This window comes from Streptomyces niveiscabiei (assembly GCF_033794345.1).
Taxonomy (GTDB): Bacteria; Actinomycetota; Actinomycetes; order Streptomycetales; family Streptomycetaceae; genus Streptomyces; species Streptomyces niveiscabiei.
The window spans coordinates 1-48991 of sequence record NZ_JARAYJ010000053.1; the positions used below are offsets into that span (position 1 = coordinate 1).

Annotated in this window: 47 protein-coding genes, 1 tRNA gene and 1 pseudogene; 21 read left to right on the forward strand and 28 right to left on the reverse strand. The window is 70.1% G+C overall.

Annotated elements, in window-relative coordinates; translation table 11 throughout:
- Positions 1-298 precede the first annotated feature (298 nt).
- The 3 genes from PV682_RS40030 to PV682_RS40040 form a co-directional block, all read right to left on the reverse strand.
- Positions 299-1696: a DUF2252 domain-containing protein gene (locus tag PV682_RS40030; RefSeq protein ID WP_319737312.1), complete on the reverse strand. Its 1398-nt coding sequence runs from the start codon at positions 1694-1696 to the stop codon at positions 299-301.
- A 154-nt stretch (positions 1697-1850) separates the two neighbouring features.
- Entirely contained in the window at positions 1851-3503 is a 1653-nt protein-coding gene (murJ, locus tag PV682_RS40035; protein ID WP_319737314.1) for a murein biosynthesis integral membrane protein MurJ, read from the reverse strand.
- 31 nt (positions 3504-3534) lie between these two features.
- On the reverse strand, positions 3535-4335 hold the full coding sequence (locus PV682_RS40040; RefSeq protein WP_319737315.1) for a DUF4232 domain-containing protein: 801 nt from the start codon (positions 4333-4335) through the stop codon (positions 3535-3537).
- Positions 4336-4534: 199 nt separating this feature from the next.
- Here PV682_RS40040 and PV682_RS40045 point away from each other — a divergent pair, with 199 nt between their 5' ends.
- Positions 4535-5905: a helix-turn-helix domain-containing protein gene (locus tag PV682_RS40045; RefSeq protein WP_319737317.1), complete on the forward strand. Its 1371-nt coding sequence runs from the start codon at positions 4535-4537 to the stop codon at positions 5903-5905.
- 119 nt (positions 5906-6024) lie between these two features.
- On the opposite strand, the gene PV682_RS40050 is transcribed toward PV682_RS40045, so the two are convergent.
- Positions 6025-6108, reverse strand: a tRNA-Leu gene (locus PV682_RS40050).
- A 378-nt stretch (positions 6109-6486) separates the two neighbouring features.
- On the opposite strand from PV682_RS40050, the gene PV682_RS40055 reads away from it, so the two are divergent.
- From PV682_RS40055 to PV682_RS40085, 7 genes are all read left to right on the forward strand, one after another.
- Positions 6487-7308: a DUF3662 and FHA domain-containing protein gene (locus PV682_RS40055; protein WP_319737320.1), complete on the forward strand. Its 822-nt coding sequence runs from the start codon at positions 6487-6489 to the stop codon at positions 7306-7308.
- A gap of 10 nt (positions 7309-7318) precedes the next feature.
- Positions 7319-7858 carry an FHA domain-containing protein FhaB/FipA gene (locus PV682_RS40060; protein WP_319737322.1) on the forward strand — a complete coding sequence of 180 codons (540 nt, stop codon included), beginning with the start codon at positions 7319-7321 and terminating at the stop codon, positions 7856-7858.
- 56 nt (positions 7859-7914) lie between these two features.
- Positions 7915-9468 carry a Stp1/IreP family PP2C-type Ser/Thr phosphatase gene (locus PV682_RS40065; RefSeq protein WP_319737325.1) on the forward strand — a complete coding sequence of 518 codons (1554 nt, stop codon included), beginning with the start codon at positions 7915-7917 and terminating at the stop codon, positions 9466-9468.
- 49 nt (positions 9469-9517) lie between these two features.
- Positions 9518-10957, forward strand: a complete 1440-nt coding sequence (locus PV682_RS40070) for an FtsW/RodA/SpoVE family cell cycle protein (protein ID WP_319737327.1) — start codon at positions 9518-9520, stop codon at positions 10955-10957.
- Positions 10954-12417, forward strand: coding sequence for a peptidoglycan D,D-transpeptidase FtsI family protein (locus PV682_RS40075; RefSeq protein WP_319737328.1), 1464 nt, complete (start codon positions 10954-10956; stop codon positions 12415-12417). The genes PV682_RS40070 and PV682_RS40075 overlap by 4 nt, the downstream gene beginning before the upstream one ends.
- A gap of 169 nt (positions 12418-12586) precedes the next feature.
- Positions 12587-14590: a Stk1 family PASTA domain-containing Ser/Thr kinase gene (gene pknB / locus PV682_RS40080; RefSeq protein ID WP_319737330.1), complete on the forward strand. Its 2004-nt coding sequence runs from the start codon at positions 12587-12589 to the stop codon at positions 14588-14590.
- 113 nt (positions 14591-14703) lie between these two features.
- On the forward strand, positions 14704-15342 hold the full coding sequence (locus PV682_RS40085) for a restriction endonuclease (protein ID WP_319737332.1): 639 nt from the start codon (positions 14704-14706) through the stop codon (positions 15340-15342).
- 76 nt (positions 15343-15418) lie between these two features.
- On the opposite strand, the gene PV682_RS40090 is transcribed toward PV682_RS40085, so the two are convergent.
- From PV682_RS40090 to PV682_RS40115, 6 genes are read right to left on the reverse strand one after another with little or no spacing between them, the layout of a single operon-like run.
- The gene (locus PV682_RS40090) at positions 15419-16150 is read right to left on the reverse strand and encodes a class E sortase (RefSeq protein ID WP_319737334.1); all 732 of its coding nucleotides are present in this window, start codon (positions 16148-16150) and stop codon (positions 15419-15421) included.
- 12 nt (positions 16151-16162) lie between these two features.
- Positions 16163-17290 (reverse strand): class E sortase, encoded by a 1128-nt coding sequence (locus PV682_RS40095; protein WP_319737336.1) that lies wholly within the window; start codon positions 17288-17290, stop codon positions 16163-16165.
- The gene (locus PV682_RS40100; RefSeq protein ID WP_319737337.1) at positions 17287-17925 is read right to left on the reverse strand and encodes an aminodeoxychorismate/anthranilate synthase component II; all 639 of its coding nucleotides are present in this window, start codon (positions 17923-17925) and stop codon (positions 17287-17289) included. The genes PV682_RS40095 and PV682_RS40100 overlap by 4 nt, the downstream gene beginning before the upstream one ends.
- Positions 17922-18119 carry a hypothetical protein gene (locus PV682_RS40105; RefSeq protein WP_193555068.1) on the reverse strand — a complete coding sequence of 66 codons (198 nt, stop codon included), beginning with the start codon at positions 18117-18119 and terminating at the stop codon, positions 17922-17924. The genes PV682_RS40100 and PV682_RS40105 overlap by 4 nt, the downstream gene beginning before the upstream one ends.
- Before the next feature lie 16 nt (positions 18120-18135).
- Positions 18136-18792, reverse strand: a complete 657-nt coding sequence (locus PV682_RS40110; protein ID WP_319737339.1) for a class E sortase — start codon at positions 18790-18792, stop codon at positions 18136-18138.
- A 12-nt stretch (positions 18793-18804) separates the two neighbouring features.
- Positions 18805-19593: a DUF881 domain-containing protein gene (locus PV682_RS40115; protein ID WP_319737341.1), complete on the reverse strand. Its 789-nt coding sequence runs from the start codon at positions 19591-19593 to the stop codon at positions 18805-18807.
- A gap of 94 nt (positions 19594-19687) precedes the next feature.
- On the opposite strand from PV682_RS40115, the gene crgA reads away from it, so the two are divergent.
- Positions 19688-19942 (forward strand): cell division protein CrgA, encoded by a 255-nt coding sequence (crgA, locus tag PV682_RS40120; RefSeq protein ID WP_055721647.1) that lies wholly within the window; start codon positions 19688-19690, stop codon positions 19940-19942.
- A 269-nt stretch (positions 19943-20211) separates the two neighbouring features.
- Here crgA and PV682_RS40125 read toward each other — a convergent pair whose 3' ends face one another.
- Together PV682_RS40125 and PV682_RS40130 are read right to left on the reverse strand one after the other, a co-directional pair.
- Positions 20212-21108: a rhomboid family intramembrane serine protease gene (locus tag PV682_RS40125; protein ID WP_319737345.1), complete on the reverse strand. Its 897-nt coding sequence runs from the start codon at positions 21106-21108 to the stop codon at positions 20212-20214.
- 134 nt (positions 21109-21242) lie between these two features.
- On the reverse strand, positions 21243-21758 hold the full coding sequence (locus PV682_RS40130; RefSeq protein ID WP_319737348.1) for a peptidylprolyl isomerase: 516 nt from the start codon (positions 21756-21758) through the stop codon (positions 21243-21245).
- Between the two features lie 229 nt (positions 21759-21987).
- Between PV682_RS40130 and PV682_RS40135 the strand changes: the two genes are divergently transcribed.
- The gene (locus PV682_RS40135; protein WP_319737351.1) at positions 21988-22743 is read left to right on the forward strand and encodes a DUF5324 family protein; all 756 of its coding nucleotides are present in this window, start codon (positions 21988-21990) and stop codon (positions 22741-22743) included.
- An 82-nt stretch (positions 22744-22825) separates the two neighbouring features.
- Here the strand turns inward: PV682_RS40135 and PV682_RS40140 are convergent, their stop codons facing one another.
- The 4 genes from PV682_RS40140 to PV682_RS40155 form a co-directional block, all read right to left on the reverse strand.
- Positions 22826-23281: an NUDIX domain-containing protein gene (locus tag PV682_RS40140; protein WP_319737398.1), complete on the reverse strand. Its 456-nt coding sequence runs from the start codon at positions 23279-23281 to the stop codon at positions 22826-22828.
- Between the two features lie 35 nt (positions 23282-23316).
- On the reverse strand, positions 23317-23724 hold the full coding sequence (locus PV682_RS40145; RefSeq protein ID WP_319737353.1) for a hypothetical protein: 408 nt from the start codon (positions 23722-23724) through the stop codon (positions 23317-23319).
- Between the two features lie 65 nt (positions 23725-23789).
- Entirely contained in the window at positions 23790-24974 is a 1185-nt protein-coding gene (locus tag PV682_RS40150; protein ID WP_319737356.1) for a PucR family transcriptional regulator, read from the reverse strand.
- Positions 24961-26148, reverse strand: coding sequence for a cation:proton antiporter (locus tag PV682_RS40155; protein WP_319737358.1), 1188 nt, complete (start codon positions 26146-26148; stop codon positions 24961-24963). The genes PV682_RS40150 and PV682_RS40155 overlap by 14 nt, the downstream gene beginning before the upstream one ends.
- Before the next feature lie 429 nt (positions 26149-26577).
- On the opposite strand from PV682_RS40155, the pseudogene PV682_RS40160 reads away from it, so the two are divergent.
- Positions 26578-27252 (forward strand): annotated as a pseudogene (locus tag PV682_RS40160) (L,D-transpeptidase); the annotation flags it as partial.
- A 98-nt stretch (positions 27253-27350) separates the two neighbouring features.
- The gene (locus tag PV682_RS40165; RefSeq protein WP_319737359.1) at positions 27351-28169 is read left to right on the forward strand and encodes a serine hydrolase; all 819 of its coding nucleotides are present in this window, start codon (positions 27351-27353) and stop codon (positions 28167-28169) included.
- Between the two features lie 9 nt (positions 28170-28178).
- On the opposite strand, the gene PV682_RS40170 is transcribed toward PV682_RS40165, so the two are convergent.
- The 4 genes from PV682_RS40170 to PV682_RS40185 all read right to left on the reverse strand — a co-directional run bounded on the left by PV682_RS40170 (position 28179) and on the right by PV682_RS40185 (position 40355).
- Positions 28179-28838 (reverse strand): RICIN domain-containing protein, encoded by a 660-nt coding sequence (locus tag PV682_RS40170; RefSeq protein ID WP_319737361.1) that lies wholly within the window; start codon positions 28836-28838, stop codon positions 28179-28181.
- Positions 28835-29230: a hypothetical protein gene (locus PV682_RS40175; RefSeq protein WP_319737363.1), complete on the reverse strand. Its 396-nt coding sequence runs from the start codon at positions 29228-29230 to the stop codon at positions 28835-28837. The genes PV682_RS40170 and PV682_RS40175 overlap by 4 nt, the downstream gene beginning before the upstream one ends.
- Before the next feature lie 113 nt (positions 29231-29343).
- A complete protein-coding gene (locus PV682_RS40180; RefSeq protein ID WP_319737365.1) occupies positions 29344-30453 on the reverse strand; it encodes an LCP family protein in 1110 nt (369 codons plus the stop codon).
- The gene (locus PV682_RS40185) at positions 30450-40355 is read right to left on the reverse strand and encodes a DUF7927 domain-containing protein (protein WP_319737367.1); all 9906 of its coding nucleotides are present in this window, start codon (positions 40353-40355) and stop codon (positions 30450-30452) included. Before PV682_RS40185 ends, PV682_RS40180 begins: the two co-directional genes overlap by 4 nt.
- A gap of 158 nt (positions 40356-40513) precedes the next feature.
- Between PV682_RS40185 and PV682_RS40190 the strand changes: the two genes are divergently transcribed.
- Positions 40514-41014 carry a hypothetical protein gene (locus PV682_RS40190; protein WP_319737369.1) on the forward strand — a complete coding sequence of 167 codons (501 nt, stop codon included), beginning with the start codon at positions 40514-40516 and terminating at the stop codon, positions 41012-41014.
- Positions 41015-41063: 49 nt separating this feature from the next.
- The gene (locus PV682_RS40195) at positions 41064-41339 is read left to right on the forward strand and encodes a hypothetical protein (RefSeq protein WP_319737371.1); all 276 of its coding nucleotides are present in this window, start codon (positions 41064-41066) and stop codon (positions 41337-41339) included.
- Positions 41340-41562: 223 nt separating this feature from the next.
- Here PV682_RS40195 and PV682_RS40200 read toward each other — a convergent pair whose 3' ends face one another.
- The 4 genes from PV682_RS40200 to PV682_RS40215 form a co-directional block, all read right to left on the reverse strand.
- A complete protein-coding gene (locus PV682_RS40200; protein ID WP_319737373.1) occupies positions 41563-41910 on the reverse strand; it encodes a hypothetical protein in 348 nt (115 codons plus the stop codon).
- 175 nt (positions 41911-42085) lie between these two features.
- Complete coding sequence (locus PV682_RS40205; protein ID WP_319737375.1) at positions 42086-42457, reverse strand: hypothetical protein; 372 nt, start codon at positions 42455-42457, stop codon at positions 42086-42088.
- Between the two features lie 59 nt (positions 42458-42516).
- Complete coding sequence (locus tag PV682_RS40210; protein ID WP_319737377.1) at positions 42517-42930, reverse strand: hypothetical protein; 414 nt, start codon at positions 42928-42930, stop codon at positions 42517-42519.
- Entirely contained in the window at positions 42927-43184 is a 258-nt protein-coding gene (locus PV682_RS40215) for a hypothetical protein (RefSeq protein ID WP_319737379.1), read from the reverse strand. Before PV682_RS40215 ends, PV682_RS40210 begins: the two co-directional genes overlap by 4 nt.
- Before the next feature lie 92 nt (positions 43185-43276).
- On the opposite strand from PV682_RS40215, the gene PV682_RS40220 reads away from it, so the two are divergent.
- From PV682_RS40220 to PV682_RS40230, 3 genes are read left to right on the forward strand one after another with little or no spacing between them, the layout of a single operon-like run.
- Complete coding sequence (locus PV682_RS40220; RefSeq protein ID WP_319737381.1) at positions 43277-44119, forward strand: helix-turn-helix domain-containing protein; 843 nt, start codon at positions 43277-43279, stop codon at positions 44117-44119.
- Entirely contained in the window at positions 44116-44325 is a 210-nt protein-coding gene (locus PV682_RS40225) for a DUF397 domain-containing protein (RefSeq protein ID WP_079057271.1), read from the forward strand. The genes PV682_RS40220 and PV682_RS40225 overlap by 4 nt, the downstream gene beginning before the upstream one ends.
- 39 nt (positions 44326-44364) lie before the next feature.
- A complete protein-coding gene (locus PV682_RS40230; protein ID WP_319737384.1) occupies positions 44365-44601 on the forward strand; it encodes a DUF397 domain-containing protein in 237 nt (78 codons plus the stop codon).
- On the opposite strand, the gene PV682_RS40235 is transcribed toward PV682_RS40230, so the two are convergent.
- Positions 44598-45017: an NUDIX domain-containing protein gene (locus PV682_RS40235; protein ID WP_319737385.1), complete on the reverse strand. Its 420-nt coding sequence runs from the start codon at positions 45015-45017 to the stop codon at positions 44598-44600. The genes PV682_RS40230 and PV682_RS40235 overlap by 4 nt on opposite strands.
- Positions 44995-45675: an NUDIX domain-containing protein gene (locus tag PV682_RS40240; RefSeq protein ID WP_319737388.1), complete on the reverse strand. Its 681-nt coding sequence runs from the start codon at positions 45673-45675 to the stop codon at positions 44995-44997. Before PV682_RS40240 ends, PV682_RS40235 begins: the two co-directional genes overlap by 23 nt.
- Positions 45676-45829: 154 nt before the next feature.
- Here PV682_RS40240 and PV682_RS40245 point away from each other — a divergent pair, with 154 nt between their 5' ends.
- Both PV682_RS40245 and PV682_RS40250 read left to right on the forward strand, forming a co-directional pair.
- A complete protein-coding gene (locus PV682_RS40245) occupies positions 45830-46678 on the forward strand; it encodes a radical SAM protein (RefSeq protein ID WP_319737390.1) in 849 nt (282 codons plus the stop codon).
- 105 nt (positions 46679-46783) lie between these two features.
- Positions 46784-47137 (forward strand): hypothetical protein, encoded by a 354-nt coding sequence (locus PV682_RS40250; protein ID WP_319737391.1) that lies wholly within the window; start codon positions 46784-46786, stop codon positions 47135-47137.
- Here PV682_RS40250 and PV682_RS40255 read toward each other — a convergent pair.
- Together PV682_RS40255 and PV682_RS40260 are read right to left on the reverse strand one after the other, a co-directional pair.
- Positions 47134-47655 carry a DUF6879 family protein gene (locus tag PV682_RS40255; protein ID WP_319737394.1) on the reverse strand — a complete coding sequence of 174 codons (522 nt, stop codon included), beginning with the start codon at positions 47653-47655 and terminating at the stop codon, positions 47134-47136. The two genes, PV682_RS40250 and PV682_RS40255, sit on opposite strands and share 4 nt — an antisense overlap.
- Positions 47639-47848: a hypothetical protein gene (locus PV682_RS40260; protein ID WP_319737395.1), complete on the reverse strand. Its 210-nt coding sequence runs from the start codon at positions 47846-47848 to the stop codon at positions 47639-47641. Before PV682_RS40260 ends, PV682_RS40255 begins: the two co-directional genes overlap by 17 nt.
- 182 nt (positions 47849-48030) lie before the next feature.
- Here PV682_RS40260 and PV682_RS40265 point away from each other — a divergent pair, with 182 nt between their 5' ends.
- Both PV682_RS40265 and PV682_RS44485 read left to right on the forward strand, forming a co-directional pair.
- Positions 48031-48573 (forward strand): NUDIX hydrolase, encoded by a 543-nt coding sequence (locus PV682_RS40265; protein ID WP_319737397.1) that lies wholly within the window; start codon positions 48031-48033, stop codon positions 48571-48573.
- A gap of 104 nt (positions 48574-48677) precedes the next feature.
- Positions 48678-48935: a hypothetical protein gene (locus tag PV682_RS44485; protein ID WP_407705821.1), complete on the forward strand. Its 258-nt coding sequence runs from the start codon at positions 48678-48680 to the stop codon at positions 48933-48935.
- Positions 48936-48991 lie beyond the last annotated feature (56 nt).

Here is a 48991-nt window from a genome sequence, read left to right on the forward strand (position 1 = left end):
CTCTTCGAGCAGGGGGGACCCCCAGCCCACCCGTGCCGCCCCATGGGGGTACCTCCCAGGCCTTTCGGGCACTGGGGGAGGCACGACTGCCCGCAGCTACGCGGGCTGGGTGGGGCGGGTGCGGGCGAGCGGGGGGGCGGGGCGGCTGCCCGCAGCTGGGTGAGGCGGAGTGGAGCGGGTGCGGGTGGGTGGGGGTGCGGGGCGACTGCCCGGAGCCACGGCAGAGGGGAGAGCGGGTGCGAGTGGGTGGGGGTGCGGCACTACTGCCCTCAGCTACGGCAGGGGGTGGGGTCGTCGCTCACACCCCCATCTCCGCCTCCACCCTTCCCTCCCGTACCGCCGTCGCCAGTGCCTCGTGGTCCGCCTCTGTGCGGTTCGCGTACGACACCGCGAAGTCCGCGATGGCCTCGTCCAGTTCCTCGCTCTTGCCGCAGTAGCCGGCGATCAGGCGGGGGTCGGTGCTGTGGGCGTGGGCTCGGGCGAGGAGGGCGCCGGTCATGCGGGCGTAGTCGTCGAGCTGGTCGGGGGCGAGGGCGGCGGGGTCGACGCTGCCCTTGCGGTTGCGGAACTGGCGTACCTGGAAGGGGAGTCCGGAGACGGTGGTCCAGCCGAGGAGGATGTCGCTGACCACCTGCATGCGCTTCTGGCCGAGGACGACCCGGCGCCCCTCGTGGTCGACGGGGTCGACGGGGAAGCCCGCGGCCACCAGGTGGGGGACCAGCGCGGAGGGGCGGGCCTCCTTCACCTGGAGGATCAGGGGCTCGCCGCGGTGGTCGAGAAGGAGGACCACGTACGAGCGCGTGCCCACGCTGCCCGTGCCGACGATACGGAACGCGACGTCGTGGATCGAGTGGCGGGCCAGCAGGGGGAGGCGGTCCTCGGAGAGGGTCGTGACGTAGGACTCCAGGGCGGCGACGACCGCCGACGCCTCCTCGTCCGGGACGCGGCGCAGGACGGGCGGCGCGTCCACGAAGCGGCGTCCGCCGTGCTCGGTGGGCTCCGTCGACTTCGCCGCGAAGCGTCCGCTCGTGTTGGCGCGGGCCTTCTGCGAGACCCGCTCCAGCGTGCCCACCAGATCGCGGGCGTCGCTGTGGGAGACCAGCTCCTCGTCGGCGATGGCGTTCCACGCGTCCAGGACGGGCAGCTTGGCCAGCAGCCGCATCGTGCGCCGGTAGGCGCCGACCGTGCCGTGCGCGGCCTCACGGCAGGTGTCCTCGGTGGCACCGGCCTCCCGGCCCGCGAGGACCAGGGACGCGGCGAGGCGCTTGAGGTCCCACTCCCACGGCCCGGTCACCGTCTCGTCGAAGTCGTTGAGGTCGATGACCAGGCGCCCCCGGGCGTCGCCGTACAGACCGAAGTTCGCGGCGTGCGCGTCGCCACAGATCTGGGCCGGGATCCTCGTCGCCGGCGTGCGCGCCAGGTCGTACGCCATGAGTCCCGCCGAGCCCCGCAGGAACGCGAACGGCGAGGCCGCCATCCGCCCCACCCTTATCGGCGTCAGCTCGGCGATGCGGCCCCGGTTCGACTCCTCCACGACGGCGACGACCTCGGGCCGGGCCCCGTCCACCTCGAACCCGGCGTGCGCACTGCGCGGCACCGCCCGCCGCAGCCCCTTCCCGACCTCCTTGGGCGCCTCGCCCGACGCCCCGTTCCACTCCGCGAACCCCGCCACCCGAGGAATCCGAACCCCGCTCACGACCGACCGCCTCCCCCGTGCACCACCGCACGAACATCAACTCGCCCCGACCGTACAGCCATGCGACGAAACCCGTCACACCCTGTGGATAACTCCCGACTCGCGGACAACTCCGCCACCCACCCGCGCCCCACCCCTCACCTGAACCCACCCCTCACCTGAACCCCGGCACCCTCCCCAACTCCCCCACCCCCACCACCCGAGCCACCCCGAGAAACACCACCCCCACCACCACAACCCCCGCGGCCAACGCACCCCCAGCCCCCAACACCCCACCACCCAAAGCCGATTCACACACCCGAGCCACCCACCACCCAGCCCCCGCACCAACCCCCGCCGCGAACACCACCTTCGTGTACGACCGCCGCACCTCCCCGGAATCCAACCGCCCCCCGACCCGCTTCCGCAACGCCCGCACGGTGATCAGCAACCCGGCGAAATACGACAAGGTGTACCCCCCGGCCATCCCCACCACAGCCCACCGAGCCGGCAGCAGAACATGGCACAGACTCGCCAGCGCGATATTCACGACCACGACCCAGCACGTCATGAAGAACGGCGTCCGGGTGTCCTCGAAGGCATAGAACCCCCGCAGCAGCAGATACTGCGCGGAAAACGGAATCAACCCCAGCCCGAACGCCTGCAACATCTCCCCCAGCGGCCGAACAGAATTCGCGCCGGCGGCACCATGCTGAAAAACCACCGTGGCGATCTGCGGCCCGAGCGCCAGAAAGACGAAAGCGGCCGGCACGATCACCACCCCGCTCACCCGCAACGCCCGTGAGATATCGGCCCGCAGATCCCCGAGCCGCCCCTCGGCGACGGCCCTGCTCATCCGGGGCAGCAGAGCGGTCACCAGCGAGACGGTGACGATGGACTGGGGAAGCATCCAGATGGTCTGGGCGTAGGTGTAGGAGGAATACCCCACGCCACCCTTAGGGAGAGCATTGTCAGCGGCGTTCGCGTAATTCGTGACGACGGTCAGGGAGACCTGATTGGCGAGGACGAACAGCAAAGTCCACTTGGCCGCGTGAACACTCCCCCCGAGCCCCGTCCCCTTCCAGTCGAACCGGGGCCGGAACCGGAACCCGGCGGCCCGGGCGAAAGGAATCAGCGCGAGCGCCTGGACGACGATCCCGGCGGTGGTGCCGATCCCCAGCAGCCGCACCTGCGTATCCGTGATGTCCTGCACCCGGTCGGGCACGGTCATGAACCCGAGATAACACCCGAACATCCCGATGAGCACGAAATTGTTGAGCACCGGAGTCCACATCATCGCGCCGAACTTCTCCCGCGCGTTGAGGACCTGCCCGTACATCCCGAACACCCCGTAGAAAAAGATCTGCGGCAACAGGAACCGGGCGAAAGTGACGGTCAGTTCGAAGGCGGCGTGCTGAGAGGGGGTGTCCCGCATATAGAGGGACACGATCTCCGGCGCCGCCCAGACCGCCGCCACCGTACCGACCGCGAGGACGGTCACAACGAGCGTGACGAGCCGCTGCTCGTAGGCGCGCCCCCCATCCGCGTCGGTGGCCCGCGCCCGCACCAGCTGGGGAACGAGGACGGCGTTCAGCGCACCCCCGATCAGCAGCGTGTAGAGGCTGGTCGGCACGGTGTTGGCCGTGTTGTACGTACTGGCCAGCAGCCCCGTGCCGAGCGCCGCCGCCTGGAGCACCTGCCGGATCAGCCCCGTCGCCCGCGACACGACCGTCCCCAGCGCCATCAGGACGGACGAACGCCCGACCCCCGCCTGCTTCTTCGCCGCCGCGTGCCGACGCCGCGCCACGCTCCCCGCCCCCTGCACCATGCGGGCCAACTTAGCGGCCCGCAAGATCCGTTCACCACATCAGGGCGTCGTCCATGTCCTGCTGCCAGTACGTCACCTTGAGGGAGTCGTCGATGTAGACGCCCCCGGCGGGCAGCTTCGGCCTGGCGCCGGTGCCGACGCTGCCGCCGTCCAGGTCACGGCCGTAGAAGTACACGTCCAGCGACTTCACCGTACGGCCGCCCGAGGCGCTGCCGTCGGTCGCCGAGAGCGTGACGCCCGCGTACCCGGACTGCCCCGGTTCGAGCGTGACGACGGCCTGCGGCTGCGAGTCCTCGATGACCGGCGGCGCGGACTGCGCGCCGGCGAAGGCGACGGCCGGGTAGTAGTACAGGAAGCACGGCTTGCTGCCGGTGTTGGTGACGGTCAGCAGCATGTGGTTGACGGGCCGGTTGACGGGCGAGGCGACGGTCTTGGTGTTGGACCCCTCGCAGGTGACGGGCGAGGCCGCCTTGCCCGTGGACTTCCCGGCCGACGACCCGCCGGCGGAGCCGGACGCGGCCGTACCCCCGGAGGTGCCCGCGGAAACCGAGGAGCCCTTGCCGGCCGAAGAACCGGCCGAAGAACCACCCGAAGAACCCCCCGTCGACGTGGATGCCCCGGACGCACCGGCCCCGCCCGAAGCGGAACCCGCCCCCGAGGCCGGAGCGGAAGCGGACGGCGTGTCCGAGGAGGACGCCGGCACCGGCGCCCCGGTGACAGCGACCCCCGTCCCGTCCTTGCAGGCGGTCATCGACAACGCGGCGATCACGACGCCCGCCGCGGCGCTCACGAGACGGACACGACGGGTACGGGAGGTACGGAAACCGGACATGGCTGAGCTGCCCCTTAGTCGTTCGGGTCGGTGTGGTGCTTGGATGACCCGAGCTTGTGGGGTGATCCGTCCCAACCGCCACGCCCAGCGCCCAGTTCGGCACGCCGGAACGGAAAAACACACCCTCACCAGGGGAAACGCGGTCCGCCTGGAACGCGCGAACGGGACACGGGAAGAGCACGGGAAGAGGGAGCGACAGGTGTCAGCGACGGTGGGGGCCGACGACATCGAGGAATTCGCGGCGATGCTCCGCGCCCTCAAGGACCGTTCAGGACTCAGCTACGGCACCCTCGCCAAGCGCCTCCACATGAGTACGTCGACCCTCCACCGCTACTGCAACGGCACCGCCGTACCCCCGGAGTACGCCCCCGTCGAACGCCTCGCCCGAGCCTGCCGCGCGACCCCCGAGGAACTCGTCGACCTCCACCGCCACTGGATCCTCGCGGACACGGCCCGCAGACGCCGTACGAAGGAGACCCCGGCCCCGTACGCCCCCGGCGAGGCAGCACCGGCGACGGACGACACGGAGGCCGCGAGCCCGGAGAAGCCCGAGCCCGGGAGCACCGAGCAGCCCGAGAAGTCCCCGCACCCCGAGCCCACCACCCCGAGCTGGGCCAAGCCCCCACAGCCCACCGCTCCCGCCCCCGCCCCCGCCGAAGCCCCCGACACCCTCGAGAACCCGCCCCCCTCCCGCAAGCTCCCCCGCAAAGCCGTCCTCCTCGCCGCGGCGGCCCTGGCCACCGCCCTCACCGCCGCCGCCCTCGTCGCGAACCGCCCGGGCGAAGCCTCCCCGGGCGGGAGGACGGCCGGCCGCACCACCCCCACCACCGCCGCCACCTCGCCGAACCCCTCCCCCACCCCGTCCCCCAGCACCTCGGGCACCCCCTCCGCGTCCCCCTCGACGCCCTCCCCCTTGGCGTCGGCGAAGACCTCGTCCCCCGCCCCCGAGCCCACCGGCGCCCCCCTGACGGTCCGCGTCCGCCCGTACGTCTACGAGTCCCCGTGCAGCCAGGAGTTCCTCGTGGACAGCGAACCCGCGCAGATGGGCCCGCCCGCGACGGAACCCGACGCCCCCCGCTTCGTGTCGGCGAACGGCGCCGTCTCCGCGAACCAGCAGGTGATCGGCCTGACCCTCCAGGGCACGGGCAGCGAGACGGTCGTCCTGGAGGCCCTGCACGTCCGCATCCTGACCAAGCACGCCCCCCTCGCGTGGAACGTGTACGGCATGGGCTCGGGCTGCGGCGGCAACGTGGAGACGAAGTCGTTCGCGGTCGACCTGGACCAGGGCAGCCCGGCGGTGACGGTGCGGGGCGGCCAGCGCGACTTCCCGTACAAGATCAGCGAATCGGACCCGGAGGTCTTCTACGTCAAAGCGACGACGACCGCCCACGACGTCCGCTGGGACCTCACCCTGGACTGGTCGAGCGGCTCACGCACCGGCACCGTGCGCATCAGCGACGCGGGCACCCCGTTCCGCACGAGCGCCGACGACGGCCGGGACATCTGGGACTACCCCCTGGGCGGCAACGAGTGGATCCGCACCCCGCGCAACGAGGGCCAGACCCCCTGACACCCGCCTCCGCGCCCTGGTGAGAGACACCTCACACCAGGGCGAACATCACACCGCACCCAGCCGAGACCCGGGCATGAAGAAACCCCCCAGGTCGATGACCTGGGGGGTTCTCGCTGTGCGCGAGGGGGGAGTTGAACCCCCACGCCCTTGCGGGCACTGGAACCTGAATCCAGCGCGTCTGCCTATTCCGCCACCCGCGCATTGGGTGTGTCTTCCGGCTTCAGGCCCTTTCGGGCTGGCCCCTTCCGACGTGGAAAACATTACCACGGGGGATCCGGCCTCTTCACCTCACTTGTCACACAGGGGTACCCACCGTCCCGCCCCGGTGAGTGACACGTATCAACCTCGTACCGGTGTCCCCTCGTCTCCCGGGAAGCCGGAGCAGGTGCGCGGTCGGGTGCGGGACACTGGTCCGTGAGCGCCTCTACGATCCTCGGCAGCACGGCGCGAAAGGGGAACCGGCTGTTTCACCGCCGCGTGGATACGATCAGTAAGCAGTACGAGCAACAGCACGAGACGTTCGAACAGCACGGCCCACAGCGACAACGACCGAGCCGTCACGACGGAGGAGGTGCCCCATGGGAGTTCTGAAGAAGTTCGAACAACGCCTGGAAGGGCTGGTCAACGGCACCTTCGCCAAGGTCTTCAAGTCCGAGGTCCAGCCCGTGGAGATCGCCGGCGCGCTCCAGCGCGAATGCGACAACAACGCCCAGATCTGGAACCGGGACCGGACCGTCGTCCCCAACGACTTCATCGTCGAGCTGAGCACGCCCGACTACGAGCGCCTCAGCCCCTACTCCGGACAGCTCGGTGACGAACTGGCCGGGATGGTGCGGGACTACGCGAAGCAGCAGCGCTACACCTTCATGGGACCGATCAAGGTCAACCTGGAGAAGGCGGACGACCTGGACACCGGCCTGTACCGGGTCCGCAGCCGCACCCTCTCCGGCTCGACCGACCAGCAGTCCCCCGGCGGCAGGCCGGCCGCCCCGGCCCCGTACGGCGCACCGCCGATGCCGGCCGCACCGCCCCCCGGCGCTCCCGCGGGCCGCCCCGGCTACGGCTATCCGCCCGCGGCACAGGGCGGCGGCCTGGCCGGTGCCCCCGCCCCCGGCTCCCGCACCCGGCACTGGGTCGAGATCAACGGCGCCCGCCACCAGATCAACGGCCCCACCCTGGTGCTGGGCCGCTCCACCGACGCCGACGTGCGCATCGACGACCCGGGCGTCTCGCGCAGGCACTGCGAGATCCGTACCGGTTCGCCCTCGACCGTCCAGGACCTCGGGTCCACGAACGGCATCGTGGTGGACGGACAGCACACCACCCGCGCTACGCTCCGCGACGGCTCGCGGATCGTCGTGGGCAGCACCACCGTTATCTATAGGCAAGCCGAAGGGTGAAGCGGGGGCAATGTCAGAGCTGACCCTCACGGTCATGCGGCTGGGTTTCCTGGCCGTACTGTGGCTGTTCGTGATCGTGGCCGTGCAGGTCATCCGCAGCGACCTGTTCGGTACGCGCGTCACCCAGCGCGGCTCGCAGCGCTCCCGGCGCGGCGCCGACCAGAACGCGCAGCAGGGCCGGCGGCAGCAGCAGGCCGCCGCCACGCCCCCGCAGCAGCGCCAGCAGCCCGCCTCCGGGGGCCGCCGGGGCCGCAACGCCCCCACCAAGCTGGTCGTCTCCGAGGGCACCCTCACCGGCACGACCGTCGCGCTCCAGGGCCAGACCATCACGCTGGGCCGGGCGCACGACTCGACGATCGTGCTGGACGACGACTACGCCTCCAGCCGCCATGCCAGGATCTACCCGGACCGCGACGGCAACTGGATCGTCGAGGACCTCAACTCCACCAACGGCACGTACCTCGACCGAACGCGGCTGACGACCCCCACACCGATCCCGCTGGGCGCCCCGATCCGCATCGGCAAGACCGTCATCGAGCTGCGGAAGTAGTGCTGCATCATGAATGAGCGCGAGCGGAGCGAGCTCCCGACCGGAGGGTGGGCAGTGTGGCTCGACACGACCGGCTGTACCCGGAGCCGACGGGTGAGGTGCGCATGAGTCTCTCCCTGCGTTTCGCCGCCGGATCGCACAAGGGCATGATCCGCGAGGGCAACGAGGACTCCGGATACGCCGGGCCCCGCCTGCTCGCCATCGCGGACGGCATGGGCGGCGCCGCCGCCGGCGAGGTCGCCTCCTCCGAGGCCATCTCCACGATCGTCGCGCTCGACGAGGACATCCCCGGCTCCGACGTCCTCACCAGCCTCGGTACGGCCGTGCAGCGGGCCAACGACCAGCTGCGCTCGCTGGTCGACGAGGACCCCCAGCTCGAAGGCATGGGGACGACCCTGACCGCCCTGCTGTGGACGGGCCAGCGCCTCGGCCTCGTCCACGTCGGCGACTCGCGCGCCTACCTGCTGCGCGACGGCGTCCTCACGCAGATCACGCAGGACCACACCTGGGTGCAGCGCCTCGTCGACGAGGGCCGGATCACCGAGGAGGAGGCGACGACCCACCCGCAGCGCTCCCTGCTGATGCGCGCCCTCGGCTCCGCCGAGCACGTCGAGCCCGACCTCTCGATCCGCGAGGTCAGGGCGGGCGACCGGTATCTGATCTGCTCCGACGGCCTCTCCGGCGTCGTCTCCCACCAGACCCTCGAAGAGACCCTGGCCAGCTACCAGGGCCCCCAGGAGACGGTCCAGGACCTCATCCAGCTCGCCCTGCGCGGCGGCGGCCCCGACAACATCACCGTGATCGTCGCGGACGTCCTCGACCTCGACACCGGCGACACCCTCGCGAGCCAGCTGTACGACACCCCCGTGGTGGTCGGCGCGGTCGCCGAGAACCAGCTCCAGCTGCCGCACGACAACGGCATCATGCAGACCCCCGCCGGCCGCGCCGCGAGCCTCGGACGGCACCGCGCGAACCCCGGCGGCGGCGAGTTCGGGCCCCCCGGTTCGGGGGACGTGACCGGTTTCATCTCCACGGACGGCTTCGGCGACTACTCCGAGGACGACTTCGTCAAACCCCGCAAGAGCCGCAAGTGGCTCAAGGTCTCCCTGTACAGCGCGCTCACCCTCGCGGTCGTCGGCGCCGGTCTGTACGGCGGCTGGCGGTGGACGCAGACGCAGTACTACGTCGGCGCCAAGGGCGAGCACCTCGCGCTGTACCGGGGGATCAGCCAGGACCTCGCCTGGGTCTCGCTCTCGAAGATCGAGAAGGACCACCCCGAGATCGAACTCAAGTACCTCCCGCAGTACCAGCAGAAGCAGGTCGAGGAGACGATCCCGGCGTCCAGCCTGAAGGGCGCCCAGAAGAAGCTCGACGAGCTGTCGATCCAGGCGTCCGCGTGCAAGAAGCAGGCGCAGGACGGGAGTTCGGGAACCGGATCCTCGTCGTCCGCGTCCAAGCCCTCGCCGAGCCCGTCGGCCACGACGGGTACGCAGAGCCCGGGCCCGAACGCGTCCCCGTCCCCGGCGGCCAGCCCGTCGGCCACCCCGAGCCCCGGGCCGTCTCTCTCTCAGGAGGAGGAGCAGGTCGTCTCGCTGTGCGGCAAGCAGTAGCGAGCCGTGAGGCAAGCAAGAGGCAAGCCGTGAGAGGCCCCGTCACACGATGAGCAGTACTACCAACACACCGACGCACCACACGTCCACGATCGGTGCCATCGGCGCGCCGAGCAGACGCAACACCGAGCTGGGACTGCTGGTGTTCGCCGTCCTCATCCCGGTGTTCGCCTACGCCAACGTAGGCCTCGCCATCAACGAGCAGGTCCCCGCCGGGCTGCTCGCCTACGGCCTGGGGCTCGGTCTGCTGGCCGGTATCGCCCATCTCGTCGTACGGAAGTTCGCGCCCTACGCCGACCCGCTCCTGCTGCCGCTGGCGACGCTGCTCAACGGGCTCGGGCTGGTCGCCATCTGGCGGCTCGACCAGTCGAAGTACCTCCAGGCGGCCGAGCAGGCGGGCAACGCCTCGCCCCGGCAGCTCATGTACACGGCGATGGGCATCGCGCTCTTCATCGTCGTCCTGATCTTCCTGAAGGACCACCGCGTCCTCCAGCGCTACACCTACATCTCCATGGCCGGCGCGATCTTCCTGCTGCTGCTGCCGCTGGTCCCCGGGCTCGGGCAGAACATCTACGGCGCGAAGATCTGGATCTCGGTCGCCGGGTTCTCCATCCAGCCCGGTGAGTTCGCGAAGATCGTGCTCGCGGTCTTCTTCGCCGGGTACCTGATGGTGAAGCGGGACGCGCTGGCCCTCGCCAGCCGCCGCTTCCTCGGCCTCTACCTGCCGCGCGGGCGCGACCTCGGACCGATCCTCGTCGTCTGGTTCCTGTCGATCCTGATCCTGGTCTTCGAGACCGACCTCGGTACCTCGCTGCTGTTCTTCGGCATGTTCGTGATCATGCTGTACGTCGCGACCGAGCGGACCAGCTGGATCGTCTTCGGCCTGCTGATGTCGGCGGTCGGCGCGGTCGCCGTCGCGAGCTTCGAGTCGCACGTCCAGCAGCGCGTCGAGGCGTGGCAGAACCCGATGGGCGAGTACAAGCTCTCCCAGCAGGGCGTCATCGGCCACTCCGAGCAGGCCATGCAGGCGCTGTGGGCCTTCGGCTCCGGCGGCACCCTCGGCACCGGCTGGGGCCAGGGCCACTCCGAGCTGATCAAGTTCGCCGCGAACTCCGACTTCATCCTCGCCACCTTCGGCGAGGAACTCGGCCTCGCCGGCCTCATGGCCCTGCTCCTGCTGTACGGCCTGATCGTCGAACGCGGCATCCGCACCGCCCTCGCCGCGCGCGACCCCTTCGGCAAGCTCCTCGCCATCGGCCTGTCCGGCGCGTTCGCCCTCCAGGTGTTCGTCGTCGCCGGCGGTGTCATGGGCCTCATCCCGCTGACCGGTATGACCATGCCGTTCCTCGCGTACGGCGGTTCCTCCGTCATCGCCAACTGGGCGCTCATCGGCATCCTCATCCGCATCAGCGACACCGCCCGCCGCCCGGCCCCGGCCCCCGCCTCGAACCCCGACGCCGAGATGACCCAGGTGGTCCGACCCTCATGAACAAGCCCCTGCGCCGCGTCGCGATCTTCTGCGGTCTGCTGATCCTCGCCCTGCTGGTGCGGGGCAACTGGCTCCAGTACGTCAAGGCGAACGAGCTGGCCACCGACGACAAGAACCGCCGGGTGCCGATCACCCGGTACTCGATCCCGCGCGGCGACATCATCGTGGGCGGCAAGGCGATCACCGGCTCCGTCGAGACCACCGGGGACTACAAGTACAAGCGGACCTGGAAGGACGGCCCCATGTGGGCGCCGGTCACCGGGTTCTCCTCGCAGGCCTTCGGCTCCAACTTCCTGGAGAACCTGGAGGACGGCATCCTCTCGGGCACCGACGACCGCCTCTTCTTCCGCAACACCCTCGACATGCTCACCGGCAAGCAGCGCGCCGGCGGCAGCGTCGTCACCACCCTCAACGCCGCCGCGCAGAAGGCCGCGTACGACGGGCTCGGGAACAAGAAGGGCGCGGTCGCCGCGATCGACCCGACCACCGGCAAGATCCTCGCGCTGGTCTCGACCCCCTCGTACGACCCCTCCAAGTTCGCCGGGCAGTCCAAGGCCGACGGCGAGGCGTGGAACGCCGTACAGAAGAAGAACGACCCCGACGACCCGATGCTGAACCGGGCACTGCGCGAGACGTACCCGCCGGGGTCGACGTTCAAGGTCGTGACGGCCGCCGCGGCGCTGGAGAACGGGATCGTCTCCGGGATCGACGACAAGACCGACACCCCGGACCCGTACCGGCTGCCGCAGTCCGCGACCGACCTCGGCAACGAGCACAGCGGCTGCGAGAACGCCAACCTGCGGTTCGCGCTGGAGGTCTCCTGCAACACCGTCTTCGCGAAGATGTCCGACAACGTCGGCAACAAGAAGATGATCGAGCAGGCCACGAAGTTCGGCTTCAACGAGAGCAAGCTGGACGTCCCCGTCCGCGCCGCCGAGTCCGTCTACCCCGAGGACAACCGGCCGCAGAACGCCCTCGACGGCATCGGGCAGGGCTCCAACCGGGCCACCCCCCTCCAGATGGCCATGGTCGCCGCGGCCATCGCCAACGACGGCAAGCTGATGAAGCCGTACATGGTGGACTCCCTCAAGTCCCCCAACCTCGACACCCTGGAGACCACCGAGCCCAAGGAGCTCTCCCAGGCCGTCTCGTCCGCCACCGCGCAGAAGGTGCAGCAGATGATGGAGACGGTGGTCAAGACGGGTACCGGGAAGAACGCGCAGATCGACGGCGTCACCGTCGGCGGCAAGACCGGTACCGCCCAGCACGGCCTCAACAACAGCGAGAAGCCGTACGCCTGGTTCATCTCCTACGCCAAGCTGTCCGACGGCTCCGCGCCGGTGGCCGTGGCCGTCGTCGTCGAGGACGGGTCCGCCATCCGCGACGACATCACCGGCGGCGGCCTCGCCGCGCCGGTGGCCAAGGCCGTGATGCAGGCGGTCATCGGCAACAAGAAGTGACCCCGCTCACGTAATCCGCGCATCGGTGCACGTTGCGATACCGGTCCTGTATCGAGTAACAGGCTTGGCCAGGTGAGACAGAGCGGGCCGGGTAGCGTATCCCCGGACGGCAGCCGCCGACCGGACCTGTATCCCGGTCGGGACCGACGGAGAGGGCTGGTAACAAGCTATGGAAGAGCCGCGTCGCCTCGGCGGCCGGTACGAGCTGGGCCAGGTGCTCGGCCGTGGTGGCATGGCGGAGGTCTACCTCGCGCATGACACCCGCCTTGGCCGCACCGTGGCGGTGAAGACGCTGCGCGTGGACCTCGCGCGCGACCCTTCCTTCCAGGCCAGGTTCCGCCGGGAGGCCCAGTCGGCCGCCTCGCTCAACCATCCCGCGATCGTGGCGGTCTACGACACGGGTGAGGACTACCTCGACGGGGTCTCGATCCCGTACATCGTCATGGAGTACGTCGACGGCTCCACCCTCCGCGAACTCCTGCACTCCGGGCGCAAGCTGCTGCCCGAGCGCTCGATGGAGATGACCGTCGGCATCCTCCAGGGCCTGGAGTACGCGCACCGCAGCGGCATCGTCCACCGCGACATCAAGCCGGCCAACGTCATGCTGACGCGCACCGGCCAGGTCAAGGTCATGGACTTCGGCATCGCCCGCGCGATGGGCGACTCCGGCATGACGATGACGCAGACCTCCGCGGTCATCGGCACGGCCCAGTACCTCTCGCCGGAACAGGCGAAGGGGGAGCAGGTCGACGCGCGGTCGGATCTTTATTCGACCGGATGTCTGTTGTACGAGCTGCTCACCGTACGGCCTCCCTTCGTCGGTGACTCCCCCGTCGCCGTCGCCTACCAGCACGTCCGCGAGGAGCCGCAGCCGCCGTCCGTCTTCGATCCGGAGATCACCCCGGAGATGGACGCGATCGTCCTCAAGGCGCTCGTCAAGGACCCCAACTACCGCTACCAGTCCGCCGACCAGATGCGCGCCGACATCGAGGCGTGCCTCGACGGCCAGCCGGTCCAGGCCACCGCCGCGTTCGGCGCGGTGGGTTACGGCGGTTACGGCGACGACCAGGCGACCACCGCGCTGCGGTCCGACGCGGGGGCGACGACCATGTTGCCGCCGATGAACCCCGATGACGGGGGGTTCGCCGGGTACGACGACCGGCCGGCTCGGCGGCGGCAGCAGAAGAAGTCGAACACGTCGACGATCGTGCTGGCGCTGGCGGCTGTGCTGGTGCTGGTGGGGGCGGTGCTCATCGGGTGGTACGTCACCAATGGGGACGGCGTCAGCAACGACACCACCTCGGTGCCGACGCTCGTCGATCTGACGGAGCAGCAGGCCCGACAACAGGCGGACAACGCCGACCTGAAGATCTCGGTCGAGAAGAAGACCTGCGACAACACCGAGACGGGCAAGGTCTGTTCGCAGAACCCTGCGGCGGGCGGGAACATCAAGAAGGGCGAGACGATCGCGGTCGTCGTCTCTACGGGGGCGCCGAAGGTGGCGGTTCCCAGTGTTCTCGGCGAGGACGTGGACAAGGCCACGGAGAAGCTTGAGGGCAACGAGTACGGGTTCACCGTCAAGACCGTGACCCAGGAGTCCACCGAGGACGCGGGCACGGTTCTGGCGCAGGACCCCAAGCTCGGCGCCGAGGTCGAGAAGGGGTCGACGATCACGCTGACCGTCGCGAAGGCGGTGGCCAAGGAGACCGTTCCGGACGTCACGGGGCTCAGCTGCGACGACGCCAAGAAGCGGATCGAGCAGAACAACCTGACCGCCGGTACCTGCTCCAACGTCCAGGTCCAGGACCAGAACCAGAACGGCAAGGTCGTCTCGACCAACCCGGGGATCGGGCAGCAGGTCGACAAGGACACGACGATCAACATCAACGTCGGCCAGGGGCAGACCCAGGTGCCGTCCAACCTCGTCGGGCTCACCCTGAAGGAGGCCAAGGAGGCGCTCCAGAACGCCGGGCTCCAGGTCGGCAACATCCAGGGGCCCCAGGACGACGACTCCCGGGTGTTCGGGTCCAACCCCAGCCCCGGGCAGACCGTTCAACCCGGCCAGACCGTCAACCTCGGCACCGTCGACAGCGGCAACAACAACGGTGGGAACAACGGCGGCGGAGGTTTCTTCGGCGGGTTCGACGGGGCGGCGTTCCGCACGGAGGACTGACGTCTGGTCACTCGAAACCCCGGTTCCCTCGTCGTGAGGGGGCCGGGGTTCTTCGTTGCTCATCTGTTCGTATGTCGATCGTGTCTTCGGATCGGTTCACTCGTTTGCAGGACATGATCAACGAAACCGTGCTGTTGGAGTCCAGGTCGCTGCGGGAGAGCGTGGCGGAGCGGACGGAGGTGCTGGACCGGGTGAAGGTGCTGGCGTTGCTGCCGGACGGGGTGCATGTGACTACGGCGATGGTGGCGGAGTACTTCGGGGTGGGCCTGACCGCCATCACCTCTCTGGTCCACGACCACCGACAGGAACTCGGAGCCAACGGCTACCGGGTTCTGACAGGTACAGAACTGACTTCCTTCAAGGAAGTCAGTGGGCTCCGGTCCCGCACAGCCTCCCTCGCCCTCTTCCCCCGCCGAGCCGTCCTCAACGTCGCCATGCTGCTCCGAGACAGCGAAACCGCACGTCAGGTGCGTGTGTATCTCCTCGACATGGAGTACATGGTCCGCTCCCAGCCTGTGGATAACTCTGTCCACAGGCTCTCCGAGTCCCTCGACCAGCTTGTGGACAACCGCATCGACGAGCGCATCGTCCACATCCTCAGCAAGACAATCGTCCCCATGTTCAACGCCCTGATCGAGACGTCAGGGGAACACCGCAAGGAGTTGGTGTCACTGCGAGCAGACGTACAGGCCGTCGAGAGGCGGCTCCGGCAGCACAAGGCGAGGCTGCGGCGAGTGATGAGCACGGTGTGAACGACTGAGGTCCTTAAAGGACCTCAGTCGGCCGAGTTATCCACAGGGCCACAGGAACTGAGCGCCTTAAAGGCGCTCAGTTCAACTCCTTCGGCGGCGTCCTCTTCGCATCCACCTTCTCCGTCCGAACCAGCTCCCCCCACACCACGTACCGGTACCGGCTCGTGTACACCGGCGTACAGGTCGTGAGGGTGATGTAGTGGCCCGCCTTCTCCGTGCCCGATTCCTTGGGGATCTGGGAGAGGACCTTGACGTTGTACTTCGAGGTCTCGGGGAGGGTGGAGTAGACCTTGTAGATGAACCACGTGTCCCGGGTCTCGAAGACGATCGGGTCGCCGTTCTTCAGTTTGTCGATGTTGTGGAATTTGGCGCCGTGGCCGTCGCGGTGGGCGGCGAGGGTGAAGTTGCCTTGTCTGCCGCCCGGGAGGGTCGCCTGGACGGGGTCGGTGTAGTAGCCGGCGACGCCTTCGTTCAGGACGTCGGAGGAGGTGCCCTTCTCGACCAGGACCTCGCCGTTCTTCATCGCGGGGACGTGGAGGAAGCCGATGCCGTCCTTCGTGTCGAGGGCGCCGGGACCGGCCGGCTTGGACCAGTTGTCGCGGACCTTGTCGCCCTGTTTCGCGGCTTCGCGGTCGGCGATGACGTTGGTCCACCAGAGGGAGTACGCGACGAAGAGCCCGAGGACGAGACCGGCGGTGATGAGGAGTTCGCCGAGGACGCTCACGGCGGTGGCGAGGCGCCCACCCTTGCGGCGGGGCGCGGGGGACCCGGTGTCCAGGGTGGTCGTCCCGTCGGTCGTCGCTGTCACGTCTGTCTGCCCCTACTCGACGAGCGCATCCGGCTTTCCCTTGCTGCGCGGCCGTTCCTCGACCATCTTGCCCCAGACGATCAACCTGTACTTACTGGTGAACTCCGGGGTACAGGTCGTGAGGGTGATGTAGCGGCCGGGCTCGGTGAACCCGGATCCGGGCGGAACGGCCTTGAGAACGCTGGTATTGCTGGGCGAGGTGACCGGCAGCATGGAGGCCATCTTGTAGACGTAGTACTCGTCCTGGGTCTCTACGACGATCGCGTCACCGGGCTGCAAACGGTTGATGTAGCGGAACGGTTCGCCGTGGGTGTTGCGGTGCCCGGCGAGCCCGAAGTTGCCGGTCTTCGCGTCCGGCATCGGAGTGGCGAGGGCGCCTTCGGCGTAGTGCCCGACCATGCCCTTGTCGAGGACCTTCTTGTTGCTGACGCCCTCGGCGATGGGGACGACGACGTCGAGCTTGGGGATGTGGAGGAGGGCGAACCCCTGCCCGGCGGAGAACGTGCCGGGCGCGCCCTTGCCGCTGGCCCAGTCCTTCTGGAGCTGGTCGGCCTCGCTGCCGGCCTGCGCGTGCGCGCGGACGTTGGTCCACCAGAGCTGGTAGCCGACGAACAGGAGCATGAGGACGCCGGTGGTGATGAACATCTCGCCGAGCGCGCGGCTGGCGAGGACGGCGGGGCTGGGCTTGCGGGCCTTGGCCTGGCGGCGGGCCTCGACGCGGGACAGCGGGCGCGAGCCCTCCGCGCGCGAACCCTGCGACAGGGGCAGGGACTCCTCGGCCGGTGCGGCGACGACACGCCCGCGGCGGCCCTTGGCGGCCTTTCTGCGGGCCGCGCGCCCTCCGAGCGGAGCGAGAGAGCCGGGTGCCGCCGCCGTCCCCGCAGACGCGGATATGGGCTCACCGCCGTGGGGCGGCTCGGGTATCCGCAGGGCGACGGTCTCCTCGTCGACCGGCCGCACAGCACCGGCCGGACCGACGGCACCCCCGGCCTCGTACGGACCCCCCGCCGCGCCGCCGGCCTCGTAGAAACCCCCCGTCGCGGTGGGAGCGTCGAAGCTCTCTCCGCCGTACGGGGTCCCGGAGTCGTACGGAGGGACCGCCCCGTACGTCTCCTCGCGCTCCGGGCGCAGGGCGGTCACGCGGTGGCCCTGCCCACGACCGGCGCGAGGCCCGCCGATCTGGTGACGGCGTCGGTGTAGCCGCACTCCACCAGCCAGTTGGCGAGCATCCGGTGGCCGTGCTCGGTGAGGACGGACTCGGGGTGGAACTGGACGCCCTCGACGGGGAGTTCGCGGTGGCGCAGGCCCATGATGATGCCGTCCTGGGTGCGCGCGGTGACCTCCAGTTCGGCGGGGACCGTGGAAGGCATGGCGGCGAGGGAGTGGTAGCGGGTCGCCGTGAAGGGGGAGGGGAGGCCGGCGAAGACGCCCTTGCCCTCGTGTTCGACCAGGGACGTCTTGCCGTGCAGCAGCTCGGGCGCGCGGTCGACGACGCCGCCGTAGGCGACCTGCATGGACTGCATGCCGAGGCACACCCCGAAGACGGGGACGCCGGTCGCGGCGCAGTGCCGGACCATGTCGACGCAGACGCCGGCCTCCTCGGGCGTACCCGGTCCGGGCGAGAGGAGGACGCCGTCGAAGCCGTCCTGCGCGTGGGCCGTGGAGACCTCGTCGTTGCGCAGGACCTCGCACTCGGCGCCCAGCTGGTACAGGTACTGGACCAGGTTGAAGACGAAGCTGTCGTAGTTGTCGACGACGAGAATGCGCGCGCTCACTGGTTGTCCACCGTCACATCGTTGAAGGGAAGCAGCGGTTCGGCCCACGGGAAGACGTACTGGAAGAGGACGTAGACGACAGCGAGGACCAGCACGATCGAGATCAGTGCCTTGATCCACGCATTGCCTGGCAGATGCCGCCAGATCCAGCCGTACATGCCGTCCCTTCCGTCGTACCACGGCACCAGACTCACGCCGTACCGCACCAGACTAACGGCGCAGCGCCGGGGGCTTGCCTTCGTCCACAGGCGTCGTGGATTCCAGGTGCGCCCAGACGACGAGCCGGTGGCTGTGGCCCCACTCCGGATCGCAGGTGGTCAGCGTGAGGTACCGGCCCGGTGCCGTGTACCCGGACTTACGTGGCACAGGGTCGATCACCTCAACGTCGGTGGGGACGGTTTTGTAGGGCCCTTTGTCGATCCGATACGTGAACCAGGTCGTCCCGTCGCCGACCACGACGGCGTCACCCCGGCGCAGCTCGGGGAAGTCCTTGAACGGATCTCCGTACGTCCGCCGGTGCCCGGCGACGGCGAAGTTGCCGATGCCGCCGAGGGCGGCGGTGTCCGCGTAGTGCCCGAGCCCTTTTCTGAGGGTGGCGGTGGCGGTGCCCTGGAGGACGGGTTTGTGCCACGTGGCACCGAGCCTCGGGATGTACATGACGGCGAAGGACCGGCCCGCCGGGTAGCTCTTCGGTGCCGCCGCGCGTGGTTGCTTCCAGCGGGTTTCGAGGTCGCGGACCTGGACGGCCATGTCGTGGTCGGCGCGGACTCCGGTCCAGTACAGGGCGTAGACGACGAAGAGGACGATCACCGCGCCGACGGTGACGCACAGCTCGCTGACGGTCCTGACGATCCCCCGTAAGGACACGGGCCCCTCCGGCTACTCCACGGGTTCTGCGTAGTGCAGATCCACTGTGCCCGAGTAGCCGGGCAGCGTCACCGTGCCGTCGTCGGTGACTTTCCAGCCGAGGCCGTAGACGTCGACGTACACCATGTAGTTCTGGATCGCCTTGGACGCGGCGAGGGCGTCCTTGAGCTTCTTGGGGTCGCCGACCGCCTGGATCTTGTACGGGGGCGAGTAGACGCGGCCCTGGAGGATCAGGGTGTTGCCGACGCAGCGGACGGCGCTGGTGGAGATGAGGCGCTGGTCCATGACCTTGATGCCCTGGGCGCCGCCCTGCCAGAGCGCGTTGACGACGGCCTGGAGGTCCTGTTGGTGGATGACCAGGTAGTCGGGCTGGGGGGCGGGGTAGCCGGGGAGCTTGGCGGTGGCGTTGGGAGGCGCGTCGTTGAGGGTGACCGTGAGGGCCTTGCCCTTGATCTCCTGGGTGCCGGCGCTGTGCTCCAGCGCGGCGAGTTTCTCGTCCTCGGTGGTGGAGCGTCCGGCGTCGGAGGCGGCGAGTTCCTCGACCTGTTCGCGCAGGCGCGCGTTGGACTCGTCGACCTCGCCGTTCTTGCGGCTGCGCTCCTGGATGAGGTCGGAGAGCTTGAGGAGCGAGGCGTCCGTGCGGATGTCGGTGCCCTTGGCCGTGTCGAAGCTGGTGAAGAAGATCAGGCCCGCGAGAGCGAAGACGCCGGCGGTCAGGAGACGGGCCGGACGGACACGAACGGTACGACCGGGGGCGGAACCCGTTGAACCCGTCCCGGGGGAGTCGGCAGAATTGCTCAACGTACCGTTATCTCCTTCGGCGCCGTGGAAGCACTACGCTAACCGACGCCCGGGGGAGCGCTCCGTGTCCCCCTTGCCAGCAGGAGAGACCCTCGTGCCGAAGTCACGCATCCGTAAGAAGGCCGACTACACGCCGCCGGCGGCGAAGCAGGCGACCGCGATCAAGCTGACCAGCCGGGGGTGGGTGGCGCCGGTCATGCTCGCGCTGTTCCTCATCGGGCTGGCCTGGATCGTCCTCTTCTACGTGACCGACGGGGACCTCCCCCTCGACGCGTTGGGCAACTGGAACATCGTGGTCGGGTTCGGGTTCATCGCCGCCGGGTTCGGTGTCTCGACGCAGTGGAAGTGACGGGGTCCGGGGCCTAGTACCGGAGTTTTCCCCAGGGCTGTTCGGGGAGTTATCCACAGGCCAGGGCTCGTTGTCCACATGGTGGGGAAAAAGAACGACGATCTGTGGATAACTCCCAGGACGTTGACGCCGGTACGACGAACCCACAACCCCTCGAAAACGCGTACGCCCCCTGCCTGACCTGCTGAAACGCCGGTCGGAGACAGGGGGCGAACCCGTTCTTCCACAGGGTGCGCAGGATGTGCTACACGCTGTGGACAACTCTGTGCTCAGGTGAGCTCGGAGGTCCTCAGGAGGGTCACGATCACGACTGCGGCGAGGACCAGTGCACAGGTGCCGTACTGGACCAGCGTGCGCTTGTCGCGGGGCGCGTAGACCATCCCCGCGCCGATGATCACACCGGCGACCAGACCGCCGACGTGGGCCTGCCAGGCGATGCCGTTCCAGCCGAACGTGATGATGAGGTTGATCACCAGGATGGCGATCATCGGGCGCATGTCGTAGCGCTGGCGGCGCATGAGGACGGCCATGGCGCCGAAGACGCCGAAGATCGCGCCGGAGGCGCCGAGGGAGGCGTCGCCGGGGCCGTCCAGGAGATATGTGAGCGCTGAGCCGGCCAACCCGGAGATGAAGTACAGCGCTAGGAAGCGGGCCCGGCCGAGGGCCGCCTCCAGCGGGCCACCGATCCACCACAGGCTCAGCCCGTTGGAGAGGATGTGGATGATGCTGCCGTGCAGGAACATCGAGGTCAGCAGGCGGTACCACTGGCCCTCGGCGACACCCTGGAGCTCGGTCCAGCTGATCACAGGGTCGATCACGCGGCCGATCAGGAAGAACCTGTCGGTGAAGCCGTCCCCGAACTGCTGCTGGGCGAGGAAGACGACGGCGATGATCCCGAGCAGGATCTTCGTCACCAGCCGGGGATCATCCGCGACGCTGCCGCCGGCGATCGTGCGCGGCCTGTTCGCGTCCGGCGCGTGCCCCGTACCCGAGCCGTTGCGCACGCACTCCGGGCACTGGAAGCCCACCGACGCGCTGACCATGCACTCCGGGCAGATCGGCCGCTCGCAGCGGGTGCAGCGCACGCCGGTCTCCCGGTCGGGGTGGCGGTAACACCCGGGGAGGCCGGGCGCCTCCTGCCGTCCGCCGCCTTGCGCCTGGTCCACTGGGCCCCCTGGCTCGTCGTAGCTCGTCGTGAGCGGGTCGGTCGCGGGTAGGTCGTACACAATGCTTTGCCCCGCTCATCCTGTTTCACGGACGAGCGGGGCGAAAGGTTCCCCGGAAGGGCCGGGGGGCGGGCTCAGCCCTGGGTGACGGCGACGCGCTCGATGACGACGTCGCTGACCGGGCGGTCGTTGCGGCCGGTGTCGACCTTGGCGATCTTGTCGACGACCTCGGCACCCTGGATGACCTCACCGAAGATGGTGTGGCGGTTGTTCAGGTGCGGGGTGGGGCCGACGGTGATGAAGAACTGCGAGCCGTTGGTGCCCGGGCCGGCGTTGGCCATGGCGAGCAGGTACGGCTTGTTGAACTTCAGCTCCGGGTGGAACTCGTCCTCGAAGCGGTAGCCGGGGCCGCCGGTGCCGTTGCCCAGCGGGTCGCCGCCCTGGATCATGAAGCCGTCGATCACGCGGTGGAAGACCGTGCCGTCGTACAGCTTGTCCGTGGTCTTCTGGCCGGTGGTCGGGTTGACCCACTCGCGCGCGCCGGTGGCGAGTTCGACGAAGTTCGCGACCGTCTTGGGGGCGTGATTCGGGAAGAGCTTGATCACGATGTCGCCGTGGTTGGTCTTGATGGTGGCGATGGTGTCGGCCACGGGTGTGCCTTTCGTCGACTGCCTTCTTAACCCCCCGATCCTCGCACGACCGCCCTTTCCCCGTCTCGTGCCGCCCTCCTGCGCGACGCCCGGTTCCGTGGCATCGTCGACGGCATGCCCGATCGGCACCCGTATGCCCGCCTCCGCAGGCCCGGTCGCACCGGAACAGGCATGATCCCCAATTGGGTGGAAAGCCGATAGAACGTACGCCACCGAGGAGGAGGAACCCGTGACCCGCATCGACAGCGTGCGCGCCGCGACCGGCTCGGCGAAGGACAGCGTCCTGCACGCCGCGGAAGTGGTGGCGCCCTACGCCGACACGGCGAAGGAGAGGGCCGCACACTACGCGCAGGAGGCGCGGGTACGGCTCGCGCCCAAGGTGTCCCAGGCCGCCGAGGAGGCGCGGGTACGGCTCGCGCCGAAGATGTCCCAGGCCGCCGAGCAGGCCCGCGTCCAGTACGACGCCCATCTCGCGCCGCGCCTCGAACAGGCGCGGGCGCATGTCCCGCCGAAGGTCGACCACGCGGCGCACGAGGCGGCGGTCCGTACGCGGATCGCCGCGCGGCAGGCCGCCGAGTACTCGCGTCCCCGCATCGAACACGCCGTGGCCGCGGCGGGGCCCGTCCGCGACGAGGCCGCCGCTCGCGGCGCCGCCGCGCTGGCCGCCCTGCGCGGCCAGGTGACGCCGGCCCAGATCGACCGCCTGGTCCGCGCCAACCGGCGCCGCGCCCGCGCCGGGCGCGCCGTCAAGGGGCTCGCGGTCCTCGGCGTCCTCGCCGGGGGCGCGTACGCCGCCTGGCGCTGGTGGGACCGCCAGGCCAACCCGGACTGGCTGGTCGAACCCCCGGCCGCGACCGAGGTCCCTGCGCCGGGCGCGCTGAAGTCGGTCGACAACACCGGCCTCGATCCCGAGGTCCAGGCGAAGGAGGCCGAGGCGGAGGCCGCGCAGGGCGAGGGGCAGGGGCAGCGGAAGAAGCACGGCTGAGCGAACCGGGCTGTGGGGCGGGTGACGTGATCGCGTCGCCCGCCCCATGGCTGTGTTTCACGTGAAACGGCGCTCCCCGGGGTCACGCCTTCTCCGTGCTCCTGATCAGCTCCCGGTGGGAGTCCTGCATCGCCGCAGGCAGCTCGTCCGGGTCGAACCAGCGGGCCTCCAGGATCTCGAACGGGTCGATCTTCAGCGTGCCGCCGGTGTGCCGGGCCTCGTACGCCACCTCGACGCGGAGCCTGTAGCCGCTGGTCAGCTTGAGGAGGCGGCCCGGTACGACGTCCAGGCCGGTCTCCTCCTTGACCTCCCGGACGACGGTCAGCGGGAACTCCTCGCCCTTGTTCGCGCAGCCGGTCGGCAGGCCCCAGGGGTGTTTCGGGTGCCACAGCCGGTGCTTGAGCAGCAGCACCTGCCCCTCGTCGTTGCGGACGACCCCCGTGACGCCGACCATGAACTTGGCGTGGGCGAGCCAGAGGATCCGCCACTGCCAGGAGCCTCGCACGAGCCGCCACAGGCGGGCGACGAGCCGCTGCACGGGGTGCCGGGCGTCCCGGTTCCCGGTGGCCCCCCTCACTCCTCCCACCCCGAGACCCGCCGGTAGGCCGCGCGCGCGTCCACCACCCGGGCCAGCGCGGTCCCCGCCAGCGCCGCGCCCAGCAGGCAGGCCAGCCAGAGGGCGTCCCGGGAGACCGTCCAGGTCAGCGTCCCGGCGGGCGGGATCGCGAAGCCGTTGAGGAAGAGCCAGCACAGGGCGGCCGTCCCCGGCGCGGCGGTGAAGCGGGCGCACAGGCCGAGGACGGCGGCGAGGACGGAGAGCGCGAGGAGGGCGAGGTGCGGGCGGTCCATGCCGACGGTCGTGTTGAGGACGCCGACCAGGAGGAGCGCGCCGGCGAAGGCGCCCGCCCAGACCAGGGGCGTGGCCACCGGTTGGGGTACGGGCCGTACGCCGCCCGTGCCGAAGTCGCTCCACTCGATCATGCCGACGCTCCTCCTCCGCCCCGCCCGACTCCGCGCGGGGCCCCCGGAATTCTCCCATCCGGCGGTCAGCTCAGCGGCCTGGACGGCCAGTTGAGCAACCTCGCCCCGATGACGGCGGTCTGGAGGGTGTAGCGGTGGGCGGGTTCGGCGGGGTCGACGCCGGTGAGGGTGTGGACGCGTTCGAGGCGGTACGTCAACGCCCGTACGCTCAGCGAGAGTTCGCGCGCGGCAGCGGCGGCGACGCAGCCCGTGTCGAAGTACGCCGTGAGCGTGTCGAGGAGCGGCTGCGCCCCGCCGCGCGCCTGCTCCAGCGGGGCCAGCGTGTGCTGGACGAGATCCAGCAGCGCCTGCCGGTCGCGGGCGAGGACGGGGAAGACGAGGAGATCGGCGGCGCGCAGCAACGGGTCGTCGAATCCCATGCGCTGGGCGACGTCGAGCGCGTTGAGGGACTCCTCGTACGAATGCCCGATGCCCACCGCCCCCGTACGGGTCCGCCCCACGGCGACCTGGCCGGCGCCGCCGGTCGCCGCGTGCACGAGCTTCGCGAAGTGGACGAGGACGTCCTCCTGGTCGCCGGGCGCGACGCACACCATCCGGCCGTCCTTGGTGGTGAACAGGATGCGCCGGTTCTCGAAGCGGGTGAACAACTCGGCGGCCACCTGCCGGGGTACGGGGTCGCTCTCGTCGTACGCCTCGGGCCCGGCCGCGACCGCGACGGCGTGCGCGCGGGAGAGGCGCAGGCCGAACCGTTCGGAGCGGGCGGCGAGTTGGCCCGGGTCGCCGTGGCCGGCGAGGAGGTCGTCGATGAACTCCCGGCGGGCGGCCTCCTCTTTGCGCACGACGAGCCGCTGGGCCCGCTCGTACCCGTCGGAGAACGCGTCGACGGCCTGCTCCAGGACGCCGAGGACGTCGTCGAGGTCGGCGCCGGCCGGCCGGTGCTCCCGGCCCGCGCTCAGGTAGGCCCGCACGAGCGGTCGCCACGCCACCCCGGCCTCCGCCGCGCGCGCCCCCAGCGCCCGCCGCGACTCCAGCTCCTCGCGCGTCAGCCGCCGTCCGGTGGCCCCGGCGTCGGCGAGAATCTCCGCGAACCCCTCGACGAACCCGGCCGTCCCGTCCACCCCGTACGCCTCCCTGCTGGTCGCCTGCCGGGTACGACGCGTGGGGGCGGGTTTCGGATGCGGGATGCCGCGCGTGTGTCGGACGACTCGCTGCCGGGCCGGTGTCGGTCTCGTGCCCTCACCCGCCCGCATGTGCCGCCTCCCTCTGCCGTGTGCCGCCCACGGCCGCCGTACGTGCGAGGGGTTCCGTCCAGCGGGCCGTCAGGGGGCCGAGGAGGACGAGGATCAGGACGTACGCCGTCGCGAGGGGGCCGATCCTCGGTTCCACCCCGACCGCGAGGCCCGCGATGACGATGGAGAACTCGCCGCGTGCGACGAGGACTCCACCGGCCCGCCAGCGCCCGGGGACGGAGATGCCCGCGCGGCGGGCGGCCCAGTAGCCGGTGGCGATCTTCGTACCCGTCGTGACCAGCGCGAGCGCGAGCGCGGGCACCAGGACCGGCGGGATCGCCGAGGGGTCCGTGTGCAGGCCGAAGAAGACGAAGAAGACGGCGGCGAAGAGGTCCCGCAGCGGGGTGATGAGGTTGCCCGCGCCCTCCGCGACCTCCCCCGACAGCGCGATCCCCACGAGGAACGCGCCCACGGCGGCGGACACTTGCAGCTGCTGCGCGACCCCGGCGACCAGCAGCGTCAGGCCGAGGACGACGAGCAGCAGCAGTTCGGCGCTGTCGGAGGCGACCGCGCGGCTGACGAGGCGCCCGTGGCGCAGCGCGACGTACAGCACCGCGCCGACCGTACTCAGCGAGATCAGCAGTGTGAGCGCGCCGCCCGCGAGGCCGACTCCGGCGAGTACGGCCGTGAGGATCGGCAGGTAGACCGCCATCGCGAGGTCCTCAAGGACCAGGATGCCGAGCACGACCGGGGTCTCGCGGTTGCCCAGGCGGCGCAGTTCGCCGAGGACCTTCGCTATGACGCCGGACGACGAGATCCAGGTGACACCGGCGAGGGCGACCGCCGCGACGGGGCCCCAGCCGAGCAGCAGCGCCAGCACGGCGCCCGGCGTCGCGTTGAGCACGAAGTCGACGGCCCCTGACGGGTACTGGGTCTTCAGCGTCGTGACCAGCTCACTCGCGCTGTACTCCAACCCCAGCATGAGCAGCAGCAGGATCACGCCGATCTCGGCGCCGGTCGCGATGAACCCCTCGCTCGCCTCCAGCGGCAGCAGCCCGCCCTGCCCGAAGGCGAGTCCGGCGAGCAGGTAGAGGGGGATCGGCGAGAACCCGATCCGCCCGGCCAGCCGGCCGAGCAGGCCCAGGGCGAGAATGATCGCCCCGAGTTCGATGAGCATGGCGGTCGTGTCGTGCACGGGCGTCTGACCTCCGTCGATTCGGTTCAGGTCGCGGGCGTCTGTGCCGACGCGGGCCGTCCCGGAGCGGGTGCGCGCGTCGTACGTACGTGAAGGCTGTGGGTGTTGTCGGCGGGCCGGGCCGATCTGTACGTCGGCTCGGGCGCGGGCAGCGCTAGAGGCTGCGGCCGGTATCAGGGACGCCGTCGCGGGCGGCGTTGTCCACACGTACGGCACGGATGCCCTGGTACATGGGTACGCCCCCTCTCCCCGACGGTCGTAAGTATTCGGTAAAGAACTTTACCGTATCTCTCCTTGCCGCGCGGCAAGTTCAGCGGGACTCGGCGTCCGCCGATCGGGGGTAATGCGGCGGTCCGCGGCGTGGGGGTTTGGGTGAGGTGGGACTTGTGGGGTAGGGCCGGGTGGCTCTGAGGTCTGAGGAGGTGCTGGATGCGGCAGGGCGGACGACGGATGTTCGGGGCGGCGGTCGCGCTGTGTGCGGCTCTGCTGCCGACGGCTCCCGCGGGGGCTGTCCCGGCTGTGTGCAATACCTCCACCGGGCCCTATCAGCGGCAGCTTGAGCGGCATTTGGGGTTGGTGGTGGATGGGAGGCAGTCGGTGGGGGACTGTCGGGTCATTCGGGGGTTTCAGGCGAGGAATGGGGTGGTGCCGGCGGATGGGTATGCGGGGTTGGGGACGTATCGGATGATGCTGGTGGTCGAGGCGGCGCGGAATCCCAATGCCGGGGGGAAGTGTCCGGTGCGGAAGTATCGGGTGGCTTGTGTTGATCTGACGCGGCAGTTGATGTGGGTGCAGAAGGGGAAGCGGGTGGTTTACCAGCCGGTTCCTGTGCGGTCGGGGCGGGACGGGTATGAGACGCGGGTCGGGTGGCATCGGGTTTATTGGCGGGATCGGGATCATTATTCGAGTCTTTATGATGGGGCTCCTATGCCGTACTCGCAGTTTTTTGACGGGGGGCAGGCGTTTCACGGGACGTATGGGAATCTGTTCGCCGGGGGGTCCCATGGGTGTGTGAATCTGCGGCTTGCGGATGCCCGGCGGTTGTGGGGGGTGCTGAAGTTGAAGGACGCCGTTTTCGTTTATGGCGTCAAGCCGGGGACCGCGCGGAGTGTGCCGTATGTGGCGCCGGTGCCGGCCGGGGATCCCGCGCCGGTGACGGAGGTCGGGCCGCCGCCGAATCCCGATCCGGAATGAGGGGGCGGGTGTGGTGGGCGCAGGTGGTGTGCGTGTGTCTGGTGGTGCTGGCCGGGGCCGGTGAGGCGGGGGCCGCGGCCGGGGTGAGCTGTACGTCGGGGAGGAAGGGGCTCGCGGCGAAGGTGCGGCGGGGGATCGCGGAGGCGTTGGAGGGGCGGCGGGGGACGGTCGCGGTGGCGTTGCACGACCGGGGGAGCCGGACGCGGTGCGCGCTGCGCAGTGCGTACGCGTTCGACGCGGCGAGCGTGGTGAAGGTGACGGTGCTGGGGACGCTGCTGTGGGACGCGCAGAGAAAGGGGCGGGGGCTCACGGAGCGGGAGAAGAAGCTGGCCGCCTCGATGATCACGCGGTCGGGGAATGCGGCGACGAACACGCTGTGGAATCAGCTCGGGGTGGGGAAAGTACGGGGGTTTCTGGCAGCGGCGAGAATGACGCAGACCGAGCCGAATCCATACGGTTACTGGGGGCTCACGCAGATCACGGCGCGGGATCAGCAGAGGCTCACCGGGCTGCTGGTCGAGCAGAACACGGCACTGAACGCGACCTCACGGTCGTACGCGTTGGAATTGATGGGGAAGGTCGTGAAATCGCAGCGGTGGGGGACTGCGAAAGGGGCGCCTGCATCCGTGAAGGTCCATGTGAAGAACGGGTGGCTTCAGCGGGCGAGTCACGGGTGGCGGGTGCACAGCAGCGGGGTGTTCGTCGGGGGCGGGCGGACGTACACCATCACGGTGCTCACGCAGGGGAACGCGAGCATGAAATACGGGGTGACGACGGTCGAGCGGGTCGCTCGGGCCGTGCATTCCGCGCTGGACGGGCCGGGGTAGCGGGGCGGCTCACCGGGCGATGTGCCACCACTGGTCGGCGTACCGCTCGCCGCAGGAGATCTGGGCCGTGGGGCGGTTCGGTTCGGTGCCCTGGGCCATCAGGCATTTCGCGTTGGCCGTGTTGCGGAGCATGAAGTGGCCCGCCCGGTCGCCGGTTCCCCACAGCACCTGCCAGTGGGCGTCCGGGCGGGTGGTGCAGGGGAGTTGGGGGACCGGGGCGGAGTTCTCCGTGCCGGTGGTGGTGAGGCAGCGGTCGCTGTGCGCGTTGCGCAGGGCGCGGGCCTCGCTGTCGTCGTGGCCGGCGGGGAGGGTCCAGGTGCGGTCGGGGGCGGCGGCGCAGGCCGCGAGGACGGGGACGAGGCCGGGCGCGGTGCCGGGGGCGCGGAGGCAGAGGCCGCTGCCGTCGTTCACCAGGCGGCCGGCGAGGGCGCTGTCCGTACGGGGCTGTACGGCTGAACTCGTCGGTGTTGTCGGGGTGTCGGCGGCGCCGCGCGGCTCGCCGGAGCCGCCGCTCAGCAGGACGACCGCGAGGGTCGTACCGAAGACGATGCCGACGACGCAGACCGCGAGGATGGTCATGCGGTTGTCGTGCACGTTGATCTGGAGGTTGCCCGAGCCCTCCTGGACGGCTCCTGGGCCGTGGAAGACGCTGTTCCCGCGCCGCTTCACGGGCGTGGACCGAACCTGTTCACCTGGATGTTGCCGTTGCCGTGCTGGATCGCGGCGTCGCCGAGGAAGAGGTATCCGTTGGCGCCGGTGAACTCTCCGACAAGGGCCTTCAGTTCAGCTTTCAGAGCGGCTCGCTCCGGCGGGGCCAGGTCTTCCAGCAGATCTTCTGTCCGCGTGCGCCAGACCGCGTCCGCGCCTTCGCCCCTCCCTGCCGTCACGTCGTCCGCCGTGCGGTCGAGGCGTTCGCCTTGCGCCGCTTCGCGTTCCGCGTCGCCTCGTCCCAACGTCCTCGCGAGCCGCGCCCTGAACGCCGCCCACGCGTCCGTCCCCGCGGCCTGCGCCACCGCCGTCCCCACGGACGCGGCCAGCGCCAGCGTCGCTTCGTCCAGCATGACGTTGCCCCCTTCGCCGTGGGCGTCAACGGTAGTCCCGTGCGGGGGTGGACGACAGCGGAACGGACGCTGTTCGCGGGGGAGTTCGCCGGGGTTCTGAACTCACCGTCTCCTCAGCCGCAGACCATCGTCCCCCCACGCACCGGCTCGTAGGACCCGAACTCGGGTACCTCGGAGGGGCGTTGGGAAGAGGAGGCCGGGGTGAGCGGGCGGTCTTCGCGGAGGCGGGTGAACACCTCGTCGGCCCGGGAGCGGTCCCACACCAGCGTCGACCCCACGCCGGGAACGTCCTCGAACCCACCGATGGGGACCGTCGCGAACTCGGTGGCGGAGGGGGCGAGCCGGGCGAGGGTCTTCGCCAGGGACACCAACTCGGCGTCTTTGAAGCCCTGGTCGACGGTGACGGACCCGAGCAGGGTACGGCTGAGCCGGAGCAGGTCGACGGGGTTGGCCTGGAGGCGTTTCAACACGCCGACGAGGAAGCGTTGTTGGCGTTGGACGCGGCCGAGGTCGGCGGCGCCGTCGAACTTGCGGGAGCGGACGTACTGGAGGGAGCGCCCGCCGTCGAGACGATGGGTGCCCGGCGTCAACGCCAGTTTCGTGGCGGGGTCGTCGATCCCCCGGGCCGTGCACACGTCGACCCCGCCGACCAGGTTCACGGAGTCCACGAACCGCCGGAAGTCGACCTGGAGGTACCGGTCCACCGGCACTCCGGTCATCTCCTCGACGGTACGGACGGACAGCGCGGCCCCGCCCTCCCGGTACGCGGCGTTGATCTTCGCGTCATGGTCGGGCACCCACTGGCCGGACCCGGCGTCGTGGTGCGCGGGGATGCGCGCGAGGGAGTCGCGGGGCAGGCTCAGGACGCTGACCCGGTCCTGCCGGGCGGAGACGTGGACGAGCATGAGGGTGTCCGTGCAGTGGCACGCCTCCCCGCGAGCGTGGAACTCCCGCAGCTCCTCCCGCGTGAGCGTCCGGTCGTCGATGCCCATGAGCAGGATGGTCATGCCCGGCCCGCCGGCGGGCCGCCCCTCGTCGAACACGGCCACCCGCGAGACGGCCGACGCACCCGCCCCGCCCAGCACCGAGCCGGCGCCCAGCACCGAACCACCGGCCACCGCCGAACCACCACCCAGCAGAGCCCCGCCCACCGCCGAACCACCGCCCAGCAGAGCCCCCGCCAACACGACCCCGCCCAGCACGGCCGTAACCACCCGCCTCATCGCCCGACCCTCCAGCCCCGCCGACGCCGCAGCCACATCGCGAGGCACAGCAGGAGCCCGGACCCGGCCGACACGATCGCGGCCACGCCCCACAGGGGCGACATGCCGCGCCCGCCCCCGGTGTCGGGCAGGTGCCCGTGCCCCTCGAACACGGCGGACGCGTTGCACTCGGCGGCGGTGGACCCGGCGGGGCAGTTGCTGGCCCCGGGCCCGCCCACGACGGGTACGTCGACGACGGTGCCCGGCGGCACAGGGGTCCGCCCGTACGTGACGGAGAAGGTGATCCGGACGGGACGCGAGCAGTCGGCCGGCGCGGTCCCGGTCCAGTTGACGGCCGAACTCCCGTACCGGACGGCACCGTTGGAGGCGGCGGCGTCCCCGTTGTACGTCGCGTACTTGAGGACCTGGGCCAGCCCGGCGGAGGCGGTGGCCCCGGTGTACGGCGCCCCGGTGGCGCTGCACACGGTGACCGTGTAGGTCACCTTGTCCCCGGGCCGGGGCCGCGGATTGTCGGACGTGATCCGCACGTTCAGCTTCCCGGCGGCGGCCCGCACCCGGAAGTCCTCGACCTGTCCGGCGCCGCCGTACCCGTACGGCTGGGGGTCGGCGGGCAGGGCCCGCTGGGCGGGGACGGTCCGCAGATGACCGCCGACGCGGACGAGGGACTCCCCCGCGGGTACGTCGGGACTACGCCCGGCCGGCACCTGGGCGCCGTACAACCTCAGGCGTAGGTACGTAGTACCCGCCTTGGCGAAGGAGGCGTCGGCCCAGTCCAGCACGGTCGACCTGGCCCCGGCGGGAATGGTCCGGAGGATGCGTTCCCCCTGGTCGAACCGCCCGTCGAAGTCGTAGTCGAGCCAGGCGGCGAGCAGCGTGGCCGAACCGGTCGTGTTGGTGAGGTCGACGGTGGTGGAGTACCCCGTACCACCGGTGTACGCGACGGGCAGTACCCGAGGACCACGCCCGCCCTCGTCGAGCCGCGCGCTCCCGGGACGCCCGTCGACGTCCGGGAACGACCCCTTGCCGAGGTACAGCCCGGGCACGATCGCGTGGTACGGCCCACCGGAGGCCGCGAGCGTCCGGTACGAGTCCGGCGCCTCACCCCACTCGTACTGAGGTGTGCCGACGGTCGCCCCGCACCCGGCGGGGTACGTCCCGTCGGCGGTGTTGCCGTAGCACGAGGTGTTGGCGCTCGCGTCGGTCACCTCGTTGACGACCTCGCGGGCACCGGCCGTCGGCACGGCGTTGGCCATGTACGTGTACGTCACGGTCACCGAGGCCCCCGCGGCGACATCCCCGACCCACCGGTACGACAGCCCGGAACCCGGCGTGAGGGTCCCCGAGTCCGCGCTCGGCGCCTTCACCGCCCGCGTGTTGAGCAGCCCGGCCCCCTGCACGATCCGGTCCGTGAAGGTCGCCCCGGGATAGTCGGCGGCACTGTCGTTCGTGACGACGACCTTGAAGTTCAGCAGATCACCGGGCAGCACCTCGGCGACGTCGACGCTCTTCACGATCTTCAGCCGAGGTACGACGCCACTGGTGCCGCTGCCGGTGGAGCAGGCCGCATTCCCGGACCCGGCAGGGCAGTTGGTGCCGGGCACCCCGGAGACGACCGTGTTCGTGAGCTTCCCGTCGCCCCGGTCCTCGGTGTCGACGGTCACCGAGTACGTGATGGTGACGGTCTCACCGCCGGGCACGTCGCCGGACCACTTCAGCACGGGCGCGGCGTACGACACCGAACCGGCCGACGCCGCCGCGTCACCCCCGTACACCGCGTCGTCCAGGACCCCGCTCAGGTCGTCGGTCCAGGACGCGTCCGGGTAGTCGGACGTCGTCGGGTTCGACACGGTCACCTGGTACTCGACCTTGGCGCCCGGCAACACCACAGGTGTCGTACGGGACTTGGTGAACCTCAGCGTCGGGATGGGGCTGGAGGTCGTGGAGCAGCCGGAGTTGGCCGCGACAGAGCAGTTGTTGCCCGGCGAGGTGGAGGTGACGGTGTTGGCGAGGACGCCGTCGCCGAGCTGGGCCGGGTCGGACTTGGTCCTGACCGTGTAGGTGACGGTGGCCGTCCCGCCGACGGGGATGTCACCGGTCCACTTCAGCACGGGCGACGCGTACGACACCGAGCCGGAAGACGCCGCCGCGTCACCCTCGTACACCGCGTCGTCCAGGACGCCGCTCAGGTCGTCGGACCAGACCGCGTCCGGGTAGGCGACGGAACCCGTGTTGTGGACGGTCACCGTGTACGTGACGTCCTGCCCCGGGAGGGGGTGGTTCGTCGAGGCGGTCTTGGTGACGGAGAACTGGGGGACGCCGAGGGTGGCGGAGCAGTCCGAATTCGTCGTGCCGGTGGGGCAGTTGGTGTCGGACGTCGACGTGACCGTGTTCTTCAGGGGTTCGGTGGACGTCGTCGTGGCGTTGAGGGTGACCGAGTACGTCGTGGTGACGGTCTCCCCGACGGGCACGTCACCGGTCCAAGTGAGCGTCTCGGCCGCGTAGTTCACCGAGCCGGAGGAGGCCGCCGCGTCGCCCCCGTACACCGCGTCGGACAGCAGCGCGCTGAGGTCGTCGGACCAGGACGCCCCGGTGTAGACGGCCGTTCCGGTGTTCTGCGCGGTGATCGTGTAGGTCACCTTCGACCCCGGCGACGCGGTGCCCGAGCTGACCGCCTTCCTCAACTTCAGCTGGGGGATGCCGTCTCCGGGCTTGTCGCCGGTCGAGCAGGACGCATCCTGTTTGCCCGCCCGGCAGTTGGAGCCGGCGGGGCCGGTGACGGAGTTCGCGAGCTTGCCGTCGCCCTTGAGCGGGTTGTCGACGGTGACGGAGTAGGTGACGGTGGCCGACGCGCCCGCTTCCAGGTCGCCGGTCCACTTCACGACGGGCGAGGCGTACGACACCGCACCCGCCGACGCCGCCGCGTCGTCGCCGTACGCCGCGTCGTCCAGCACGTCGCTGAGGTCGTCCGACCAGGAGGCGCCCGCGTAGGCGGCCGTGCCCGTGTTCGTGACGGTCACCGTGTACGTGACCTTCGTGCCCGGCGTGGGGCGGTTGCTGGAGGCCGTCTTGGCGATCTCCAGGGCGGGGATTCCGGCGGGGGGCGGTGCGCAGGCCGGGTCGGTGGAGCCGGGTGCGCAGTTCGAACCGGGCGGGCCCACCACGGAGTTGGTGAGGCGCTGATCGCCGGTGTCGGGGTCCTTGAGGGTGACCGTGTAGGTGATGGTCGCCTTGGCCTTCGCGGCGAGGTCGCCGGTCCACTTCACGACGGGCGCCGTGTACGACACCGAACCGGAGGTGGCCGAGGCGTCGCCGTAGACGGCGTCGTCGAGGACGCCGGTCAGGTCGTCGGTGAACGTGGCGTCCGGGTAGGGGCCGGTGCCGGTGTTCTCGACGGTCACCGTGTACGTCATCTCGCCGCCGGGCAGGGCGACTTGGGGGCTGTACGTCTTGGCGATCCGCAGGGCGCCGATGCCGCTGGAGGTCGAGCAGTCGGCGTCCGCCGAACCGGCCTCGCAGTTGGAGCCCTGGGGGCCGGTGAGGGCGTTCTTCAGGGTGCCGTCGCCGCTCACCGGGTAGGCGACGGTGACGGAGTAGGTGATGGTCGCGGAGGCGCCCGCCGCGAGGTCGCCGGTCCAAGTGAGCTTGGGTGCCGTGTAGTTCACCGCGCCGGAGGAGGCCGTCGCGTCGTTCCCGTACACCGCGTCGTCCAGGACCCCGCTCAGGTCGTCCGACCACACCGCGCCCTGGTAGGCGGCCGTGCCCGTGTTCTGGACGGTGACCGTGTACGTGGTCCTGCCGCCCGCGACCGGGGCGGCCGGCGAGGACTTCTTCGTGAGGTGCAGTTCGGGCAGGCCGTCGATGGCCGCCGAGCAGCGGTTGTCGGCCGAACCCTTCTTGCAGTTCGAACCGGCCGGTCCGGTAACGGCGTTGACGATGGTGTCGTTGCCCGTCCTCGGGTTGTTGAGCTTGAGCGCGTAGGTGACGGTCTCGGTGGCGCCCGCCGCCACCGTGCCGGTCCAGGTCAGCTTCGGGGCCGCGTACGCCACCGAACCGGCCGTCGCCGTCGTGTCGTCGAGCCAGGTCGCGCTGTCGAGGACGTCGGAGAGGTCGTCCGTGAAGGCGGCCCCGGGGTAGGCGGCCGTGCCCGTGTTCTGGACGGTGACCGTGTAGGTGATCGTGTCGCCGGGGAGGGGGGTGCCCGGGGAGACGGTCTTGGTGAGGGTCAGGGACGGGATGCCGTACGGGCCCGCCGTGCACGCCGAATCCGTGGAACCGGCGCCGCAGTTGGCGCCCGGCGAGGTCGAGACCAGGGTGTTCTTCAGGGTCCGGTCGCCGGTGTCGGGGTCGTCGAGGGTGATGGTGTAGGTGGTGGTCGCGGACGCGCCCGCCGCGAGGTCGCCGGTCCAGCTCAGCGTGGGTGCCGCGTAGTCGACGGTCCCGGAAGTCGCCGCCGCGTCACCCCCGTACGCCGCGTCGTCGAGCACCCCGCTCAGGTCGTCCGACCAGGTGGCGCCCGGGTAGGCGGCCGTGCCCGTGTTGGTGACGGTGACGGTGTACGTCACCTTGTCGCCGGGCTTGGGTGCCGTGTTGGACGAGGTCTTCTTCATGGTCAGCTCGCGTACGGTGACCGGCGTCCGGTCGCCGCACTCGGAATTCGCCGTCCCCTGGGGGCAGTTGGTGTCCGTGGTCGACACGACCTTGTTGACCAGCCGCTTGTTGCCGGAGAGCGGGTTGGCGAGCTGCACGGAGTAGGTGGTGGTCGCCTTGTCGCCGGGGTCGAGGTCGCCGGTCCAGGTGAGCTTCGGCGCGGCGTACGCGACGCTCCCCGAGGTGGCCGAGGCGTCCCCGCTGTACGTCCCGTCGTCGATCAGGTCGGACAGGTCGTCGGACCAGGTCGCCCCGGTGTAGACGGCGGCCCCGGTGTTCTCCGCGACGACCGTGTACGTCACCGTCTGCCCCGCCGCCGGGTCGGCCGGCGTCGACGTCTTGGTCAGCTTGAGCTGGGCGACGGAACTGGTCGTCGTACAGGGATCGCAGCTCGAACCGGCGGGCCCGGTCACGGAGTTGGTGAGCTTCTTGTCCCCGGTGTCGGGGTTGTCCACGGTCACGGAGTAGGTGATCGTCGCGGTCGCCCCCGCCGCCAGATCGCCGGTCCACTTCACGACCGGCGCCGCGTACGACACCGAACCGGCCGACGCCGCCGCGTCACCCCCGTACACCGCGTCGTCCAGGACCCCGCTCAGGTCGTCCGTCCAGGAAGCCCCCGTATAGGTGGCCGTCCCCGGGTTCCGGACGGTCACCGTGTACGTGACCTTCTGCCCCGGACGCACCGCCCCGCCCGCGTCGCCGGCCTTGCTGATCGCGAGCCGGGGGATGCCGCCCCCGTTGTCGTCGGAGCAGGCCGGATCCGTGGACCCGGTGGCGCAGTTGGTGCCCGGTGCCGAGACCACGTTGTTCAGCACCTGGTTCCCGCCGGGCGGGTTCCCCACGGTCACCTGGTACGTCACGCGTACGGTCGCCCCCGCCGCGACGGCCCCGGTCCACGTCAGCTTCTTGGTGCCGGGGTCGTAACTCCCCGTGCCACCGGCCGGAGTCGACGTGATCGACCCCGCCACGAACGTCGCATCGTCCACCACGTCGCTCAGGTCGTCGACGTACGTGAACGAACTCGCGTCCCCGGTACCGCTGTTCTTCAGCGTGATGGTGTACGTCACCGTCTGCCCGGCCTTGGCAGGAGCGGGCGCCGAGGTCTTGGCCACCTGCACGCTGGGCCCGTCGGTCACGACCGTCGACGTGCACGAGGGCGAACACCCGGAGTCCGTTGTCCCCGAACCGGGCGTCACCGTCGCCGAGTTGGTCTGGTTCCCGGACGTGGAGGCGGGCACCGTCCCGCTGATGGTGTACGTGACCGTGCCGCCCGGCGCGACGGTCGGCCGGTCGGAGATGTTCCCGCTCCCGGACGCGGCACCGCACGAACTCCCGTTGGTGGCGGCGCAGTTCCATCCGAAGCCGGAGAACCCGGCGGGCAGGGTGTCCGTCACGGTCGGCAGCGCGGTCGACGGCCCCGCGTTGTTCACGGTCACCGTGTAGGAGAACATCTCACCGGGCTGGTACGAGGTCGAGGACCCGGTCTTGGACACCGTCAGCCCCGTCTTGGGCGCCGTGACCTGCGGGGACGCGGGCGGGGACGTGTTGTTGCCCGGCGTCTGGTCGGGCGTGGTCGAGGTCGAGGTGGCCGTGTTGGCGATGTCGGACCCGTTGCCGGTGTAGGTGGACGCGAGCCGGACGGTGATCGTGAACGTCTGGCTCGCGCCGTTCGCGAGCGACGCGATCTGCGGGCAGGTGACGTTCTGGCCGGAGGCGGTGCAGCCGGACGCCGAGGAGACGAAGGCCAGTTGGGCCGGGAGCGTGTCCGTGACGGCGACCGCAGCCGCAGCCGACGGCCCGTTGTTCGTGACCTTCAGGTCGTACTGGAACGTCTCCCCCGGCGCGATCGGCGTCCCCGTGGCGGTCTTCGTCGTCGCCACGTCGGCGGCGATCGGCGTCACGGTCGCGGACGCGCAGTTCCCCGAACACGGCGTCGGATCGGTCGAATCGGACGTCGCCTGCGTGACGGTGTTGGTCCGAGCCGTCGTACTGGTCACCTCGGCTGTGATCCTCAGCGTGGCGCTCTTGCCCGCCGCGATGGTCCCGGGCCGCCAAACTCCCCCGGAATAGGCCCCGTTGGAGTCGTCGCTCACATAGGTGAGCCCGCTCGGCAGCTGATCGGTGACCTGTACGTTCGCCGCGTCGCTGGGCCCGTTGTTGGTGACGGTGACCGTGAAGACGGTGTTCTCGCCGTAGTTGACGTTCGTCGGGCTCGCGGTCTTGGTGACGGCCAGATCGCTGACCCCGCCGGTCGTCCGCACCACCACGTCAGCCGTGTTGTTGCTGGCCACGTTGTCGTTGGGCCCGCTGACGACGATCCCGCCGGTCTGGGTCAGCGTGCTGTTGGGCGGCGCGCTCGGCGAGACGAGCACGCCGATCGGCAGGTTCTGCGAGGACCCGGCGGTGAGCGTGGCGACCGTACAAGTGACCACCGTGCCAGCCGAGTTGGCCGTGCACCCCGGTGGCTGCGTCCCCGATGCCGTCACCCCTGTCGGCAGCGTGACCGTCACCGTGACGTTCCCGGCCGCGTCGGCGGGTCCGTTGTTCTTCACGACGACCGGGATCGTCGTCGCCTGTCCCGGCGCGACCGTCCCGCCCGGCCCGCTCGGCGTCACGTCGTAGTCGGACTGCGGGACGATCGGCGGCGGCCCTGAAGTCGCCGTGTTGTTCGAGGAGTTGGGGTCGGGCGTGTCGGAGACGGTGGTCGCCGTGTTCCCGATGTCGGAGCCGTTCCCCTTGTACGAGGAGGCGAGCTTGACGGTGATCGTCCAGGACTGGCCGGCACCCGGCGCGAGCGAGGCGGCGGGGCCGCAGGTGACGCTCTGCCCGGACGCCGTGCAGCCCGAACCGGACTGGAACGTCACGTTGTCGGGCAGCGTGTCGGTCATGCGGACGTTCGTCGCCGTGGACGGCCCGTTGTTCGTGGTCGTCAGCGTGTACGTGTACGTCTGGCCCGGCGACACGTTCGCCGTGCTCGCCGTCTTCGTCGCGGCGAGGTCGGCGCGGGGTGCGGCCGGGGTCGTCGCCGTCGCGGAGCAACTCGCCCCGCAGGTCGTGTCGTTGACGCCGGGCGGCGGGGTGACGGTCGCCGTGTTGGTGAGGGCGGCGGTCGCGGAGGGCGAGGTGGTGCCGGTGACCGTGTAGGTGGCCGTGCCGTTCGCCGCGAGGGTCGCCGTCGTGTTCAGGGCGTTGCCGGTGCCCGAACTCGCCCCGCAGGAGCTGCCGTTGGACGCCGTGCAGGTCCAGGTGGTGCCGGTCAGGCCGGCCGGGACCGTATCCGTGATCCGCGCGTTCGTCGCCGGGGCCGGGCCCGCGTTGGCGACGGTGACCGTGTAGGTGACGGGGTTGCCGGGGACGTACGGATTCGGTGAGGCCGTCTTCGTCACGCTCAGCTTGGTCTGCGTCACCCACTGGATGACGACGGCGCCGTTGCCGCCGCTCCTGGAGTCGCCGCCGCCCGCCCCGACGCCCGCCGGGTACTGCGCCGAGCCGGTACCGGCCGCCGCGCCGCCCGTGTTGTTCGCGGTCGGGCTGGAGCCGTTGGTCGTCGAGGCGCCCGTGACCCCCGCGCCACCGATGTAGCCGGAACCGCCGCCACCAGGGCCGTTGTACGCGGTCCTGGGGCCCATCAGCTGGCAGGAGCCGCCGCCACCGCCGAAGTAGCCGCCGCCACCACCGCCGCCGCCCTCGCCGTCCCGGCCGGTGACCGCGCTGAAGCCGTTGCCGCCGTACCACTGCCGGCCGGCCGTGTTCACGGTGGCCGCGCACTGCGAGGCGCCGGTGCCGTTCGTGGCCGCCGTGCCGCCCGCGCTCTGCGTGCCGCCCTGGCCGGACAGCGCGGGCTGGCCGTCGCCGCCGCCGTTCGTGCCGCCGCCCGCGCCGGGGCGGGGGTTGCCGGTGTCCGCGCCCGGGGAGGCGCCGCCGCCACCGCCCGCGATCAGCAAGGGAGTTGAGAAGCTCGCGCCGTTCCACAGCGCCGACATGCCGCCGCCGCTGGCGCCGATCGCGCCCGCCGTCTGCGTCCAGCCGCCCGCGCCGCCGCCGCCGTACATCAGCGCGTACGCGTTGACCTGGCCGCCCTGGCCCGCCATCACCGTCAGCGACTGGCCCGGGGTCACCGCGAGCGTGCCGGTCGTGTAGCCGCCGCCCGCGCCGCCGACCTGGCCGGTGTAGTACGCCGCGTTGTCGCCGCCGCCGCCCGCGCCCCACAGCTGGACGTTCAGGCTGCTGACGCCGGGGGGAACGGAGAAGGTCTGGTCGGCGCCGGTGTAGCTGAAGAGGGTGCAGTTCGTGTAGGCGGGGGAGGGGGTGCAGGGGGAGGCTCGGCGGGGGGTGGTTACGCGGGGGGCGTGGGGGGCGGGGAGGGGCGCTTTGCCGACGGGCTTGTCGCCGGGCTGCTTTGAAGGGGCGTCCGGCTCAACGGCTTTGTCGCCGGGCTTTGTTGAAGGGGCGTCCTGATCAACTGTCTCGTCGCCGGGTTCGTCCCGCAGCGAGCCGAACGGGCCCGCCAGGACGAGTCCGTCCGGGGCGCCCTCCGACACGGTCAGCTCGATCGTCCGCACCGGCCGCGTGAACACCAGGTCGGCGCCGTGTTCCCGGCGGTCGAACCGGTTGTCGCGCCGGGCGCCCTCCGCGAACACGCCGTCCGCGCCGTCGCCGAGCACGCTGACCCAGGCGGGCCGGGCTTCGGGAAGGGCGAGGGTGACGGTGTAGGGCCGGCCGCGCGGCGCGGCGGGCAGCTCGATGCCCCGCGCACCGTCCCGCCCGGCGACCTCCCGGGACAGCTCGACCGTCCGCCAACTCGGGCTGGGCGAGGGGGCCTTGGCGTCGTCCGGTGCGGCGGGCGGCGCGGGGTCGGCGGGGGAGTCCGGCGCGACCGACGCGGCCGGTTCCCGCAGCCCGCCGGGCTCCGCCGTGCGGGGCTGCTCCGCCGTACGGGAATCAGGCGCCGTACGAGGCCGAGCCCCCCGTACCTCGTCCGCACGCCCCTCGTCCACATGCCCCTCGTCCGCACGTTTCTCCGCCGCCCCCTCCCCCGGCGTGAACGTCACCCGGTACCCGCCCTCACCACTCAGCGAGTCCCCCAGCGCCCCCGACCCGCCCGGCCAGTCCACCAGCAGTCGCGCGCCCCCGCCGCCCAGAGCGTCCCGTACCCCCGCCGGTTCTCCCAGCGCGGGCGCGGCCCCGATCCCGAGAAACAGGACGACGAGAGCCGCGAGGGTGCGGCCCGGCCAGCGGGTGGTCTTCTCGTACATCGGGTTCCCTGCCTGTGGTCATATGACGGCACGTCAGCAGAAGGTGTATGCACAGAATCTGATCACATTGATCATGTACGTCCGATTAATCCCCCGTCCGGCCTCAGCGGCCCCCGTGTCGCACCCCCCGCCCCCACCCCCGGGTCTTGACTCCGACCATGCCGACCCCCCTCCGCACCCTGGCCCGCCTGACCCCCCTCCTCCTCGCGGCGACGGCCTGCACCCCGGCGCTCCACGAGCCCCGCTCCGACGCGAAGCCCCTCACCGCCGTCCCCTTCGAGCAGGCGCTCGGCGCGGACTGGCACCTGACGTACCGCGACATGCCGGGCACCGACCGCCGCATGGGAACCGGCGCCGGGCAGAAGTCCCTGCGCATCGGCGTGGTGGAGACGAAGTCGACCACCGACACCCTCACCTCCCTCGCCTGCCAGGCCTTCGGCAAGGACGTAGGCGAGGCCACCCGCTTCCTCCTCTCCTGCGCGAAAGCCGCGACGAACGCCCCGAAACCCGTCCTCACCTGGCTCACCACCCACATCGACCGCCCCAGCACCGGCCCGGGCCACACCACCACGCACAACGCCCTCGACTACCACCTCGGCGTCAACCGCACCCAGGCGGTACGGGTCCTGTACATCAGCCGGGCCGCCGGAAAGCGGTGACGGTGATCTTGGCTCCGCAAAGCGAGGAACACTCCACACGATCCGCTCGATGCAGATCGCCACGCTCACGCTGGGGAGTCACCCCCGGGTGACGTCCGACGTGTGTCTCGACTTCCCGGCCGACGAGTACTCCGCCCCCGACCTCGCGATCCTCCGTGAAGACGCCCAGCGGAACGGCAAGCGCTTCGGCTTCGAGGACGTCCTCCTGGTCGTCGACCCGTACGCCCGCGAGGTGCTCGTCCACACGAGCCCCACCGGCGACGGCTACATCACGACGCACACCCACAAGTACGGCACCGGCAAGCTGCCCGTCCCGGAGGCGTGAGGCCCCCACAGCTCCTCCGCCGCCCGCCCGCCGCCCGCGCGCGGCCCCTCCACTCCTCCCGGCGTCCTGAGGACGATCTCGAAGATGCAGCCCATGCACACCCTCGGCCGGACAGCCGCGACACACCAGGACAGGCCGAGGGAGTGGACGCCGGTTCCGAGGAGGTCACCCGGCGTCCAGGGCCGCTGCGTCCCTGTCGTCGTGCGGGTGGAGAGGCCCCGCTTCAGGCGCCCATCGGGAACTCCGTGAACGGTGCTCCCGGGTACGTGTACGGGTAGTCGATGCCCAGGGAGGCCAGCTCGGCGGCGTGCAGTCGTTCTCGCTGGCGGCGGCGTTCCTCCTGCCACCACGCCGCTTCCGCTTCGGCCTGGGCCAGGGCCTGGCGGCGGAAGATCTCGGCGGCTTCGGCCTTGGAGGGGCTGGTCCAGGGGCGTGACCAGGGGCTTTCGGGGATGACGGGGGTCGGGGGCGCGGTGGCGGTGAAGTGGTCCGCGCTGTGTCGTCCGGGACGACGGCGGGGGATGAGGATGCGGAGGGCGCTCAGAAGGGCGCGCACGATAAAATCGCGCATAGGTCGATCAGCTCCTTACAAGCTGGTTCGGCTCAGCCCCGTCGGATCGTTGATGGCGATCCCTCGGGGCGCTTTTTGTTGTGTGGTGACAGACCGTAGGGCCAAGTCACGCAAGCGGAAAACTGACTTCCGAGTATTCACTCGTTCGGGTGAATTTCCCCGTAGTACCTGAGAGCTACAGCGGCCCGGGAAGTCCCCATTTCTCCGGGTTCTCGATCAGGTCCTGGAGGAGCGCGTCGGAGGTCGGGTCGGTCACGTCCCACGCGTGGACGAGGGGATGCCCGTCGTACAGCCCGCACGCGTCGCCGTCCGGATGCGCGGCCGGGCACCACCGCAGCACGGTGAACCTGAACTCTTCCTCCCCCCACAGGAACCACTGCCCCTCGTCGAGCGCGAACCCGTCCCAGAGGAAGTCCGCGTGGTCCCCGTCGTGCCCCTCCGCGAGCTCGCAGCAGACGTACCCGTCCGCGAACTCGGCGTGGTCGTACGGCTCTTCGCGGTTGGCCTTGAGCAAGGCCAGCACGTCCCGCACAGGCAGAAGCTTCACGGCGGTGCACTGCAACATGGCGCCCTCGCAAGTCAGTTGAGAGATTCTCCGTACGACGATCACGACGATGACGACGGTTCGGAGGCCCGCGGCTCCCTGCGCGGCACCCCCCACTCGGTCAGCCGCTCCGCGACGAACGTCGGACTCACCCGGAACTCCCGGGCCAGCGCCGCCGCCGAAACCCCCTCCCGGTACCGCGCCTCCACACTGTCCCGCGCCGCGACGAACTCCGCGCGCGCTTCCCGAACTTCTTCACTGCTACGGCGCCTCGCGCGCCCCCGGAACACCCGCGCACCCGCCCTCCGGTAGAGCAGCGCGTCGACCAACCCCCGCCGCGCCTCGCCCCATTCGTCGAACCGCCGCCCCAACCACCCCGCACTGACGCCGTACTCCTCCGCGAGCCGGCTGAGCGGAACCCCCTCCCGGTACCGCCGGATCACCAACTCCCTTTCCGCCAGCACCCGTTCCCTCACAGCACCTTCCCCCTGCTGCGCGCGTTCGCCTTCCCCACCTCGGCCCGCAACCGCTGCTCGGCGTTCAACGCGCGTACGTCGCCCGGCTCCACCTCCCACTCCACGCCGCCCCTGACCGGCCGCAACAGCCACCGCCCCGCCCACGTGCCCCTGAACTCCCCCACCAACTCCCGTACGGAATCCAGGTACAACGCCCCGATCTCCGGTACCGGCGGCGGCACTTCGGGCTCCGGCTCCGCACGTTTTCCGGACATGGCCACTCCTCTCCGTAACGCGTCCATTACCGTGAGCCTCAGAGTGGCCGAGCCGCCGGGAACCTTTCAACCAGCCCGGCCGGATTGGAAGGATGGTGGAGCAGCCGTTGAACCGGAAGAAACTCGACCCCGACAGCTCGCCCGAGGCGGCGTTCGGTGCGCTTCTGCGAGAAGAACGCGAGAAACAGGGCCTGACGCAGGAGGAACTCGCCACGCGCACGGGCTTCTCCAGCTCCCACATGTCTGCGGTGGAGACGGCGCGGAAGAGGCCGACTCTTCAGCTGGCCAGAAGGGTCGACGTAGCGCTGGGGACCGGAGACATGTTCGAGCGCAAGTGGCGGAAGATGCAGAAGGGAGGGTTGCTGGAGGGATCGCCGCAGTACATAAACGATGAGGCGAAGGCGGCCGAGATCCGACTCTACGAGGTGGGCGTCATTCCCGGGCTTCTCCAGACCCCGGAGTACGCGCAGGTGGTCACGCAGGCCGCTGTGAAACGGGGAACGATCACGAGCGCTCAGGCCGAGGAGCGGATCGCCCTCATCAAGGAGCGGCAGGCCTCACTGCTCCGTACACCTCCACCGCAGATCTTCGCCGTGCTGGACGAGAGTTGCCTCCGTCGGCCCATGGGTGGCCCCGCCGTCATGCACGCCCAGTTCGACCGCCTGATCGAGTTCGCCGAGCTACCCAACACCCATCTCCAGATCGCCCTGTTCGAGCTGGGAGAACGCCGACCGCTCAGTCTGCCCCTGTACTTGCTGACCATGCGCGACCGCTCGCTCCTGTCCTACGCCGAGTCCGCCCACCGGGGCCACCTTGAGCGCGACATCACATTCGTCGAACCCCTGTTGGCGTCCTACCATCAGCTACAGGCCGTGTCGCTGTCCCAGGCGGAGTCCGTGGCCATGATCAGAGAGCTGCAAAGGGGCCTCAAGTGAGCACCGAATCCCCCCGTTGGTTCAAGTCGTCGTACAGCGAAAACGGCGGCGTCTGCGTCGAGATCGCCACCAACCTCGCCGCGTCCCACGGCACGGTCCCGGTCCGCGACTCGAAGAACCAGTCGGGCCCTGCCCTGAACGTCCGCGCGGAAGCCTTCACTTGCTTCCTCTCCGCCCTCAACTCCCCCGAGTTCGGCGGATTCTGACCTGTCGGAGCCCCATGCGACCCCTCACCATGGGGCTCCATGACACCCACACCCCTGACCTGGCGAAAGTCCTCGTACAGCGAGAACGGCGGCGCCTGCGTCGAAGTAGCCACCTCCGCCTGGCGCACCTCCTCCTACAGCAACAACGGCGGCCAGTGCGTCGAAATCGCCCCCACCCCCACCACCACCCTCATCCGCGACTCCAAATCCCTCCCCGACGCCCCCACCCTCCGCATCCCCACCCCCGCCTTCACCGCCTTCCTCGCCTCCCTCTAAGCCGCCCCCACCCGGTCGAGATACTCCTGCACCGGCCCGTACACCCCATACGGCACATACTCAGGAATCTCCCCCACCCCGCACCACACCACCTCGGCCAACTCCTCCCGGTCCGCGACGTACGCCTCCCCCGAAACCACCTCACAGGCCACGTACGCCATCCGCCGCCCCGTCTTGGGATGCACCCTCCCCCCAAGCCCCCGCACCACCCTCACCACCACACCGACCTCCTCCCACACCTCCCGCACAGCGGCGTCCTCCTCCGACTCCCCTCCCTCGACCTCCCCCGCCGGAAACTGCCACAACAACGCCCCCTCCCGAACCCGGCGCCGGACGAGCAGCACACACCCCTCCCGCACAACAACCGCAGCCGCGATCGCCGGCCGGTCGTCGTCACTCGGCGTCTCCGTGGTCATATCGCTCCTTCAAGGCCGCCAGGACGGGAGGGAAGATGGCACTCACGGGGATGAAGCGCTCGATCAGGTCGTCCGCCACCCACATGACATCGACATTCTCGACGATGTCCCTGTTGGCAGCCTCTCCGGCGAGGAACTCGCAGAGAAAATACTCACATTGCACAGACGTGACCGGGTGAAGCCTGGTGCCGAGTAATCGGGTGGCCGTACAACGCACGCTCGTCTCCCCCAGAGTCTCCCGAACCGCCGCGCTGGCCGGGTCGCCGCCCGGTTTGATCACTCCGGCGGGAAACTGCCAGCCGACGCCAGTGGCTCCGTCGTCACGGCGGCACACCAGGAGAACCTCTCGCGCACGTACGACGACCGCGATGGCGACCCTCAACGGCTGAACCGTGTGATCACCGCTGCCCAGCGTGGATCGCCGCTCCGACGTCAGCACCAGGGCGAACCGCTTCCTCACAGCCGGCGGTACCGATTCGTACACTCCGTCGAGCAACTGCTGTGTCTCACCCCGGAGTACGGCATCAGGGTTGGCACGCCAGCCCGCCACGGTACGCGGAGCAATTCCGAGGCAATCGGCGAACCGTTCGTTCGTCATCCTCAGAGCTGCTTGCAGGACACCCGCGTAGTAGCCGTTCCAGACTTCCACCACATCCATCCCGGCCTCCCGACGCACCACGATCGATGGCAATGATCCTGCACACTGATTGCACTCTCACTGCATCATCCGTGCCTGGCGAGCTTGGATCGAGAACGATTCACTCATCACAGAGTCGAATCAGATCGTCTCATGAAGCCTTCTAGGAGCGCCGATGTTCCCGGGTCAACTCCACCCTCGGTTCGCATGGCTTGAGATCACAGGTCTCTGCAATCTCAACTGCCGACACTGCTATGCAGAATCCTCTCCGCAAGGAGATCACGGCGACATGACCGAAACCGACTGGATGCGCGTGATCGACCAGCTCGACGAAATGGGCGTGCGTGACATTCAGTTCATCGGTGGTGAGCCGACGCTGCACCCTGGACTCTCCCGTTTCATTCGCCACGCCGGGCAGTACGCCATGCGTGTCGAGGTGTTCAGCAACATGACCCACATCAAGCCGGAGGTGTGGGACGCGCTGCAACTACCCGGTGTGCGGCTGGCGTTCAGCTACTACAGCGACGAGGCACCGGACCACGAGACCGTGACCGGCACGCGCGGATCACACGCCCGCACCCGAACCAACGTCCAGCGCGCGCGTGAACTCGGAATCAGGGATGTCCGCACGGACCGTATCCGGCCGTTCGGCCGAGGCGCCGACGGGAAACCGCCTCGATTTGAGGAGTTGTGCGGAATGTGCGGACGCGCCAAGTTCGCCGTTCTTCCCGATGGACGGGTGACACCCTGCGTGTTCTCGCGGTGGATGGAACTGGGGAACGTCCACCGGCAGACGCTCGCCGAAATCTACAGCAGCGAGGCGATGAACTCCGCCCGCACCGATCTGGAAAGGAAATTCCCGCCCACCGCACCGCACACGGCGCCGACATGCCTTCCGGAGTGCAATCCCAGCTTCGACAGCTGTTCGCCGCAGACCATATGCGCACCTGACGCCGCCTGCGGCCCCACGGGAAGCGGGGACGACGACGGCGGAAGCGGATCGCTGCCCCGCACCGACTGCTGAACGAGCCGTAGCGCACACGGGGGAATCCCTCCTGCCCGCCACCGATCACGGTCGCAGGCGGGTAGCGTGTCGCCACCCGAGTCCGCTCGCGGCACTGGAGCAGCCATGATGGACGACACCTTCTTCTACCTCGCCCGCCTGGAGATGTACGCCCGGTTCCTCACCGCCGTCGACGCCGAATCGCACGTCGTGTGGCACCGGCAGGACGGCCGCTACGCGAGCGAACACGAGGCGATCGACGCCGTGGACCGCGCGTACGCGGCGACCCGGGCCGCCTTCAACCCCATCGACCTCGAAGGTGTCGGCCCGCACAAGGAAGCACGTCTGCTCCTCGATCAGCTCAAGGCCATGCACGAGGACGGCGGCAGGAATCCCGACTGGAAGGACTTCAAGGCGGCGAGGGAGGCGTTCACGGCGACGGCCGGTGCCTACCTGAAAAGTCTGCGCGGTGACGACTAGTACGTCACCCGCCGGACGTACTCCAGGAACGGCACCGACTCCGCGACCGCGAGCCGCCGCCATCTCCGGTACGGCTCCGGGTCGCCCTCGTACAGCTCCCGTCCGATCTGCGTGCCGTCGGGGCGGTAGTTCATGAGGACGACCTTGGACTCGTCGAACATCCAGAAGTCCTGGGCCGGGAGGCCCGGGTTCGGGCGGTCGGTGAGGTCGAGGATGCGGATGTCCTCGCCGGCGGTCACGTGGTGGCGGTAGTAGTACTCGAACTCGAAGCGGAGGTAGTCGGAGAGGGGGCGGGTGAGGAGGTGGACCCGGCCGACGTACTTGCCCTCCCCGGTCCACGCCCGGACCTCGTCCATCCACGCCGACGCGTAGTCGTCCGGCGACTTCTCCCCCGCGAGGAACCTCGCCAGCTTCTCCGCCTCCTGCGGCATCGCGTACGTGGACAGCGTCTCCAGCCGCCACGCCTCATGCTGCATCGAGTCGAAGCAGTCGTTCCACGCGTCACCATCCAAGAGCACGAACGGCCTCCCTCAACACCGACTCCGGGATCTCGACGAGCCCTTCCCCGACAGGCGGGGTGAACACGTCGCACACGTCACCCTGCACGATGATCGACCCCGTCGCCGTGCGGTACACGTTCGGGCAGTCTTTCTCCCCGCACTCGCCTTCACCGTTCCCCGTGAGCCGGATGAGTGCCGAACGCTCGGACATACCAACCCCCTTGCCCGGACCCTGGTCGGGTCGCCTGCTCGACGACGGTAGACAGAGCGGGGGGTGACGTCCACGCCCGGACGCCGCCATGCACGTTCTCGCATAAACAGGGCGTGTCACCGGGCGCCGGAGGAGCCCCGGAACCCGGTATGTATGAAGCCCCTTCCTTCGAGGAGCAGCCCATGGCCATCACCCGCGAGCACATCCGCGAGACCCTCGCCGCGTACGTCGATGCCCGGCCCGGGGAGAAGGCGTTGCTCGCGCCGGTCGTGGAACTCCTCGGCACCGACGCCGAGTTGGCCAGCCGCAGGGAGTTCCGGGGGCACGCCACCGCCGGGGCCGTACTCGTCGACGACGACGCGCGAGTCCTGCTCGTCCGCCACAACGCCCTCGGCGTCTGGCTCACGCCGGGCGGCCATCCGGAGCCCGAGGACGGCACCCTCCTGGACGCCGCCCTGCGCAAACTCGGCGAGGAGACGGGCATCTCCGCCGACGTCACCCCACTCCTGCCCCTGCCGGTCCACATCGACGTGCACCCCATCCCGGCCAACCCCGCGAAGAACGAACCCGCGCACCAGCACGTCGACTTCAGGTACCTGTTCCGGCTGACCGGAAAGGGTGACATCACCTTGCAGACGGAGGAGGTGAGCGGCTCCGCCTGGCGCCCCTTGACCGACCTCACCGACACGACGCTGCGACGGCACGTCGAGGAGGCCCTCCGCTGAGGCGGCCACAGGGGGCTTGCGGTGCGGGTGGGTGGGCTCCATTACGCTGGCCGCCGGCCGTACGACCGAGTCCGCATCGCCTTTCGGCGCGTCTGGAGGACCTCGTGCTCGAAGGACTTCCCGAGTGGATGGCGCCGCCCAGGGCGGGTGGGTGGGAAGCGGATGATCTCGACCGTCTTCCGCAGGCACCGCGCCACACCGAACTCGTCGACGGCGCGCTGCTCTTCAGGCTGTGGCCCCAACGGGCCTGGCACTCACGGCTCGTGAAGAAGCTGGCGCATGAGTTGGAGCGGGCGGGTGGGGGGCGGTTCGAGGTTGCGGGGGGTGCCCCTATCTCTTTCGTCAAGGGGCGGGTCGGTTGATTGGTGATGTTTCAGGCGGCTTGGGGGACGGCTTGAGGTTCGAAGAACGTGCCGTC

Coding starts and splice junctions, on each gene's coding strand:
- PV682_RS40055 (WP_319737320.1), top strand. CDS start 6,487: ATGGGAGTTCTGAAGAAGTTCGAACAACGCCTGGAAGGGCTGGTCAAC.
- PV682_RS40180 (WP_319737365.1), bottom strand. CDS start 30,453: ATGAGGCGGGTGGTTACGGCCGTGCTGGGCGGGGTCGTGTTGGCGGGG.
- PV682_RS40040 (WP_319737315.1), bottom strand. CDS start 4,335: ATGTCCGGTTTCCGTACCTCCCGTACCCGTCGTGTCCGTCTCGTGAGC.
- PV682_RS40190 (WP_319737369.1), top strand. CDS start 40,514: ATGCCGACCCCCCTCCGCACCCTGGCCCGCCTGACCCCCCTCCTCCTC.
- PV682_RS40215 (WP_319737379.1), bottom strand. CDS start 43,184: ATGTCCGGAAAACGTGCGGAGCCGGAGCCCGAAGTGCCGCCGCCGGTA.
- PV682_RS40260 (WP_319737395.1), bottom strand. CDS start 47,848: ATGTCCGAGCGTTCGGCACTCATCCGGCTCACGGGGAACGGTGAAGGC.
- PV682_RS40085 (WP_319737332.1), top strand. CDS start 14,704: ATGATCAACGAAACCGTGCTGTTGGAGTCCAGGTCGCTGCGGGAGAGC.
- PV682_RS40220 (WP_319737381.1), top strand. CDS start 43,277: ATGGTGGAGCAGCCGTTGAACCGGAAGAAACTCGACCCCGACAGCTCG.
- murJ (WP_319737314.1), bottom strand. CDS start 3,503: ATGGTGCAGGGGGCGGGGAGCGTGGCGCGGCGTCGGCACGCGGCGGCG.
- pknB (WP_319737330.1), top strand. CDS start 12,587: ATGGAAGAGCCGCGTCGCCTCGGCGGCCGGTACGAGCTGGGCCAGGTG.
- PV682_RS40235 (WP_319737385.1), bottom strand. CDS start 45,017: ATGACCACGGAGACGCCGAGTGACGACGACCGGCCGGCGATCGCGGCT.
- PV682_RS40245 (WP_319737390.1), top strand. CDS start 45,830: ATGTTCCCGGGTCAACTCCACCCTCGGTTCGCATGGCTTGAGATCACA.
- PV682_RS40075 (WP_319737328.1), top strand. CDS start 10,954: ATGAACAAGCCCCTGCGCCGCGTCGCGATCTTCTGCGGTCTGCTGATC.
- PV682_RS40265 (WP_319737397.1), top strand. CDS start 48,031: ATGGCCATCACCCGCGAGCACATCCGCGAGACCCTCGCCGCGTACGTC.
- PV682_RS40250 (WP_319737391.1), top strand. CDS start 46,784: ATGATGGACGACACCTTCTTCTACCTCGCCCGCCTGGAGATGTACGCC.
- PV682_RS40185 (WP_319737367.1), bottom strand. CDS start 40,355: ATGTACGAGAAGACCACCCGCTGGCCGGGCCGCACCCTCGCGGCTCTC.
- PV682_RS40175 (WP_319737363.1), bottom strand. CDS start 29,230: ATGCTGGACGAAGCGACGCTGGCGCTGGCCGCGTCCGTGGGGACGGCG.
- PV682_RS40060 (WP_319737322.1), top strand. CDS start 7,319: ATGTCAGAGCTGACCCTCACGGTCATGCGGCTGGGTTTCCTGGCCGTA.
- PV682_RS40145 (WP_319737353.1), bottom strand. CDS start 23,724: ATGATCGAGTGGAGCGACTTCGGCACGGGCGGCGTACGGCCCGTACCC.
- PV682_RS40070 (WP_319737327.1), top strand. CDS start 9,518: ATGAGCAGTACTACCAACACACCGACGCACCACACGTCCACGATCGGT.
- PV682_RS40200 (WP_319737373.1), bottom strand. CDS start 41,910: ATGCGCGATTTTATCGTGCGCGCCCTTCTGAGCGCCCTCCGCATCCTC.
- PV682_RS40195 (WP_319737371.1), top strand. CDS start 41,064: ATGCAGATCGCCACGCTCACGCTGGGGAGTCACCCCCGGGTGACGTCC.
- PV682_RS40240 (WP_319737388.1), bottom strand. CDS start 45,675: ATGGATGTGGTGGAAGTCTGGAACGGCTACTACGCGGGTGTCCTGCAA.
- PV682_RS40150 (WP_319737356.1), bottom strand. CDS start 24,974: ATGCGGGCGGGTGAGGGCACGAGACCGACACCGGCCCGGCAGCGAGTC.
- PV682_RS40230 (WP_319737384.1), top strand. CDS start 44,365: ATGACACCCACACCCCTGACCTGGCGAAAGTCCTCGTACAGCGAGAAC.